This is a genomic window from Spirosoma flavus, assembly GCF_054778555.1.
The window spans coordinates 807,401-865,071 of record NZ_BAAGZL010000003.1 but is presented as its reverse complement, the minus strand read 5'-3'; the positions used below and the strand labels follow the sequence as shown (position 1 = coordinate 865,071).

Below are 57,671 nucleotides of genomic sequence, written 5' to 3'. Positions count from 1 at the left end.
ATTATTGAAAGATCACAATCAGCTAAACCCTAAAGGAGCTAGATCAGGATGTGATCCTTGGATGGACGAATGTGAAGAAGATAATTTCGATGATGGAGTACAAAATACATGGAGAGTTGATTTACCAATTCAAATCAATGGACAAACGGTTTGGGTATCGGTTGTTGTCACGTATGAGGTTAGTACTGGTAAAGCTGTCAGTTATGGGGTTGCCGTTTATGGCAATAATGCGCCTAGTTGGTCAACATATGCACCAACGACTTCCTACTATAATAATGGTCAAAGCACCGTCATCGGTAACATTTATTACAGCTATCAGCAACAAATTCAATATCAACTTGGTGGTGGATTAACAGGTACAGGTAGCATAGGTCCTAATAGTCTTATTGGCTCTATTGGTTTAGAAGCTAACGTAAATACTAGTATTGCTAATGGTGTGACGATTACACAGTCAGGCACTATCTACGTAAATGCTTCTATCAACATGAGTAGTGGATGGGGTTCAGGAACAATACAATTGAATGGTCCGAATGGCCCAACTATTAATTACGCCATAGAACCTCAGTAATAGCAAGATACCAATAACGGTAACAGACTAAACATTTAATCAACTTTAGTCTGTTACCGTTATAATGATAAATACCTTTTTTATGAAGAACTTCCTTATTCTATTCTGTCTATTTGCATCCTATAAGGTTAAGTGCCAGGACAGTAGCTATATTATAAAAAAGGATATCCCTATTAAAGTTATTTCTAATCAGAAAGATACTGTAGTGTCATCTGGACGGTTTCGAATAGTTCACGAAACTAAAAAAGATATGCAAGCTGTATTGGCAGACTCTACTTATTTGAACAAGATTATCGGTATCTATTTAATTGGTAATTCAGGGCCTGAGATCAAAATTGAACGGAAGAATGCTGTTTTATCAATAACACTACCAGGTCGTTTGGAAACAGAATTGATTCCAATAACCTCATCTCTTTTTAAGCTCAAGGATGATCCAAGTACGATGATGTTCTTATACTTTGATCAAAAGCATAACGTACCAGCCATTAACATACAGAACAGTAAGGAGAATTACGGTGCTAATCGAAAAGGATATCACTTTGATTGATATGTATTTAATTAATTCAATAGAAATTTCGGTAATCAAGCTTAAATAAAGCTAAACAGTATATAAGATTACATATTGAATTGTCTCACAATTGAAAATTGTAAATTTTCAATTGGCTAATACAACGTAGCGCAGGATTTCCATATCGCTATTTTTTTTGTTCGATCATTGCCAGAATCTCACGCAACTCATCGGCCGAAATTTTTTCTTTCTCCGCAAAATAGCTAACCAGATTTTTATACGAACTGTCGAAATATTGCTCCACCACTTTGGTTAGCACAAACCGATTCTGGTAGGCTTCTTTTGTAATAATTGGATAGTATTCGTGGGTATTACCATAGGCTCGGTGGCCGACGTAACCCTTTTCCTCGAGGTTTCGAATAATGGTCGAAACGGTGTTGTAGTGCAGTGGCGGGTCCGTAAACTGCGGAACCATGTCTTTGACATATCCTTGCTCCATTTTCCAGAGCACCTGCATTACTTCTTCTTCTTTGGCAGTTAGCTTTTCCATAAAACAAACTTAAAACTATTTTTCTCGTTTGAAAACTATTTGTATAGTTTTTATGATTTGAAAAGCCAGTCGCGTCGTTGTAGCTTTGTTGATTATTTGAGTGAACTATGAAACAGTGGATTGCAGGACTGATGTTGTTGGCACTCGTTGCGAGTTGCGATTCAAATGCTGTCTATAAGGAATATACGGACATTGATGAGGGAAAATGGTTCATTAAAAACGCGCCCTCGTTTACCTTCCAGATCGACGATGCTTCTGTGCCTTATAATATATATTACAACTTACGTAACAGCCTGTCGTACGGTTACTACAATCTGTATCTGACTCGTTATTTACGCGATGAGTCGGGAAAAGAGCTAGAATCTCGGTTGGACGAGCTTATCCTGATGGACCCCAAAACCGGCAAACCCAACGGTGACGGTCTCGGCGATCTTTTCGATCATAAGTTTCTGATGAAGCGCAATTACCGGTTCCCAAAGCCGGGTAAGTACACTATGCAGATTCGGCAGTACATGCGGCAAGATCCTTTGCTTAATATTCTCAGTGTAGGCATTACTGTAGAAAAAGCGGTTAAATGATGTATGATGTAGAATGTATAATATATAATATATAGATCAGCATTCTACACCATACATTCTACATCATACATTCTCCCTAATGCTCTTCAATTTATTACGTAAGAACTGGTTCTTTTTTCTTCCTTACGCCTTTTTGCTGGTGGTTGTTGGCGTATTGCAACTGGTTTCTACACAAGAACAACTGATGCAATGGGTGAATGTACGGAACAACTCAATTGGTGACTGGGTATTTCCGTACATTACGTACATGGGCGACGGGGCATTCTATGTAGTAGTTTGCGTGGCGTTATTGATCTATAATCGACGTATCGGTTTCATGGCGTTTGCCAGTTTTGCGCTTTCGTCACTTACGTCGCTATTTTTGAAGACGGTAATTTACCCCGGTTCACTACGTCCGCTACGTTACTTTGAACATTCGACGTTTGAGTATCATATCATCGAAGGCTTAGACATATACAGTTACAACAGTTTTCCTTCGGGACATACCACCACTGCTTTTGCGATGTTTCTGTTGCTTGCTTTGATTGATCCGCAAAAAAAACGTGGCATAATTTTTCTTCTGCTGGCGGCTTTGACGGCTTATTCCCGCGTCTATTTATTTCAGCATTTCGTTGAGGATGTGTATGCTGGCTCGCTCGTAGGCACGATTTCGTCGATACTAATATATACTTTAATGTGGCCGTGGGTAATAAAGAAATATAATGGCGACGGAATTTAGACCGCCTTTTGCCTACCTTTGTTATAGACTCTCGCGAACCAATGCCTTCAGGGAGCCGTTACTTCATTACTGACTACAACCAACGCGCTTCGACAACTCACTCATGAGCGACGCCATCAAACACGAATGCGGCATTGCCCTAGTTCGGCTCCGCAAACCGTACCAATATTACATCGACAAATACGGCACTCCTCTCTACGGGGCCAACAAACTCTACCTGCTGATGGAAAAGCAGGTAAATCGCGGCCAGGATGGTGCCGGGATTGCGAACATCAAAATCGATGTTCCGCACGGTCATCGCTACATCAGCCGATATCGTTCCGTCGATCAGCGTCCGGTGACGGATATCTTCGAGAAGGTCAACAAAAAATTTCGTAAGGCATTAAAAGGCAATAAAGACAAGGCCAAAGATGCCAAATGGCTTCAGGAGAACGTAGCATTTACGGGCGAAGTCTGGATGGGGCACCTACGTTACGGTACGCACGGATCTAACGAAATTGAAAACTGCCACCCGATGCTACGTCAGAGCAACTGGCGCAGTCGGAATCTGGTCGTCGCGGGCAATTTTAATATGACCAACGTAGATGAGTTGTTTGCCAAACTCGTCTCACTTGGTCAGCATCCGAAAGATAAAGTGGACACCGTTACGGTGATGGAAAAAATAGGCCACTTTCTCGACGAAGAAAATCAGCGCGTATTTGAACGATTCAAAGGCATCTACGAAAACCCCGATTTATCGGATATCATAGAGGATAACCTTGATTTACAGCGTGTTCTGCATCGCTCGTGTCGTGATTTCGACGGTGGCTATGCGATGGTGGGCATGACGGGTTATGGTGCTGCGTTTGTAGCTCGCGATCCGGCTGGTATTCGTCCCGCTTATTACTATGCTGATGATGAAGTAGTTGTAGTTGCCTCAGAAAAACCGGCCATCAAAACGGCCTTCAACGTAGACTACAGCGCCATTCAGGAGGTGAGACCTGGCCACGCGCTTATCGTTGACAAATATGGGGAGTACCGGGAGCAACAATTTGTAGAACCTATTGAAAAGAAACCCTGTAGTTTCGAACGTATTTATTTCTCGCGGGCAACCGATCCCGATATTTATAACGAGCGTAAAATGCTCGGAAAGTTGATTATCCCACAGGTTCTCAAGGAAATAGACTTCGACCTCGAAAACACCGTTTTTTCTTACATACCAAACACTGCCGAAACTGCTTTCTTCGGCATGGTAGAAGGATTGGAAGAATACCTCTATAAGCAACGCAAAAAAGCAATTATGGAGGGAATCCTGTTCGAGGAAGAGCTGGATCGCGTGTTGTCGTTCCGGCCACGTATCGAGAAACTGGTTTCTAAAGACGTAAAGCTTCGCACGTTCATTACCGACGATGCACAACGCGACGACATGGTGTCGCATGTGTATGACACCACGTTCGAAGTCATCAAAAAAGGGAAAGACAACGTAGTGGTTGTTGATGATTCGATAGTACGTGGTACTACGCTGGAAAAGAGTATATTACGTATGCTGGATCGGCTGGGGCCTAAGAAAATAGTAATTGTTTCGTCGGCTCCGCAAATTCGGTTCCCAGATTGTTACGGCATCGACATGTCGAAGTTCAAGGAATTTATTGCGTTCCGGGCGGTACTCGATTTACTACGTGATCGTAATCAGGAATACCTGCTGGAGGAAGTTTATGCGCAGTGCGTAGCAGCTATCGAGTCGGGCAATGCCTCGCAACAGAACTACGTACAAGCCCTTTTTGACGTATTTACGCCCGATGAAATCTCTCGGAAAGTAGCCCAGATTGTGACGCCCCCTGATCTGAAAGCGGAAGTAGCGGTTGTTTATCAAACAGTTGACAATTTACACCGTGCCTGCCCCAATCACACGGGTGACTGGTATTTCACAGGTAATTACCCAACGCCCGGAGGAAATAAAGTTGTTAACAAAGCTTTTGTAAACTTTATGGAAGGCAAATTAGTGCGGGCTTATTAAGTATAGCTTATAAAAGAATAAGGTCGGTAGGCTGAGTCAATTGACTAGTCTGCCGACCTTACTCTTTTATCTTTTACTTCGCCCAAGACAGCGCGTTTATATTATTCCCAATTTTTTTACCCTCAGTAAGCCCAGTTTCGTTATCCTGTTTCGTATGAATGTTGCCGTAGAAACGCGAGTCGGCTGATTCCTGAGCTGCTTGGGTAAAGGATGTAAATGATCGCGCTTTAAACGCAATATTACGTAGTGCATCTTTGGGTCGGCCAACGTGCGAATCGTCAGTAAAGGCAAAATTTTCACCGTAGATGGCTGTCAGCACCGTGGCGGCTGATGACGATTGAGTAGCATGACCCGACGGATATCCCGGGAAAGGGGGCGCTGGCCAGAACGGAACCCAAGCAGGGTCGATGGCAAGCCGTACATAGGTATAAGGACGTAGGTTATTATAGACGTACTTACACCGCCAGCATAGCGTAAAAGCATCAGCAACCGCAATTCCTGTTCTTGCAAATGTTTCAACAGCTTTCGCCAACGTAGCGTTTGAGGTTTTTACAGCAATTCGGGCGAGACTGTAGGAGTGGCCGGGCGGAGTAAATGTTTCAACAGGATTATCGGCCCACCAGACAGCAATTTCCTTTTCCGTCTCCGTTAAACTTTTCGATTTGTTGTAAACATCCAGATATTGACCGAATACTGCGGACTTTACGTCTGTAGAATGAGGCAGCGGATGCGGCATAGGTAAATCATTATTTGCCTTGACGAACGTTCGAACTTTGCCCCAGTAAGGTTGCATTGGAATTTTCAGGCCATTCTCTGTTGGTTGCCATAGCCCACCACCCACTGGTACTACGTAGCTTGCCGGAAAATTTCGGGTATAACCTTCGTGACCACCATCGGTTTTTGACCATTCGAACAACGCATCAGCAACCTGCCTCCCAAAAGCGATGGAACGCTGATTAACGGCATCATCGGCATCTTTAAAATCGGTTTGTAAAGCTGCTTCAAGCGAATCAATCGTTGCCTTGTTTGCTACGTTGGTAGTTGGATATAGATTTTTGATTATAGCGGCTTCTGCCGCATTAGCACTAAGCGCCCAATTGTAGGTCTGACCTGCTTCTGGCTGAGGTAACGTAGTCAATCCATTAAGTTGTCCGGCAAGTGATTTTCGATTGGAAATTCCATGGACAGTGGCTTCGTACATAGCTACACCAGCATAGCCATAGGCCCGTGAGGCAACGGGTGGTGAAAAACCAGGCGTTGTTTTAGTAAGCTTCAACTGAAGACCAGCCCATTTGGTTGCTACATCACTGCTATAATAATCAGCGGCTTTACCATTCACAGTAGGAGGGGCAGGCCGGTCTGGTTCTGGCTGGATTTGACAAGCTTGAATCAGTGCAACTAAAGCAATGGTGAAGGCGATGATACGTTGATTGCCTCGGCTTTGGAAAGCAGTATCTGCACTATCATTAATACGTGTAGATTTTTTGATCATAACAATTTACGGACAGAGGTAACCTATTAGAAGCAAACGCACGTAGCGTAAACAGAATTTTAGCAAAAACGCTGCCAAATTTGTATCCTGAATGGAGAAAAAGAATATAAACAAATTTGAGTGAACTATATCTCCAGACTAATCATCCTTTTCGAAATGATGATATACAGTTGGGCGACTTTCGACGTAATTTTGATGATTACGTAACGCAATAATTTTATCTGATGCGCATACCCGAGGAAACCGTAGAACGAATCCGTCAGGCTGCTGATATTCTGGAGGTAATTAATGACTTCGTATCGTTAAAGAAACGCGGTACGAATTATATAGCCTGCTGCCCGTTTCATAACGAGAAAACTCCCTCGTTCAACGTTAATCCTAGCCGACAGATTTATAAATGTTTTGGTTGTGGAAAAGCAGGTGACGCTGTTCGCTTTGTGATGGACATTGAGAACATCGGCTATGGCGAATCGCTACGTTATTTGGCGAAGAAATACGGAATCGAAATTGAAGAGCAGGAGCAGACCCCTGAGGAATTTCTACGTCAGAATGAACGAGAAAGCTTATTGATTGTACTCAATTTTGCCAAAACGTTTTTTCAGGAATTACTTACAAATTCTGACGAAGGAAAAAGCATTGGATTAAGTTATTTCCGGGAACGCGGATTCACAAACCCAACCATCGACGCTTTTGAATTAGGTTATTCACTGGATGCTTGGGATGCTTTACTTCAGGAAGGTCAACGCCGGGGCTATAGTGTTGAACTACTCGAAAAAGCAGGCTTAATTTTAACAAAGGAAAAAGAGGGAGGAGGCAATCGTAAAACTTTCGACCGCTTCCGAGGGAGGGTCATGTTTCCTATCCATAACGTATCGGGGCGAGTTATTGCATTTGGAGCACGGATTTTAAAGGTAGATAAGAATCAGCCCAAGTACCTCAATTCACCAGAAACGGCTGCTTATCACAAAAGCCAGGTATTGTACGGAATTTTCCAGGCGAAGCAGGCAATCCGTCAGGAAGATGTTTGTTACCTGACGGAAGGTTATACGGACGTTATTTCGCTGCACCAAGCTGGCATCAAGAACGTAGTAGCCTCTTCTGGCACCTCGTTAACCACAGAACAGATTCGATTAATTTCCCGCTTTACACCTAACGTAACGATTCTATATGATGGTGATGCGGCTGGTATCAAGGCTGCACTACGTGGGCTGGATATGATATTAGAGGAGGGACTCAATCTCCGATTATTATTATTACCCGATGGCGAAGATCCGGATAGCTTCGTTCACAGAATTGGAGCCGAATCCTTTAAATTATATATTAAAGAACACTCACAGGATTTTATTGATTTTAAAGCCAGTTATTGGTTAACAGAAGCCGGCGAAAATCCCCTCAAAAGAGCGGAGGGTATTTCAGATGTTTGTGCCAGTATCACCAAAATTCCTGACTTACTCAAGCGACAAACCTTGTCTCAACGGGTTGCTCAGGTTTTTCATGTTAGTGAGCAATCTGTCATTTCTGAAATAAATCGATTACTACGTAAGCAGCAGGAGCAGCATCAGAAAGATTCAGAACGGCAGCAACGTAGTATCAACAGTAGACATCAACCTTCGAGTGATGCTCCAAAATCGCCTGTTGAACCATCTGTAGATGATATAAATGCGCTATTTGAAAGCTTTGGTGCGGAAGATGGTCCAATACCAGATTTCGAAAACGTAGCACCAAGCCATTCGGCAGTTCCTCAGGAATCGCGAGAGCTAACTCGTACACCCATTTCATACCAGGAGGAAGAATGTGTTCGGCTACTCATGAATTATGGAGCGCGGGAACTGGAGCCAGGCATTACACTGTGCCAATATATTCTTAGTGAATTGCATGAAATTAACTTTCAGACCTCACCATTCGATTTAATATTAGCCTTGTTTCGGGAAGCATATAACAAGGGGGAAATTTTGTCGGCAAAAGATTTTCTAAATCGGCAAAGTGATAACACACTAATTCAACAACAGGCAATTCACCTGACTACCCCACGTTATGAAATCAGCAACGGTTGGGAAAAACATGAAATTTTTGTTCCGTCTGAAGAAGAAATCTCAATATTAGCCGACGCAGCGTATCGGAACATACTACGTATCAAGAAAATGCTTGCTGAACAGCGTATGGCCGCTCTGCAGCAGTTATTACGCGATTCAAATAAGCAATCGCCTGAAGAAGCTGATCAGCTTTTAACTGAATTTATGCACTTCAAACGTATTGACATGCATATCTCCAATCTACTAGGTACGGTTATTTCGGGTTAAAGTAATACTTTAATAGTTGACCTAAAAAGCCCTAGACTGAGATTCAGTCTAGGGCTTACCTTTATCAATAAGGAGGGTTGAACACTATGCTTGCGCTACCGTAGTGACAGTAATCAATTCGGCATCGATTTCACGGCTCATTTCGCGCAATAAAGTTGCATGTGAACGAAGTTGGCCAGGTTTTGATGGAAGCGCTGAACGACCAGGCTGCTGATTGCCCATGTCAAGAAGTAATGTCATTAAAACATCACCCATGTGCTGACGCAAGTCCATTAGTTTACGCAAACGGGCACGGGTTTCATTTGGTTGCCGACGGGCAGAGCCTTGTAAGCCGCTGATAACACGGGTTAATTTTGCATAACGGGCGTGGAATGCATCAGTAGCTGTTGCCCACTCCAGAATCATTTTTTCCATTTCGGCTGGTGAAGCTTCGTAGTTAGATGACTTTGCTAAATTTTCCTGATTCATTGCCTGCGCTGATAAAAATTTTCAAATCTTTTTTTTTCGCTTTGATGAATCAAAGGTATCCTCAATATATGCCCTAAATCAAGTCCATTTGTGTGAAATCACCATTTCGCCGGATGAAATCACCCAAATCGCCCCGAAATACTGTGTGAAATCACCAATGAATTAATCAATTTCTTGAACCGTTATTAACAAACACAAAATATCTGTGTTATCTTCAATCTCCCATAAGTGTAAGATCGACATGAATGATTCAGCCATTAGCCAGGAGGCTAATAAAAAATTTGCTATTCGCAGGCGTGATTTTTCAATTCTCGTTGCGCAATCAGAACTCTTTACTTGTGAGGTTCTAAGCCAGCTTCTTAAAGAGCAAGGATATAACGTTGTCGGGCGAGCAGTTGAAATGGAGGATACGCTCCAGCAAATTAGAGTGAAACGACCTCAATGTGTTATTCTGGAGTCTGAGATTTCAGGCCAACGTGGCTTTGAAATTGTACAGGAAATGAGGCAGGCAAATCCTCAGACAAAGTTTATCCTTTATACCAGTAAACCTGACTTGCGGATTGTTGCGAATGCTATGCAAATGGGTTTCTACGGATTTCTTTATGCGTCTGATGGATTAGACGAATTGTACCGCTGTTTTCAGACAGTTAGTGACGGTGGATGTTATTACAGCAATGGGTTTATGAATTTACTCCGAAATTATGGGGTAGAAGTTATGGCTGAACAGACACGTGAAGAATTAAATCGTCTTACTGAACGAGAACGAGAAGTCCTGCGTATGATAGCTTTTGGCCATACAGCGACTGAAATTGCAGAAGTGCTGGGTATCAGTTACCGAACAGCGGTTAATCATAAAACACACATCGCCCGGAAATTAGAATTGAGCAGCTGTCGGCAATTGCCCCGATATGGTATTGCCGTAAAGAATTATCTTTAAAAAAAGTCAGTTGAGGTGGGTTGTAGTTAATAGGGCATCGGATGCCCTATCAGGCGGTGATGTTTTCTGCAACCATTCCCGAAATTCCTGCATACGAGCGCGAGGAACTACAATCTCGTATCGTGTAGGTGTATTGAGACGGACGATGTATTTTCCGTTCTCCCAATAAGCATAGTTCAGTACTGCATCTCGGTTTACAATATAATCTCGCTTTATGCGAAAAAATTGATTCGGATCTAATTCCGTTTCTAATTCATTAAGGGTCTTAACGACCATATATCTTCCCTTAGGCAACTCAGCATAATAGAACCTATCTTCTATTGTGAAAAAATAGGCGTCATTTACAGGAAAATCTAATTCACCAAATGCGTTTTTGCCTTTCAAATGGGCCAAATACGTAGTAGATGTGACTGGTTTTGGTGTAAAAACCGTCGATAATGCAAGAGCTTTTTGAGATGCTTCGGCTGCGTCTGCTTCTGCCTTTTCTTGCGCCTGCTTACGCTGTTGCAGGTAATCTTTAAGAAGTGAAATATTTAGAGCGATATATCCAATTAAAATAATTGGAAATATATATTTTAGATAAGTTCTCCATGAATATGTATGGAGAATATACTCTTGTATATAACTGTTAAGTGTATAATTTGGAAACTGTTCTAAGAAGAAACGTACAGTCTGTGTTATTGGATTAAATACTAAAAAAGATAATGAAATAACTGGCAAGAATTTTAACTCATATTGCCCTATGGAAGGCCAGTCATTCTTGATTGAATTAATATGCCAAAAATTATGAAAATAATCAATCAATACAAGGGTTACATAGACTGTAATTGATTCAGGAATAATCATGGTTCGAAGGAACCTTCCTACATACAGTAAAAGCCCCCCCGCTTTTTCAAGGTTAAGCATTTTTGTAGGATAAGCAGCAGACCATGAAACAGCCTCATAGATAATCACGATGCATAGCATCATAATCAGGCTGTTTATCGGTCTGCGTAAGAAGTCTCGAGTGAGTCGAATTTCCTTCATGCTGTCACCTTATTCAAATCTACCCCCAATATAGTAGTAATTTTTAACTAATCCCAACTTGCAATTGTGACTTTTTCGTGATTGATGCCCTTTTAAAGGGCAGGTAACTTTGTAGTATAAAAAAAGGGTCATAACCAGGCTGAATATTCAGCTTCGGAGAGAATCTAAAAAACTACAAATCCCCATGAAAAAACAATTTAGCATCAAGCCAGCACAAGTCCTCAAAAGTGTATCGAAAACTAACGCCAAAGCTGAATCAAACAATCTACTGAAGTTCTTATCAGCTGGCGGTGTGTGTTGTGAATATGTAGCTGAATTCAAAGGCATTTCAAAACCTGTTTTCTCGCTTTAAAAAATTTCTTCTCCATGATAACTACACGCCATATTTACAAACAGGAACTGGCTCGCTGTCGGGATCACTTCGAGCAAATCGACCTGCAAAAGGAGCGGGGTTATCTCATGAAATTTACCACGTTTTCAGCTAACGTTGAGAACCTTATTCCATCAATACAGCGCCAAAAACATGAAGCGCTGTTCAGAAAGCTGTTATTGAACCAGGTTTTTACAACATTTGACCAGCAATGTCTAACGGCTGGTGATTTGGTAAAAGTGCGTGGAGATAAAAGTGTTTTCAGAAAGAGTAATAATAACAAAATTTATTGTACGTACCACCTTGGTTCTTACCGGCTACTAACCAGCGTACTCTTTCGACAGGGAATTGACTGCGTCTTATTAGTAGGCAGTAATATGAATCGCAGCCAAGGTGGAAATATGACTGAACATATCGACGCGTTGCGTAAGAAGCATGGCTTAACGAATGTGTTTCGCATCGTAGAAGCCGGAAGCCCTACAGCTGGCTTAACGGTTCTCCGTGAACTGAAAGCTGGTCGCTCGCTTATTGTATATGTCGATGGAAGTCCTGAAACGGCTCCAGAAGACGGTGAATCTGACCAATTTCTGTCAGTGCGTTTCGGGAACAGGCGGATATTATCTCGTAAAGGAGTAGGTTATTTATCACATGCTACGGGTGTGCCAATCGTGCCGGTTGTTAGTTATCGACAACCTGATCTGACAAACGTATTGCATAGCCTTAAAGTGATACGTCCTATTCCTCAGAGTGATCGGGAAATGTTTTGCCGTGAGGCCCTACAGCAGCTGTATGATGCTTTTTGGCCTTTTGTAAACCGCTACTTGGATCAGTGGGAAGGCTGGAATTATATTCATTCGTTTCTGGAACCAGAAACTCCCAGGAATACATTTTTCAAACCTAATTTGAAGCAATTAGTATTCAATGAAAGTCGATATACGCTCTGTGATTTAGAGCAGGCGCCTATTTTATTTGATCGTAGGTTGTATCAGACTTACGAAATCACTGAAGATTTACGCGATCTTCTGTTGAATTTAAAGGCTGTCGATTCTGTAGAAGAAGTGGTTGGTCGAGAAATATTTACCGAATTAATGGAAATGGAAATTCTTCATTAAATGCAAATATAACTTCATAAAATGCATAAAGGCCATTTGTTCAAATCAAATGGCCTTTATGCATTTTATGACATACGTAGTAAAATTTTACTACGTATTAAGTATTATTACTAATTTCAATCTCTTCTCCAGTTTTATTAAAAAACTTAAAATTTACTATTCCCAGAGAACTATCCTTCACTAGTTTAACCCAGGTCATATATTTTACAAACCATTGCATTTGCTTTGAGTAGAAACCCTTAGAATAATAAGCATATAGAAATGGATGCATTGATATCGAAATCCCTCGCTCATTCTGTTTCGTAAGAATGTAATCCAGGTTGTTTTCAATTACATCGGTTACTAACACACTTGCTTGAATAGTACCGGTACCTCCGCAAGTCGGACAAACTTCACGAGTTACTACGTTCATTTCGGGGCGAACACGCTGACGCGTAATCTGCATTAACCCGAATTTGGTGAGTGGTAAAATTGTAAATTTCGACCGTTCAGGTTTCATCTCATCGCGCATGATGTCCTGCAGAAGTTTTTTATTTTCTGCTTTCTTCATGTCGATAAAATCTACCACGATAATTCCACCCATGTCACGAAGCCGAAGCTGTCGCGCAATTTCTTTAGCCGCTTCCCGGTTTACGCTGATAGCGGTAGCCTCCTGATCCTCCTCAGAATTAGACTTGTTACCACTATTTACATCTATGACATGTAAGGCTTCGGTATGCTCAATAATCAAATACCCACCCCCTGGCAAACTCACAGAGCGACCAAATAATGATTTGAGTTGTTTTTCGAGGCCGAGCGCTTCAAAGACTTTCGTTTTGCCAGAATAAAGCTTTACAATTTTCTCTTTTTCGGGAGCAATCGTATGAATGTAATTACGTATTTCATCAAACGATTCTCTTGTATCGACCGTAATACTCTCGAACGATTCATTGAGCATGTCCCGAAGGATGGATGAAGCGCGGTTCATTTCACCAAACACACGGTCACGTGGCTTGGCCTCGGCCAAAGTTTTAATGGCTTGATCCCATTTGGCAAGTGAATGCTGCAGGTCACGGTCAAGCTCTTCAACGTCTTTGTCCTGCGCAACAGTACGTACAATGACACCGAAATTCTGAGGCTTTAAGGACGACATAAGTCGCATAAGCCGCGACCGTTCGGCCCGGTCGGTGATTTTTTTAGAAAGGTTGACACCATCGGAGAATGGCACAAGGACCAGATAGCGGCCCGCAATGGAAATATCACAGGAAAGGCGTGGACCTTTGGTTGAGATAGGTTCTTTAACCACCTGAACCAGGATTGGCGCATTCTTAGTCAGCACCTTATCGATTTTACCGATTTTCTCGATAACTGGTTCCAGCTTCATGCCGCTCAACCGGCCGGACGTAACGCGCTTGGCAACCACATCTTTAACCAGTTTATTGAGCGAATTTATGTTTGGCCCTAAGTCCTGATAGTGTAGAAATCCATCTTTTTCATGGCCTACGTCCACAAATGCAGCGTTGAGACCCGATGATAATTTCTTAACTGTTCCTAAGTAAAGGTCGCCAACAGTAAAGCTGCTGTCTAACTCCTCCTCGTGATACTCCAGCAGTCTCTTGTTCTGCAAGAGCGCAATCCGATCACCCTTCTGAGTCGAACTGATAACTAATTCATTACTCACAAGATGAATTTACGGTTAGAATGGCTATGTTAAAAAAAAAGCCACGTACGGGCTTTACAGACCAGCACGGGCTTCCCTAAAAATAGTCTCAGGTTCCAGGTTTCAGGTTTCACGTAAGCGCTGGAACTTGAAACCTGAAACATTAAAACTACTTTTTCTTATGCCGGTTTTTTCTGAGCCGTTTTTTTCGCTTGTGAGTTGCAATCTTGTGCCGTTTCCGTTTCTTTCCGCAAGGCATGTTAATAAATATTTTTATGGTTGAAATACATGTCGGCTTGCCAACCGGCTAAGCCCTAAGAAAGTTGTAAAGTTTTAGTTTAGGGAAATATAGTTATGCTCTTCAGAATCAACTATATAACACCAAAACTTTATAACTGTATAACTCAATTTTTTAGCCGCTCTTCATACTCGCGTACAGCAGCCAGAATCTGCGGGTCTTTTTCCTGCTTTTTTACCTGCTCCAGTACCTGACGGGCTTCGGCTTTCTGACCAGCTTCGGCTAAACTGATACCCAGATAAAACTGAGCTTTTCTACTGGCAGGATTAGTAACCAAAATTTGCCGGAAGCGCTCAATAGCACGTTCGTATTGATTCGACCGCATCGACAATAATCCCAGATTAAACAGAGCCAGTTCGTTAGTTGGATCTTGTTTAATCACCTCCCGCAGAAGCATAATACCCTGCATAGGTGTGTCGGTATTGACATACGTCATCGCCATATTAGCTTTTGCCGACAGCAAATTCGGGTTTTTAGTAAGCGCCTGCTGATATAAATCGCGGGTTTTCTGACCTAGCGAAGCCGTTTTCTGAGCATCAACTGCAAATGTATAGGCTTCAAAATAAAGGTCTCCTGCCCGAAGTAGATTTTGTTCAGTAGGTTGGGACGTCGCCAGCATTTCTGCGTAGTGTGCTGCACTATCATAGCGAGTAGCTTCCCGGAAGAACGTAATTAATTTGGTCCCACTTGCCGCTTTTTCCGCCACTGGAGCTGAAAGAAATTGTGCTCGTAACTCCAGCAAACGTTTCTGTTGCGCGGCTGAAAGAGGTTTTTCGTGCATTGCCGCTCCAGTAGAGGCATCTGCTGGAGCGGCTTTTTTATCTGCACCCGAACTATGTTGAGAAGACGCATTCGGCGAGGTCCGCTCACTGAGTTGTTTGTTTTCATTACGTACTACCACTTTCGGCAGAGAATATAACCCTACCGTTAGGGCCGCAGCCAATATGATAACAAACAGCACTGATTTATTCATGATATGAGCATCACCTTGCTAAACGTCCAAGTCTCTAACAATAGGACGCCTTACGCCGTTACCTTAGTCTTTTCACTTGATTTAACCTGCTCAACAAAAACTTTGGCAGGCTTGAAGCTGGGAATGAAATGCTCTGCAATGACCATAGCGGTATTCTGAGAGATATTCCGGGCTACTTTCTGGGCTCTTTTCTTGTTAATAAAACTGCCAAAACCACGAACATAAATGTTCTCGCCTTCAGCTAATGAGTCTTTAACTACCGAAAAGAAAGTTTCCAGCGTGTTTGTTACTTCTGCTTTGTCTATTCCGGTCTTTTCGGAAATTTCTGCAATTACGTCTGCTTTCGTCACGACTTCTTAAACTTTAACGTTTATTACAATGTTGAAAATTGGGGTCCTAAACGGGAGCACAAAGGTAGGGGGTTTCCTATAAATTTAAAAGCGTTCATGCGCCCGTTTTTCAGGAGTAGTTAGATTTTCTTCTTTTACTTTGAATTGGCTATCAGACTTTAACACAATCGAACTATCATTTGCACCGACTCTCGAGAGCTGGTATGAATACCACAAACGGGACTTGCCATGGCGCCATACGCGTGATCCATACCGTATCTGGTTGTCCGAAATTATTCTCCAACAAACGCGTGTCGCTCAGGGTAAACCCTACTATGAACGGTTCATAGAAGCTTATCCGAATGTTGCCAGCATGTCGGCTGCTGATGAACGCGAATTGCTCAGGCTTTGGCAGGGCTTAGGCTATTATTCCCGTGCCCGAAATTTGCATCAGACGGCTCGCTATGTAACCAAGGAGCTTGCTGGGAAGTTCCCTGCTACTTATTCCGAGCTACTGAAAATGAAAGGGGTAGGGGCATATACAGCAGCAGCCATTGCCTCATTTGCCTTTGGAGAACGTGTGCCCGTTGTTGATGGAAATGTGTACCGAGTACTGGCGCGCGTTTTTGGGATTGAAGAGGATGTAACGACAACAAATGCGAAGAAGACATTTGCGGGCCTTGCTGCTCGTCTGATTCAATCGGCAAACGATCCTGCTACGTATAATCAGGCTATTATGGAATTCGGGGCTATACAGTGTACACCTGTGTCACCTGATTGTCTGATTTGCCCGTTACAACAACAATGCGCGGCTTATCTGACAGGTCGTCAGCATAAACTGCCTGTTAAGGCAAAGAAAGCACCTGTCCGCGAGCGATTTTTTAATTATCTTATTTTCCGGACTGATGGTAAAGTGGCTATGCGGGAACGTACTGATAAAGATATTTGGCAAAATCTGCATGATTTTTGCCTGATTGAAACCGACGAAGCAAAAGAGTTGCTACGTGACATTCCGCTTCCTGAATCGGTTGAAAAGCTAGTTGAACGTAGCGTACTGACGCAGTCACCCATTACGTCTGCTCAACTGCTTTCTCATCAGCGAATACGTGCTACATTCTACATTTTGGACGTAGCAGAGGAAGATTTGAGTAGCTTACCATTTGGGTTAAAATGGTATACTTATAGTGAAATAAGTCAACTCCCTAAGCCGGTAATTATTACAAACTATTTTGGGAATCTACTTGGATAAACGGGTATATTTCAGTATCTTTAATCCTCTTAAACACTACGCATTTTCCTACGTAACCAACAAATCAAATAGTATGGCAAGTCTGAATAAGATGATTATAATCGGTAACTTGGGTGCCGATCCTGAAGTGCGATATCTGGATGGTGGAGCTGTTGTTGCTACGTTCAACGTGGCCACCACAGAGAAGTTCACTAACCGGAATAACGAAAAAGTTGAGCAGACTGAATGGTTCCGGGTTGAGTTGTGGAATGAACAAGCCAAAGTGGCTGAAAAATATTTAAAGAAAGGGAATTCTGTATACGTAGAAGGTCGTTTACGTACTGAAATCTGGACAGATAAAGAAGGTAAAGAGCGGACATCGCTACGGGTGCGGGCCAATACCATGCAATTATTAGGTAGTCCGAACGCCGACCGCCAGGATGATGTTCCTTACGAAGCGCCCCGGCAGCAGGCAGCGCCAGTACAAACGGCACCTACACCGCCACCTGCGACGCCACGCCCGCAACCGGCTGCTCGTAAGGCACCGGAGCCGGTTCCCTTTGAGAGCACTGCCGATGATGACCTTCCGTTCTAGTCTGAAGCGCGCTCTATTGTTGAACGAGATTCGATATACATGGACCTTAGTGACCCTCTTCCTCGACAGGTGCTCCCAGCCACAGAAAGCTGGGGCACCTATTTTAATTTATACGGACCCTATCTGGCGCTGATTCTACTGCTCCTGACACTAGCCGGTTTAGTGTCAGCTTCCGAAGCTGCCTTCTTCTCGCTCTCGCCCGACGACCGAGCTTTTTGCCGCGACAGCCATAAAAACGACGACCGACGTATCGCTAACTTGTTGGAACGTCCCAAGCGGCTGCTGGCTTCGCTGGTTATTTTTAATAATCTCCTTAATATCGCCATCGTCGTTATTGTTACGTATCTGACATGGGCATTCTCGCGGGCTCAGGGCTCAGGCTGGGTGTTGGCTGGCGTTACGCTTACTACGGCTATCGCGATTGTACTTTTCGGAGAAATTATTCCGAAAGTATATGCCAGTCAGAATAACCTGATGGTCGCACGTCGGACGGCCACGCTGGCGCAGGCAGGGCTTTTTGTCTTTCGACCGCTGGCGATGCTGCTCGTTACGTTGAGTAATCAGATTGATAAGCGTATTGACCGGCGTGGCTATAAATTATCGGTTGAAGAGCTGAGCCAGGCTGTTGAACTGACTGGCAACGACGCTACCGAAGAAGAGAAAGAAATTCTTAAAGGCATTGTTAATTTCAGTAATCTGACGGTACGCCAGGTCATGCGTGCCCGACTCGATATTTCTGCAGTTAACAACGAGTTGCCATTTAGTGAACTATTGGCTCAAATTAACGCGTCGGGGTACTCGCGGGTGCCGGTTTATCACGAATCACTTGATCAGGTAGACGGAATTTTATACATCAAAGATTTACTGCCCCACATTCATCAAGACGATACGTTCCGCTGGCAGGAATTGTTACGTCCTGCCTTTTTTATTCCGGAAAATAAAAAAGTAGACGATTTACTTCAGGATTTTCAGAAGCGTCGGGTACACATCGCCATTGTTGTTGATGAATACGGAGGTACGCGGGGACTTGTTACGTTAGAAGATATTATCGAAGAAATTTTTGGCGATATAAACGATGAATTTGACGATGAAACGGCCGTCGGATACCATCGTGAGGATGACCGCACTGTTGTATTTGAAGGGAAAATGCTGCTAACCGACGTATGTCGGGTGCTGAATGTCGATATCACTACGTTCGAAGGGGCTCAGGGCGACAGTGAGTCACTTGGGGGCTTACTGTTGGAGCTGTTCAATAGATTGCCCAAAACCAACGAAGAAACGACATATGGCGGGTTCACCTTCCACGTTTTATCGGCTGATGATAAACGCATTAACGAAGTTAAAGTGACTAAGAATAAAACGGTTGAAAAAGTGGAATGAGCCGTTTGATACGTTTTGCAAGACTTACCTAGTAGCTCTAACTAGTCAATTAATTTTCTGCTATTTTTGGGAATTAACCAGCCCTCAATTATGAGCAGTTTATTTGATAAGCTAAAGTCTGTTGCCAAACGGACCCTGATGCCCGAAAAAACAGTAACGGAATTTGATTACGCTACGTTACCCTGGATCGATAAGGAAGGCGCTGATATAGACGCCTTTGTAAAACAGCATCCAGCTGATAAAGGCCTATCCTACGATTTGGCCGAAAAGATGAAGTTCTGGAAGAAAAACGGCTACGTTATTCTGGAGCAGGCTATCCAAAAAGAGTGGCTCGACCAACTTTGGAGCGAAGTTGAACAACTTATCGATCATCACGAAAAATACGAAACGCTGGTACGTATCGACCTGCCAGAGTATCAGGCAAATCCAGTTCAGCCCATTAAAGACGTACCGCAGAAGGTACTCAATGGCCCCTACATCAAATTCATGGACTTTCATGAAAACTCGGTGATTGGGAAGAAGATCATGTTACATAAAAACATTGTAACGTTTCTCCAGGCCGTGTTTAACGATAAAGTAATTGCTATGCAGAGTCTGCTGTTCAAATACGGTAGTCAGCAGGCAACGCACCAGGATTTTGCCTACGTAGTATCCGAAATCCCAAGTCACCTGGCGGCTGCCTGGATAGCCCTCGAAGATGTTCATATCGATTCAGGTCCGCTTTTCTATTATCCTGGCTCGCACACAGTAGGGAAATTCAACTTCGGCAACGGAATTTTCTTCAACAACAAATCGACGCTGAATCCGAACGATTTCGCCAAATACCTTGATGAAGCCTGTCAGAAAGCTGGTCTTGAGAAGAAAACTCTACTAATCAAAAAAGGCGACGTATTGCTGTGGCACGCAGCTCTAGCCCATGGAGGTGATGAGATTCGTGATCCAGCGCTGACACGAAAATCGTACGTTTGCCATTACTCGTCCGATAGCGCGTTTAAGCACCACCGGCAAAGTCCAAATACGGAGCCAATCCGTCGTACAATCAATGAGGCTGATGTATTTGTGAATCCACAAATGCTCGATCAGGAAGACATTTTCGCCGAAGGAAAAAAAATGTGATCATACGTAGAGACAAGGCATGCCTTGTCTCTACATCATAGCTACACCCACAACCCTTTTCCTTCGTTATACTCTTTACCAATCCGGTCAATATCTTCGGCTGAATAAGTTAACAATTGCTTTTTTCGTAGCTCATTGAGCCGTCGTTTTTCAAGCCACGAAAGTTTGCCATCGATCAGTACGCCAAAAACTATTAAGCGCTCCAGACTTCGGCGGACAGCTTCTGGCGCTTGCTTCACCTGTTCCGGAAAATTGCCTTTTAATGGCGTATTGGCCCGCAAATCGAACTGGTCTACGAGCGTTTCGGTAAGTAAGAAATGAGCGTAATTGTACTGACGCTTTAGAATAGCAACGTATTGAAGGGCTTCCAGGATCAGCGGACGAAAGGCGATATTTTTTCCCCATTCTTCGTATAACTCATGAACAAATTCGCGGATCGTAGACGGAGCCATGATACGTACCTGAGCCTCGTGCAGCACCTGCCAGGATGCCCAGGCATTCCAGAAAGCGTAGATAGGCATCCCCGCCAGATCAACTACCTGACGTAGTGCGAAACGGCCAATAAATCGTTTAATCAGGAACTTCAGCACCAGATTACTCAAAGCGGCCTTTGCCATATTGAGCAGAAAAAAAATCGTAAGGCCCCAGCGTGGTAAGTTTAAATAAGGGTCAATACCAAAGCGCAAAATACCTTTATTGGTTTTTTCAAGAGCCGCATCGGCCAGGGCCTGTACGTGACGGTCATACTGGGCATCGTGTGCACGCGGAAACTGGCACACCCGCATGATGATACTGACACTCCGCAGATTGAGACCTATCAACAGATTAACTTCAAGATAAACCAGCAACAGGCCATATAACGTAGCAACCAGCGGAATGCCATACGTAGTACCAAAAAGCGTGACGGGGGTATCAACGAATATGTCGGGCCACAGGTATTGAGGTCCGTATAGCAGCAAAACGCCCACCACGCCCAATAGCGCGGCAATAGTTAACGTAATGAGTTTAGTACGTCGAATAACCCGACTTTCAATGGGATTGAGTACGTACGGTTCATCGACCGGATGTTCCACTTCGAGCGCCTGACGGAGGTAGCGCAGCGCCAGAAAATCGAGAGGTCCAGTACCATTAGGCCGATTAGACATAATCATAATTTAACGTAACGGTTACAGGCTTAACTACTAAATCGGTTCGGTTGTTAGGGAGAGTGGGGTATATTCTGCCATTATTATCATAAGATTCGGTCCATAGCTTATTGGACTACAGGTAGATAAATATTGCGTAATACTTTTTCAGGTGCGCAAAACCGATCTACTATGAAATACTTCCTTTTCGGCTGGCTGCTTACCACCACAGCTCTGGCCCAGATTACTCCACCAGCTAAAACATTACCCGTTCAGCAACGTCTGAAAGACGAAATGTTCGATGCCGCCACCACTTTCCTGGCAACTCTTACCCCCGAACAGCGTAAAATTGCTACGTTCCCGCTCAATGACGAGGAGCGCTTTAACTGGCATTTTGTGCCACGCGAACGAAAGGGATTGCCCTTGAAACAAATGACCGACGAGCAACGAAAAGCGGCTATGACGCTGCTCAAAACGGGTCTGAGCGTGCAAGGATATCAGCGCGTGATGGACATTATGGATACGGAAAATGTGCTACGTGTCATTGACAATCGACCGCCAAACGATACTTATCGCGACCCTAATAACTTTGCATTTACCATTTTTGGAGAACCAGCCGCAAAAGATCCCTGGAGCTGGCGTATAGAAGGGCACCATTTATCGCTCCATTTTCTGTCGAGAGAAGGGCAGGTCGTTGCCCAGACACCCACATTTTTTGGAATCAACCCAGCTATTCTGGAATACGATCCCAAAATGGCTGACAAACGCATGTCGGACGAACGGGTTAAAACGCTGCCACAGAAAGGCCGGCAAATATTGAAACAGGAAACTGAACGGGCGTTTGCCTTATTGAAAACGCTTGATGAAAATCAGCGTAAACAGGCGATACTGGCAGCCGTAGCTTATGGAGATATTGTTACGAGCAATAAACGGAAAGCGTCGCTTGAAAAAATGGATGGTATTCGGATGGCAGACATGAAGCCTGACCAGAAGAAACTCTTTATGGAACTGTTGCAGGCCTACCTGACTAGTTACCGCGTTACGCTGGCCAAGCAGCAAATGGACAAACTCGAAAAAGATGGTCTGGATAACCTCCGGTTTGCCTGGGCGGGTGATCTTACGCCGGAACTGGGCGAAGGAAAAGGCTGGTATTACCGCATCCACGGGCCCACGATTCTGATCGAATATGATAATACGCAAACCAATGCTAATCACATACATACGGTTGTGCGGGATCTAACAAACGATTTTGGCGAGGATTTGCTTCTTGAACATTACAAGAACGCCAATCATAGCAAACCGTAGAGAATGTCATGTTGCCGTTTAACAAGTTTTAAGTGATCGAGCGATTGCATCTTTGTAACTTGTACGGTTTATTTTCCGTTATTAATACATGAAGAAACTCCTTATCTGTGCGTCGGTTGGGCTGCTGTCGGTAGCAGCTTCGGCGCAGGAAACGCAGTGGTATCTGCGCGATAAAACCGATAATACGGCGGGCATCAGCGTTGAACGCACCTACCGCGAACTCCTTAAAGATCGTAAACCTACCCCCGTAGTGGTGGCAGTGATTGACGGCGGTATCGACACCACCCACGAAGACCTGAAGCGGATTCTCTGGACGAACCCGAAAGAAATTCCGGGTAATAAAATAGACGACGACAAAAATGGCTACGTTGATGATGTCCACGGCTGGAATTTTCTGGGTGGGAAAGACGGACGTAACGTCGACGTAGAATCGGCTGAAGTGACCCGACTCTACGTTCAATTAAAGCCTAAATACGAAGGGAAGGATCGCAAAACGCTGAAACCGGCTGAGCAGAAAGAGTTCGACCTTTACACCAAAGTAAAAGACGAAGTCTCGAAAAACCGGGCTCAATATAAAGCACAATACCAGGGTATCAGCCAATTCGCTGAGCAGTTTACATCGGCGGTAACGATGCTGAAAAAAGCCCTGAACGTAACGAAACTCGATACCGCTACGTTGAGCAAAGCCGCCGATACGCTCCGAGATGCTTCTCTGAAACGGCCTGTGATGGGTGTGCTACGTCTGCTACGTGAACAAAAAGCGGGTTCGACGGACGTAGTAATGAGCGAACTTGAAAAGGCTAATGAGCAACTCAAGTCGCGGGCTGAATTCAACTATAATCCCGAGTTTGACGCCCGGTCAATAGTTGGCGATGATCCAAACAATGTAAACCAGCGCGATTACGGCAATCCTGATATTGCTGGCCCACGACCTGATCACGGCACCCACGTAGCGGGCATCATTGGTGGCGACCGGAGCAATAATCTGGGAATTTTGGGTATTGCGGACGCTGTGCAGATTATGGGTGTACGGGCCGTTCCCGATGGTGACGAGCGTGATAAAGACGTAGCAAACGCCATTCGTTACGCGGTCGATAACGGAGCGCAGATTATTAACATGAGCTTCGGAAAAGATTATTCGCCCCAGCGCAAAGCCGTTGAAGATGCCGAACGCTACGCACTTTCTAAAGGTGTATTGCTGGTTCACGCAGCCGGTAACGATGGCAAAGACATCGATACGGCCGCCAGTTATCCGGCCGCCCGTTTCATGGATGGTACTGAAATTGCCAACGTCATTACGGTTGGAGCCAGCGCTGAGCCGAACAATTCCGACTTGGTAGCCAGTTTCTCGAATTACGGTAAGAAAAACGTTGACGTGTTTGCACCTGGCAAAGACATTTATTCGACCGTGCCTGGTAGCAAGTACGAAAACAATAGCGGTACCAGCATGGCGTCGCCCGTAGTTGCTGGCGTAGCTGCGGTGTTGAAATCGTATTTTCCGAAATTGACTTACGCCGATATCAAGCGGATCATCATGCAATCGGCCACGCCGTATAGCACCAAAGTTCAGCGGCCAGAATCCACCGATAGCGTTGATTTTGCTTCTCTGTCAAAATCGGGCGGTATTGTTAATTTGTATGAAGCCGTTAAACTGGCTCTGGCACAGGAAGCGGGTTCAGGCAAAGGAAAATAGAGCTTCTTTACGAGTGCCATTACGTTGAGTAATGCGATTCGTAATTATAATTTCCCCGACTTACGTCGCTACGTGCGGTGAAGGTCGGGGTTATTTTTTGACAAAACGTCGGCTGAACGTATTGGAATCGTCGGTTAGTTGAAGAATGTAGCTACCGGGCGGCAGACTCTGCACAGAAATTATTTCCTCAACCTGATTATTTCGCGATTTTGCAGTAACAACGGGTTGTTGTAAAGCACCCTTTAGATCATAAATACGTAACTGCACCTGTTTAGCCGACGGATTTTCGTAACGTACCGAAAGCGTATGTTCGGCAGGGTTCGGATAAATTGAAAAGGCACCCGTTGGCTCTGGTGTTGTGGCCGTTATAACTGAGCTTTGCACGATACGTTCGCTGGAAAAACTCTCGCAGGTTTGCTGTTTTATCAGCACCTTATAAACACCTGTCTGCGCCACAACTAATCGATTGGCTATAGCATTGGCCAGTGCCTGATTATCGCGATACCACTGATAACGGTACGTAGTGTCGACGGGTGCCCGCAACGTAATGGTAGCTCCCTGTGGCAGAACCAGGTCCGTTTCCTGTGGAAGCAATTCGAGATTTAACAACGTGGTGGGTTGCATTACCGTTTCGTTCGAAAGGGTTTGGCAGCCATCTTCCGTAACCCGAATCTGGTAACGGCCCGGTTCGTCAACAGCCAACGTATCGACCTCTCCAACAGCTACCAGCTCACTGTTACGCAGCCATTCAATTCGTACGCCGTTAGCTGAATTAGCTTTTAATTGAACGGTTCCCTGACCGGCGCAAAGCCACTGATTGCCCGTCGGCGTAATGGCGGCCAGTGGTTTCTTAAGCTGAACTTTAACCGGTTGCGACGTAGCAGAACACCCTTTTTCGTCGGTGATACGTAGTGTATAAGCACCTTCCTGAGACACGCTGTAATCGTTGCTGATGCCATCGGTCAACGTACTACCGTTCCGTAACCACTGATAGCGCAGGTTAGCAGAAGGGTTTGTTAGTTGCAGGCGTAGAGCAGAACCATCGCACAATACAGTATCCCGGCTGGGCGAAATAGTGGCCGAAAGTTCGCACTTACTACGTTTTAAGCCGCTGATAAGTAATGAATAAGGCTGGCTTGAATAGGTTAATTTTCCTTTGTGCGATACGGTAAGAGTATATATTTTTCCCGGAATCGGGTTCGCAATAATCACCTGTTCCACGTTATCCCGGTCGTTGTTTCCTCGACTGGCCGCCATTTCAGGGTGTTCCGGGTCCATGACAAAAGGCATGTCGACATACATTCCATCACTTAAGCGCAGATCAAGGTCATTGACTAGTTTTGGCGTTCGACTGTTCAACGAATTGGCAATAACGGGCGTTGCCGTGCCTTCGGGATCAGTCCAGCAGAGCGTAGCAACTAACGGTTCATAGCCTTGAGCTACAACCGTTTGGCTAAACGTACTACCTGTAGATAAGACTTTTTCCTGAATAGTATGCGCCAGCTCTTCGTTGAGTAACAAACGGGCAGCCGCTTCGGTGTTGAGCAATCCCCAGCCTTGCCGATAATCGGGTCCGGCTGCGGGATTCTGGCGGTAGGCGGTGTGTATAGCCAGCCCTTTCAACGTAGCAGCCTGCATAAATTGCCCCGTCTGCGGCAGTCCCGGTGCTCGCTGTTTGGCGTATAATTCCTGAAGTAAAAAAAGAGATCCTGCTACGTTGGCAGACGCCATTGAGGTACCTGACAACGTACCATAAGCCGACTGGCTGCTGCTTAGCGTCGATAATACGGTAGAGCCGACGCCCAAAATATCCGGTTTGATACGTCCATCATCGGTTGGCCCCCAGCCACTAAAGGCAGTTGTACCTTCCAGAGTTGGCTGATTGGGGTCGGTGTACGTAAGATTTGCCGCCCCGATGGTCAGCACGTTTTTGGCCGTCGCTTCGGCTGGAATCACATCATATGTATCATTCCTACTCCGACTTCTTTTACTCTGAGTATCTGTGTTTTTGAGGTAATACGGCGTACCTTCGGGCGGACCGGTTTCGCCCCGTTTATTATCTGCCGAACGTACCATCAGGTGAAATGGGTTGTTATAGGCAATCCGGTCGAGGTCCTGTGTGCGGGTCGTGTAGAAACCGAACAGATAATCTTCGGTAGCGCTTATGGACGTATTTCCCCACCATTCCCATTTCAGATTTGGGTCGTTGCCGGGTCGTGATTCGTTGAAAACCCAGCCAACAACCGGACCATACGCGTGGTTGGAAATCAGCAGATCAGGAGCCGCCGAACTTATTTCGATAATATCATCGGTATAATCCCAGACCGACAGACTGGCTCCAAAAGCCATGCCTTTCGCATCGGGATTGATGCCCTGGGCAATCAACGTACCAGCCAGATGTGTAGCGTGATCGTTAGGAATGGACGAACTGTTTTTATGAACAATTCGGGCGGTGCTGCCTGCCGATGTCGCAAATTCCTGATGGGTAGTCAGCACCCGTCCACCATCCCAAAGACCCAATCGGCCAGCCATAACCGGAGAATTGCCAGACAAGGCGATGGGTAATGATCCCTGACCGTGCAGGGCTAACGTATGCGTACCGCGTGCCGCTTCGGTATTATGCGACGTATAATAAATCGGTTGCCCGAACGGATCGATTTCCTGAAGCTGAAGAATACGTTGTCTGGAATAGTTTTTGCGGAGGAACCAACCGTTACGTTGCGCCAGCTGAAGCGTTTGTTTTCGTAGCTGATTATACCGTTGTGTGAGTTTTTTTTGCCAGTTTGTATCCTGTTTCTGTGGTAAACCCTGCGCCTGAACCGTGAAATCAGAAATGCCTAGACAAACCAATAGAAGTCCTGTTGCATAGGAGGTTAAGCTCCTCATGCCGCATTTCGCCCTGATTTGCGTACATCGTTTAAGCCAGTAGAGGGTTAGCAGAATGATAGTCCGATTAGTGTTTTTGAATTCGTTTCACCCGGACAAACTCCGTCCGTTCATCGTCAACTACCACAAAAAACGTACCGCCAGGCAGGTCCGAAATATCGATTACCGCCTGATAAGTTTTTCCATCCCGTTGTAGCGTTGACTGCCGGACCGTCAGGCCGCGGATGTCTGTTAGACGTAGCGTGGGGGGCGTAGGTCTCGCCGACGTGATGGAAAGCGATACAATTATTTGCTTCGTCGCCGGATTGGGATACACATTCAATTCGGCCTTATCATCTATAGGTTCTGCCGCTAAAATCGTTACGGCAACTTCATCAGAAACCAGTTCGCCACAGCCGTTGACGTTTCCTTTGACGGAATAGCGTCCCGATTGACCAGCAATATACGTAGCAGACGTAGCACCTGTAATAGGTACGCCATTATTGAGCCACTGAATTGAGGAAATGGCATTCGACGTAAGCGTACCACCATTGACCGTTACAGTGGGCGTTTGTGCAGTACGTGACGTGAGAGTGACTGTTGAAGAACGTACCGCCGGGCAAACGTTCGCTACGTCGACCGCGTAACTTCCTGACGTAGCGGCCTGAATGCTACTGCTTGTAGCACCACTGATTATCTGTCCATTACGATACCACTGATACGTTAACCCGCTGCCAGTATTAGCCTGGAGTATAATGCTGGCTCCCTGACAAAAACTGGCCGATCCGTTGGGTGTAACACTGGCTGTCGTAGCCGATGCGCTAATGGGTTGTACAGCCGTACGTTGCAGGCTGGGGCAATCGAGCGAACGGACGCGCAGGTTATAAAAATAATACCAGGCCGTTTTGAGCGTGTCATTTGTGCTACCGTTGGCAAAAAGTGCTCCTTTGCTGCTTACTACCGCCTGTCCATTCTGTGATTTAAGCTGGTAAGGAAAGCCATTAACGCCTACATTGCTTCGGAAAATAGACGCTCCGTTGGCGTATTCGATAGTGATTTTGTACTCACCCGCCTGCGGAATTTTTAGGTTGAGGGGATACACAGTCCCTTGATCGTCAGGGTCGTCGACGAGTTGGCTGTTGGTGGTGGCCGTGAGGCTTTGGTTTCGGGTAGGTACTACGTCCAGCGTTACGCTCGAAATGGCTGTGTTGTCGTAGCGACGTACTGTAAATGTCAACTGACCCGCATTCCCAATGTAAAGCCGCGCACTTTCCAGAACGATGGGTACGGTGGTCGAAATAATGGGAGCCGGACCGAAATTATTGCTGTAGGTGCCGCCACCGAACGCTTTTTTGTCAACTGGCCCCAGCGTACCGGAAAAATCGTTGAGCGTAGCGTAGAACTGGCCGCTTGTAGGCAGCGTTTTTACCGAAATCTGATTCCCGGCCGCAATCAGGTTGCCACCGATGGGCGCGTCGTACCAGAAGGCCGTTCCGTTTCCGGTGTTACGTAGCGCAATAACCGTATCACTTCCACAACGGGCAGCAGTGAATAAACCGGGCGCTGGAGCTGGAGCGGTTGATACGCTGGTAATGAGGGTATTATTGGCAGGATTCTGGTCATTGCTTAGGCCAGTAGTCACAGCAAAACGATATGTTTGCCCAGCTGATAACGTAGTACCGACTGGTAACGAAAGCGTCAGGCTGCTTTCCCGAAACGCCAGAAGTTTCGGAACTACGCCCGTCAAGCTTGCTACGTTCGTATTGCTGGCGTCTATTACCTGAACGTTGACCGGTACGTTAGCCTGATCTGCGTTGCCGTAGTTCCGCACCCGGACACTCACCGTTACGTCCGTTCCGGTCTGACCGCAGAAATTAGCTTCTGGACTAACCAGTGCCGTTGCACCAACATCGTTGGACGTTTGAATTACGTTCAATACATAATCCTGCGTCTCGCCATTTCCGTACGCTCCACAGGCCGACACAGACGTAGCATTATCCGTTTCGGTAGCCACAATACGTAGTCGGATAAACTGCCCCTGCTGCACACTGGCGGGCACTGTTACGTTGGCCGTGAACTGACCTGAATTCGGTAGTATGTCGGACGTAACCAGTGTTTCGCCTACATCATCGAACGTACCATTCTGATTCCAGTCAGCGAAGGCTTTTACTACTACGTTCTTCACTGAGCCACAGCTGCCTAGCGATACCGTCAGCGGGATTTGCTGGCTGGCCTGAACATTCGTTTTTACCTGCGAAAAATCAGTATATGACGTGCAGCCGTCAGCGCCAGCCTGATTAATACTCCCAAACTGAACCCGGTTGATTTTAGTATCATTGGTTGATGAAGCGGCAGACGCACAATACGCTTTGCCGCCGATGCCACTGATCAATAAGGCGTAATCCTGCTTACCGCCATTGAGCGTATTTTTCGACGTAACGGTAATGGTGTAACTTTTTCCGGGCGTCGGGTCGGCGATGAGCACCTGCTCAACGTTGTCGCGGATGTTATCGCCCCGCGTAGCCGCAGCCGACGGATTATCGGGGTTGAGTATCCAGGGTAACGTAGCGGTTTTGCCATCGGTAATGCGAATGTCGAGGTCGTTGACGAGCTTGGGCGTACGGTCGTTTAAAGTAGTAGATGCTGTGCCGACAGGGTCAGTCCAGCAGATTGTCGACATCAATGGGCCTCTGCCTGAAGCAACGACGGCTACTGAGAAGGTTTCACCCTGCGCCAGGGTTTGTTCAGCCAGCGAATAATTCTGGTCGGTGTTGAGGATAACCCGTCCGGCACGTTCCATGTTAAGTAATCCCCAACCATTCTGATAATCAGGCCCTGGCGCACTGCCCGCTTCGTCGGCAGTATGTATGGCAAGCCCTTTGAGCGTTGATGATCGTAAAAAACGGCCATTGTTACGTTGCGAAAACAGTTCCTGTAAAAGCAGCAGCGAACCCGCTACGTTGGGCGACGACATCGACGTACCACTGAGCGACGTGTAGGCGCTGTCACTCTCTGACGTTGAGGATAATACGTTGACGCCAACGCCTGCAATATCCGGCTTAATACGTCCGTCGTCGGTTGGTCCCCAACTGCTGAACGTACTGATTGCTACATCGGCAGGTTGGTTATAGCCAAAGTTCAGGTTGTTGATAGCACCGACGGTTAGGATGTTTTTGGCTGTGCCATACGTTGGAATCAGATCATAACCATCCTGATTATTTCGGGGCGCTGTGCTGGTGGCATCGCTGAGGCCGAGAAAATAAGGCTGTCCGGCACCTGGCCCATTTGAACCACGATTATTTCCCGCCGATTTGACGATTAAATAATAAGGAGACGCCAGTGCGATTCTATCCCAGGAAATTGACGTTGAATTATAGATCCCAAACTTATAATCCTCTGTTTTACTGATTGTTGTGTCGCCCCACCATTCCCATTTGGTGGCCGTAGTTCGTGTATCGCTGAATACCCAACCTGCATTTGATCCGTAGGAATGATTAGAAATGAGCAGATTAGGCCCAGCAGAACTCATCTCGTTAACATCCTGACTGAAATCATAAGCTCGTAGATTGGTGCCGAAAGCCATGCCTTTATCGGCCGTGTTGACGCCAGCAGCAACCATAATTCCGGCTACGTGGGTAGAGTGGGCCGATAACGTAGCGGCACCATCAACCTGTGTAACGCGGCTCCCCGAATTGGTTCTGAATTCAACATGGGTGTTACGTACCTTGCCGCCATCCCACATCGCCAGCTTATCCGTCAACGTACTGCCCGAGAGCGCAAGTCCCAGACTGCCACCCGCATACAACGAATTCGTTCGGGTACTTTGAGCGGCTTTAGTGGTACTGTTAGTGGCGTCATATAGCAGTTCGCCCCGCTCGCTGATACCACGTAGCATCACGATTCGGCCCGATGGAGATTGTTGAAGAACGGGACGTTTGAGACGTGTTGCTTCGGCCAGGGCCTGCCGATAATTTTCAGTCTGTAGTTGTTCAATGGATCGCTGAACGGCTTTCTGTACCACCTGTTGCTGAACGCTATACTGTGGTAGCGGCTGAGCCACGGTTATGGCAAACGTAGCGACAACTAAACCGACAGTTGCCCATCCGCTTTTAAATAATTTCCATAAACGTTGATTCATAAAAAAGACGCAAAGAATATGTAACGAAGGTACGCATTCAGTACGAAAAAAAGTGGAGCCCCGTTGCGCGGAAAAGATGTTATTAACTACTGTTTAATTTAAGGCCAATCTATATACAGCAAATTCGTGAGCATAAAACAAACAGGCATGTAAGAGTAGTATAAACAGGGGGAATAACCGTCGCTTTTAGCTCCAGTAATACCGTACCGCAGGCCGTACGGCATTGATATTGTAACAAAACTGTACAATTCGAATAGGCATAACATAATCGGGCTCTGTGCTGTTAGCATTGTAGCGGCTCTTGCATCCTGCCAGCCTACTTCAAAGGCCAAAACGATTCAACAACGTCAAAAGCCATGGATACCAGTCAGAAACTACAGCCAGCCGAAAGCGGTTATGCGGACGTAAACGGGTTAAAAATGTATTATGAGGTATACGGTAAAGGCAAACCTCTGGTACTGCTGCATGGCTCTTTTCTATCGATACCTTTGAATTGGTCGCGTTTCATACCTCTGCTGGCCAAAGACCGTAAAGTAATTGTACCCGAAATGCAGGGTCATGGCCGCACAAAGGATATAGATCGTACATTAAGTTACGAAGGTATGGCCGACGATGTATCCGGTTTGCTTGAACACCTCAATGTAAACAGCGCTGACGTACTAGGATATAGTATGGGAACTGGAATAGCTTTCCAGGTCGCGGTGCGCCACCCCAAACAGGTACGCAGGCTCATAGCGTTGTCGGGCACCTATGCGCACGACGGATGGTGGCCCGATACAGAAGCTAGTTTTGCTACCTTCACCGCAGACATGTTCAAGGGTAGTCAAATAGAGAAAGAATATACTAAAGAATATACTAGTTTCGGATACGACACGGCTGATTTTTCGGCACTTGTGAAAAAGATTGTCGGTGTAGATCTGAAATCTTATGATTGGTCGAAGGACGTAAAGAATATACAGGCCCCCATATTTATGGCCATTGGCGATGCCGATGGTGTACGCTTTGACCATGCGTTGGAACTGTTCCGGGCTAAAGGTGGTGGAAAGCAGGGAGATCTGCACGGGTTGCCACAATTACGGCTGGCCATTCTACCGGGTACTACGCACATAGGCATGTTGCACCGGACGGATTGGCTGATACCAATGATCTCTGACTTTCTGGATGCTGACCTAAATGCGCCACCACCAACTGAGTTTTGATAATAGAACACTGAGTTTTACATGTCGCCATCCTGTTTATCAGGAGATTAAACTGATTTAATCCGCAGGTTATTAAACCTTTGTGGCTTTCGCGCATCCTATTAGCTCAAACTGCTCCGTTGCTGATGGATATAGTCACAAAACAATCCCAGGAGATTGCTCGATTGCGCTATCTGTATAGCCGGGCCGGATTCGGTGCCACGCCGACTGAACTTACCGAAGCATCCCGACAATCGTTACGTAAGGCGGTGCGCAAGCTGCTGAAAGACAGTGAGTCCTTCGCCGAGTTACGGGTGGTGGAAGCTGATCAGAACGAAACGAAGCGACAACTGAAAGGTCTCTTTCGGGATGGACAACTCGATAAGGATATGCTCAAGGAACGCATTCGGCAGAATGCTGAGAAAGTGCGTGGCCTTAATCTGCAATGGCTCGATCAGATGGCGTCGGGGAAGTCGTCGTTACGTGAAAAGATGGCTCTATTTTGGCATGGTCATTTTGCTTGTCGGGCGCAGGGACGTAACCCGCTTTTTATGCAGCAATATGCTAATACGTTACGTCAGCATGCGTTGGGTCGTTTCGGCGATTTGCTGATGGCTGTTTCGAAATCTCCGGCGATGCTGCAATTTCTGAATAACCAGCAGAACCGGAAAAATGCACCGAATGAGAATTTCGCCCGCGAAGTGATGGAATTATTTACGCTGGGTCGGGGAAATTATTCGGAGCATGACATCAAGGAAACGGCCCGCGCTTTTACGGGCTGGCAGTTCACACCCGAAGGCGAATTTGTGTTCCGGGAGCGGGTGCATGACGAGGGCGAGAAAACGATTTTTGGCAAAATGGGCGCTTTCAAAGGTGAGGACGTTGTAGCCATGCTGCTCGAACGAAAAGAAACGGCTCACTATATCACTGCCAAAATCTATCGTTTCTTCGTGAATGAAGAGGAAGATAAAAAACAGGTCGATACGTTAGCTGAGCAGTTTTATAAAAGCAATTACGACATCGCGCAGTTGATGGAGACGATCTTCTCTGCCGACTGGTTCTACGATGCTAAAAACGTCGGTGCGCATATCAAATCGCCGGTTGAGCTGCTGGCCGGTCTGCGCCACACGCTTGGCGTGCAATTCGATCAGCCGCAACCGCAAATTTTTGTGCAGCGAACGCTCGGACAATTACTTTTTTATCCGCCGAACGTAGCAGGCTGGCCGGGTGGCGGAAACTGGATCGATTCATCGAGCTTGCTGTTTCGGATGCAATTACCCAACTACGTATTGAAAGCGGCCGAAGTTGCGATACGTCCAAAAGCAGATGGTGATGTAAATACAGAGCCACTGGCGCGGAAAGGAGCCGCCCGTTTTCAGACAAAAGTCGACTGGGCCGATTTCGAAGCGTCGTTCGCCAAAACTGCTGATAATGAGTTAATCGACTCCATCGCGCTTACATTATTGCCATTCCCGTTACGTACCGAGCAACGTAACATCATCGAAAAACAAACCAAACCCGATCAGACTCGTTCCGAGCGCATCCATGCCCTAACAGCCGCGCTCATGAGCCTGCCCGAGTATCAACTAACTTAATGAGTGAATGCGTGCAAGCGCGAATAGTCATCCAGTAGCGCTCTTTCTCTCTTTCGCTCTTTCACCATTATGAACCGTAGAAACTTCCTGAAACAATCGGCTTTTACGACGGCGGGCACCCTGCTGATTCCGCATTTTCTGAAAGCCTACGAAGCGCAGATGATGGGCCAGCCGGTCGCACCGAACGGGAAAATCGTTGTGATTGTGCAGCTGTCGGGCGGAAACGACGGCCTGAATACGGTTGTACCGTATCGGAATGACATTTACTACCGCGAACGTCCGACGATTGCGATTCGCCCGGAAAAAGTCCTGAAACTCAATGACGACATTGGGCTGCATCCATCTATGGGCCCTTTAAAAGCGTTGTACGACGAAGGATTGGTAACGGTGATCAACAACGTTGGTTATCCCAACCCCGACCGCTCGCACTTTCGCTCGATGGACATCTGGCAAACCGCCAGCGATTCTGATAAATACATGCATACGGGCTGGGTGGGTCGTTATCTGGACGCGGCTTGTGCTGGTAAACCGCAACAACCCTTTCGGACTATCGAAGTCGATGATACGTTGAGTCTGGCTATGAAGAGCGATACGTTAAATGGCCTGGCTTTGCTTGATCCTAAAAAACTATACAATCAGACACGTAGCGGGTTGGTGACCAATCTAAGCAAAGAACAGCCAGCTAATGAACATCAGTCGGTTTCGTATCTGTACAAAACCCTGGCCGAAACCGTATCATCGGCGGAATACGTGTTCGATAAGGCGAAAGCGGCTGCTACATCCACAAGCTATCCGGCCAGTGAGTTAGGTAATCGATTGAAAACGGTGTCGCAACTCATCCAGTCGGGGGTAAATACGAGCGTTTACTACGTATCGATTAGCGGTTTCGATACCCATATCAACCAGCCAGGGCAGCAGGAACGGTTATTGGGCCAATACGCCGAAGCGGTTGGTACGTTTATGGCCGATTTGAAAACAGCGGGTCGCCAAAACGACGTATTACTGATGACGTTTTCGGAATTTGGTCGGCGGGTGAAGCAGAACGCCAGTAACGGTACCGACCACGGAACGGCCAACAACGTATTCCTGATTGGTGGTGGACTGCCCTCGAAACGGGTTCTGAACGAAGCGCCTAATCTCACCAAACTCGATGAGGGTGATTTAGTTTATTCCGTTGATTTCCGGCAAATCTACGCTACGCTTCTCCGCGATTACCTGGGTGCCGACGACGTAGCGATTTTAGGCCGGAAGTTCGATGGGCTGAAGATTGTGTAATAAAGCGGCTCTTTTGTAGGGAAGTAAAAGGCGGCAGGACTATTATTGAATAGTCCTGCCGCCTTTTACTTCCCTAATTTCATTCCCTAAATAGACAAGTTTCTATTCAGGAGATGGATATGTATATAAATTGTACATTCTGTACAGAACTTACAGGTATTAATACTGATTGTAACCATATAAATTACTCTCGAAAACCATGACCCATTCAGTCAGTAGTACTCAGGATGCCCGTAAAAATTTCTCAGAAATCATTAGCAAAGCCGCTTTTGGTAAGGAAGCTACTATTATTACCCGGTCTGGCAAGAACGTAGCCGCCGTCATATCGTTTGAGGACTATGAATTTTATCAGCAGTTGGAAGATAAGCTTGATGGTGAATTAGCAACAACAAGATTAGCGCAAAACAACAAGCGCTACTCTCCCGAAGAAGTAAAGGCCCGTTTGGGTTTATAAAAATTGACCGAGTAATATTTCCCTTTCATGACTAACGCGTATCGAATAGAGTACGATGAAGCTGCTTTAGATGATTTACTTAAGCTGTCCAAGAAAGCTCAAAAAAGCCATAGACAAATTAGCAGAATCGCCACGTGTAGGTAATATAAACCAGCTAAAAGGTATAGCAAACTATTCAGGTTACGAACCGGCGATTACCGAATCGTCTACACCGTTGAAGGTGAAGTTATTCTCATTACGATAATCGCCGTTGGACCTAGAAAAGATATATACGATCTTCTAAAACGTCGTATTGAGTAAACTAATCACTACAACTTCCGCAAACTACTAATCGACAAGCGTTCTACACCCAACTCAATCAATTCTTCCAGTTGCTGCTCGCTGGCGCCGTCGGCTACGATTTTTACACCAACTGATTTAGGAACGTGCTTCCGGAACGTAATAGCTGATTCGTGATGATACGTTGGTAAATTAGCTGTAGCGGACGTAGCAAAACCCGTTGCATTCTTAATAAAATCAGCTCCGGCGTCGGCAGCTAGTTTGATGAGCTGCTTTTGCTGGTCGACGGTAAGCAATGCCGATTCCAGAATAACGGTGAGGAATTTTTCCTGCTTGTGAACCGGCGCTACCAGTTTAGCCAACTCAATTTTCAGCCAGACAGATGCTGGCGAAAACAGCGCCGACGTATTGATTACTACCTCAATTTCACTGGCGCCATCGGCCAGCGCCCATTCGACTTCGGTTTGCTTGGCTTCGGTACGTTGGTAGCCAAACGGAAAACCAACCACCGTTGCTAACGTAGCAGGGTGCGTATCGCCCATTTCCCGCCGGAATTTCTTTACCCAAAACGGCGAAACCGTCATTCCCGCCAATCCCAGTTGCGTCGCTTCATCAAGCACTTCATACTGCTCATTGAGCGTAACGCCCGGATGCAGCAACGTCCGCTCGATATAAGGGAAAAGGTGATTCATATTTAAAGAGCTAAAGGGTGAATGAGTGAAAGAGCGAATAACATCCGGTAGCAAACCATCCGGCAGATTCGCTCTTTCACTCTTGCATTCTTTCGCTCTTTTTAGTTAAAGTACTTCAGCTTAATAACTTCCTTCGGTTCGAGGAAGCGCCATTTACCGCGGGGAAGTTCTTTCTTGGTCAGACCGGCATACGTAGTACGGTCAAGTTTGGAGACTTCGTAACCGAAGTGCTCGAACATCCGGCGCACAATCCGGTTGCGACCCGAGTGGATTTCAATGCCCACTACGTAGGCGTCGGGCGTTACGATGCTGATCGCGTCGGGCTTAATGGGGCCGTCTTCTAGTTCAATACCTTGCTGAAGGGCTTCGAAATGCTCAGTCGTCATCGGTTTGTCCAGCTCAACCTGATAGATCTTGCGAATGTTGTTCGATGGGTGCGTGAGCTTATCCGCCAGTTCGCCGTCGTTGGTGAGGAGCAGCAAACCAGTTGTATTTCGGTCTAGGCGACCGACGGGATACATGCGGTAATTACCCGCATCGGCCACTAATTCCATCACCGTTTTACGTTCCTCCGGATCGTCGGTGGTGGTGATATAATCTTTGGGTTTGTTCAGCAGTACGTAGACGAACCGTTCTGGATTCAGCACTTTGGTGCCGTATTTTACGGTATCGCCGTCTTTGACTTTATAACCCATTTCGGTGACGACTTTGCCGTTAACCGAAATGTCGCCACGAGCGATTAATTCGTCAGCTTCCCGGCGCGAGCAGACGCCCGAATTGGCAATATATCGGTTCAAACGTATCAGGCCATCTTCTTCAGGCGATTTCCGTTTGGGTCTGGCTGATTCGTCACTTTTTGGTCCACGTTTCGGTTTAAATGAGCCTCTTTCTTCAAAAGAAGGCCGCTGATAATTAGGCGCTTTGTCGAATTTGCCCGTTCGACGTTCGCCCGATTCTTTACGTTGCTCCGGCGAAAAGCGAGAATTTTCAGGTTGATTTGTTTCGTTGTTACGGCTATTTCGTCGGTTCTCGCTACGTTGTTCGCTAGCTCCAAAACGATCTCTGTTCCGATTGTCGTTGTCCCGGTTGAATCCGCCTTCGCGCTTAAATGACGGGCGCTCGTCTCTCGAAAAACGATTTGGTCCCTCGTTACGTCGTGGCGAGTCGTTATCACGTTCGCGACGGAAGTTTGGCCGGTCGTCGTTACGTCGGTCCGAAAAACGGTTTCCGCTACGTTGCTCATCGTTGTTTGTCCGTTCGCGGGGTTTGCCCCATTCTGGTTTCCGTTCCTGCCATCGACCGCTACGTTGCTCGTCGCTACGGTTGTCATCGCGATTGAAACGGGGGCGGTCGTTATTCTGATCGTCGCGGTTGAAACGAGGGCGATCTCCATCGCGGTCGTCACGGCGAAAACTGGGTTTGTCGTTACGTTGATCGTTGAAACGGCGCTCGCTGCCGAAGCGGTCGGTGTTACGTTCAAAACGTGAATTCTGACCCCGGTTTTCGTCCCGATTCCCACCAGAAAATCGGTCGCTGTTACCTCTTGGACGATCATTATCGCGGGGAAATGGCCGGTCGCTACGTTCCCGGTTGAAGCGTGGTTTATCATCGCGCGATCCGAAATTATCCCGTTGGGGCTGGTCGCGGTTGAAACGTGGTGGGCGGCTTTCGGAATTATCCCGTTGGCTACGTCCTTCAAAACGGTCATTGCCACGTGATGGCCGGTCGTTGTCGCGGGGAAAAGGCCGGTCGTTACGTTCCCGATTGAAACGGGGTTTGTCGTCGCGGCTGTTAAAATCTCTTGAATTATCTGACCGATTGAAACGGGGTCGGTCATTATCGTTGTCCCGATTAAAGCGTGGGGCGTCATCCCGACGGCCAAATGAACGATCCTCCCGGCGGGGGGCACCATCACGGTTAGGGCGTCTGCCCCGGTCGTTCTGTTCTGAATCCTGATTCATGGAAAAATACAGTAAATCGTATTGTTAAAGAAGAAAACAAGGCTGATTGTCAGCTTTTTTACTGAGGTAGATGTAAAATGGGGTGCAAAGTTACGCCTTTTTTAAGCAACGTAGTACCCGGTGATTTTATGCAAACAATTTTTATCGGAAAAACAATCCGAAGTAAGCAATAATACTAGGCAATAGTTGCCAGTCGTTAGTCGATAGTCAACAGGATCCGAAAGCTGGATACCGATGACGGATAACCATCAGCTAAGCTCCTATGCCCCGTCCAACACTGACTCCACTTTACACGCCGTCGCGTCAAGCCATCGAGCAATCCTGCATGAAGCGATACATGGACTGGCTGTTTGTCAAAAAAGGGTTGTATTTCCGGGATTATGACGATTTATGGGACTGGTCGGTAACGGATCTGGAAGACTTTTGGGAAAGTATTTGGCAGTTTTTTGACATTCAGTCGCATACGCCTTATCAGCAGGTGGTGTTTCGGCCATCGCAGCGGGATATGATCGGAACGGATTGGTTTTCAGGGGCCACGCTCAACTATGCCGAACATATTTTTCGACACAAAACCGTACAGAGGCACTCAGACAGACCGGCTATGCTGTATGCCTCGGAGCATCAGCCTGTAAAAGCCATTTCCTGGGAAACGCTCGAGCAGGAGGTTGCGGCCGTGGCAACGTATCTGCGCCAGCAGGGGGTTGGTGTAGGCGACCGTGTTGTGGCTGTATTGCCCAACATCCCCGAAGCAGTCGTGGCGTTTTTGGCGACAAATGCCATTGGCGCCGTATGGTCGAGTTGTTCGCCGGATTTTGGTACGGCTAGTGTGGTGGAGCGATTTCGGCAAATCGAACCAAAAATTCTGATTGCGGCTGATGGTTATAGTTACAATGGTAAGTCTATTGATAAAACCGATTCGGTTCAGGAATTGATAACGCGATTGCCGACGCTACGTCAGGTAATCTGGGTACCTTACCTGGCTGGCGATTCGTCTAAATTAGCGGACGTATGGCCTGACTCGATTAGTCAGTCGCGCCGATTTTCTGTTCACTGGGACAACGTATTGGCAACCTCCGCGCCCGATGGATTAACATTTGAAGCCGTTCCGTTCGAGCACCCGATCTGGGTTTTGTATTCGTCAGGTACTACCGGGAAACCGAAAGCCATTACGCATAGCGTGGGTGGCTGTCTGCTCGAACATCTAAAAGCGCTGGCCTTGCACCAGGACGTGCGCGTGGGTGAACGGTATTTCTGGTACTCGACCACCGGCTGGATGATGTGGAATTATGCTGTCGGGTCGATGCTGGCTGGTGCTACGTTGGTTCTGTATGATGGTTCGCCCGCGTATCCTGATTTAAACGTGCTCTGGAAGCTAGCCGATGATGCACGTATCAATCATTTTGGCGGTGGCGCGGCTTATTTTCTGGGTTGTCTGCGGGCGGGACTAAAACCCGGTGCTACGTTCCGGCTCAATTATCTACGTAGCATTGGCTCGACTGGATCGCCGTTGCCGCCCGAAGGGTTTCGGTGGATATATGAGTCGGTGAAATCGAACGTGTGGCTGATTTCGCTGAGTGGCGGCACCGACGTTTGCAGCGCGTTCGTGGGCGGAAATCCATTATTGCCCGTTTATGAAGGCGAAATCCAGTGCCGAATGTTAGGCTGCAAAGTTGAAGCGGTCGATAGTAAAGGCCAGTCAGTACGTGGTGAGCTAGGTGAGATGGTCATTCAGGAGCCCATGCCGTCGATGCCCATTTATTTCTGGAATGATCCCGATAATAATCGGTATCGGAAAAGCTATTTTGAAGAATATTCCGGCATCTGGCGCCATGGCGATTACATTCAGATTACCGAACGTAACGGCGTCATTATTTACGGCCGTTCCGACGCTACGTTGAATCGCGATGGGATACGTATCGGCACCAGCGAAATTTACAGTGCTGTAGAGAGTTTGCCTGAAATTGCGGATAGTCTGGTGGTTGGTCTTGAGCAGCCGGGCGGGCGGTATTTTATGCCTCTGTTTGTGGTGCTACGTAACGGTGCTACGTTAACCGATACGTTAAAAGACCGTATTCGGCAAACGCTACGTTCCCAGTTCAGTCCGCGCCACGTTCCCGACGCCGTTTTTGCGATTGAAGAAATACCATATACGATTAGTGGAAAAAAACTGGAGACACCCGTCAAGAAGATTCTGTCAGGGATGGACCCGACGCTCGCTACCAGCAAAGACACACTACGTAATCCAGATTCGTTAGAGCAGTTTGTAGGATTTACGGTTAGCCGGTGAAGCTTTTACCAAAGAGATTTATTGTAGCATTTTATCATACGACGAAGCCGGATCAGCGACCCGGCTTCGTCAGTATGGCAAAAAAGTTGATTCGATCAAATATTAGTTGACATCTCCCCGACCCAGTAATTTCTCGGCGAAACGCTCGTCGGCCAGCAGCTTGCGAATCATTTCCAGTTCATCTTCGGCCAGTAAATCACCTAAACTCAATTGGTATAAATTGGCTAAGCCTTCTAGCTTATTAATAGGTGGTTGCGTCTGTCCGCTTTCCCATTTACAATAAGCAGGCTGGGTCATTCCCATGTTAAAAGCGATATATTCCTGCGAATAGCCAAACAACTGACGTAACCGACGAAGCTTCTCTGATAGCAAAGGCATAGTCTTTTCATTTATGGAATAACTAACACTAAACGAGTAGATCAAGCTGGCATAGTCAGAACGGTTATATATGGTAAGTCTGTAGGTAAACGTACGGAAGCATGACAGAGTTTAGATTTATTTTGGGGAAGGATTTTCTGAATAATGAGTTAATGGCCTACTTATGCGGGTTATAATTTTATAACTGAAAGCTATTATTTTATAAAGACAAGTTATCAGAGTGGGCCGACTAATCCCCCAACTTTGTCCCATCCAAACGGCAAAACGGCTCGCCAATAGTTTCTGAAAGCCCGATTGTTGTTGGGAAGCGGACGCCGAAAAGCATATAGAGTAGGCACCATTAATATATATCGTTATGAAAACGTTCGATTTTGCTACCCTCGGTGTTGAGGAGCTAACCAATCAGGAAATGATTAACAATCACGGTGGTGGCGACAACACCAGTTTATTAAACATCGGCTCAATTACAGTTGCCGATTTAGTAGATGTAAGTAACAACAGTCTGTTCAACGGGAATTACGCTCTGTTCAGCGGTAACACAACCAATACAAGCCCATCAACGGGTATCGGTTTTAGCTTCAATACGAGCAATTCGTAGACAAACGGCTTGCGTACCTGCAAGTCGAAATGAGTAGCTACATAAGTGAAATGTTCACCTAACACTATCTCATTATGAAAACGCTCGATTTGGCTGCTCTCCATGTAGAGGAGCTCACTAATCAGGAAATGATTGGTAATCAAGGTGGTGGCGATAGAAGTAATTCATCTGGTTTTCAGGCGACAGATATCAAGGTTTTTGATAGTGATCCTGGAGACAAGATTCTGTGGACTGGTAACGCTTCAGTAGCTAGCCCGGTTTACAACGTATCGCGCCAATAAGTGTAAATTTCTCATAAAGAGCGATTTAATTAAAAGTAATCGGATTGATGAGTCCATCATTCCGTATTGTTCAACTTAAATTTTATATCGTTATGAAAACGTTCGATTTTGCTAACCTCGGCGTAGAGGAGCTAACTAATCAGGAATTGATCAATAATCATGGTGGTGGTGACAATACCAGCATCGGAAATATAGGTGGGATTGCTATCGGCGATTTAGTCGATTTAAGCGGTAACAGCCTGTTTAATGGCGATAGCGCTTTGTTCAGCGGCAATACCACAAATACGAATCCAGTAACGAACCTGCTGTTTAACTTCAGCTCGCAGGGTTCGTAAAGTATAGAGTTGTGGCCTGATAATCAGGTTGCTAATTCGCGATAAGTAAGCAGGAATTTTGTCCAGATGATAGGAAAACAATCTAATGTTTCTATCGGATGGGCAAAATCCCTGCTTTTTAGTTATGCGTATATAGACCCAACTTACTCAACGAAACCATGAACGAAAAAGACTTCTCTTATGGGCTGGTTACGTACCTGCCCCGCGTCAGCGTCAGAAGCCAGCTCATTTATTCAACAGTGCTGATCGTGGTATTCCTGACATTGCTGGCGTTACCCTTCATTTACGTCGACATATCAGTTCAGGCCAACGGACTGGTTCGGCCGATTTCAGAACGTAGTGAAATTAAAGCGACCGCTGGGGCTGTCATCCAGAAAGTGATGGTACGTGAATGGGAGCCGGTCAAACAGGGTCAGCCCTTATTCCAGCTCCGATCTGAATCGTTGGAAACCCGCAAGCAACTGATTGATAAGCAAATAAAAGAAAAGCAAGCCTTTGCTCGCGATTTAGACCAGCTCACTCGCAAGTCCTGGAAACTAGTCAACGGACTATCCGCGCCACTTTATCGGCAGGAATACAGTCAGTTTCGGGCGGTGGTGGAAGAAAGCTGGAATCTGCAGGAAAAGCGCAAACGAGAGCTTCAGACGGCTGAACTTCTTTATTCACAGAAAGTAATTGCCCGACTCGAATACGAAGATGCGCTCTACGCCCACAAAGCAGCAATGGCTCGCTATAATACGTTGGTTGAACAGCAACGTAGCGGCTGGCAAACCGACCTGACTCAAACCCGGCGCGACCTGGCTAATCTGGAAACCGACGCCAAGCAACTCCGTGAAGAACAGGAACTTTACGTACTAAAAGCGCCCGTTGGCGGCACCGCTACGCAATTGGCGGGTCGTTACGCAGGTAGCTACGTACAACCCGGCGACGTATTGGCGGTCGTTTCCCCCGACTCTACGCTAATTGCCGAAGCCTACGTACCATCCAAAGATATTGGCCTTCTGAAACCGGGACAGCCGGTACGTTTGCAGGTCGATGCGTTTAATTACAATCAATGGGGGCTGCTAACGGGCCGCGTAATCGACATTGCCAATGATTTTACGACAGCCAACGGCGAACCGGTTTTCAAAGTACGCTGTCAATTAGACCGGCCGTATTTGACTTTACAGAATGGGTATCAGGGCCGTTTGAAAAAAGGAATGACAGTGCAGACGAGGTTCCAGGTAGCGCGTCGCTCGTTGTTTCAACTACTATACGACAAGGCTGATGATTGGCTAAATCCCGCCATAAATACCCAAAAATCGGCTACGGCTAATGCGCAGAAGGAGGGCGGCCGGGCAATATGAACGAGACTCAGCAAAGCAAAAGTCATAAAGCATTCGAACAATTAGAGCGTGTTCGCGAGTGGTTTGCGGAAAAAAGTATCAGTAGCCGGGTTCGTATCAAACAGCGGGATATAACTGACTGTGGAGCCGCTTGTCTGGTATCGGTGGCCGCGTATTACAGGTTGCTGCTGCCCGTGGCCCGAATCCGGCAGATGGCCGCTACTGACCAGAAAGGTACTACGGTACTTGGCATGGTCGAAGCTGCGCAAAAACTTGGTTTTCAGGCGAAAGGAGTAAAAGCACCGTTTGAAAGCCTGTCGAAAATTCCACAACCGACTATTGCGCACGTCAATATCCCCAACAGTCAGCTCCAGCATTACGTTGTTGTTTACCGCGTAACGCCCCAGCAGATTACGGTCATGGACCCGTCGGATGGGCAGATGCACAAGCTCACTCCCGAAGCTTTTCAGGCCGTCTGGACGGGCTTACTGGTGCTTTTGATTCCCGACGAAACTTTTGAAGTTGGCAACAAGACCGTACCAGTGCTGCAACGTTTCTGGCAGTTGCTACAGCCGCACCGCGCCGTTATGTTTCAGGCGCTTTTTGGTGCACTGATTTATACAATCCTTGGCTTATCGTCGGCCATTTACATTCAGAAAATCGTTGATAACGTACTGGTCAACGGCAACCGAAATCTGCTCAATCTGCTTAGCGTAGTGATGATTGGGCTGCTGATTTTGCAGATTTTTATTGGGGCCACCAAAAGCTTTTTTAACCTGAAAACCGGCCAACGAATTGATGCCGCGCTGATTCTGGGGTACTACAAACACCTGATGACCCTGCCGCAGTCGTTTTTCGATACCATGCGGGTAGGAGAGGTGATTTCGCGCGTGAACGACGCCGTTAAAATCAGAACGTTTGTCAACGACGTAGCACTTGGCCTGCTCGTCAACGTATTGATTGTCATTTTCTCGTTCGGGTTAATGTTTTCCTATTACTGGAAACTTGCCGTTATTCTGGTACTCATCGTTCCTTTTTACGCGGGTATTTATTGGGTAATGAACCGATTCAATCAGCGCTATCAACGAAAATTGATGGAAAATTCCGCCGATCTGGAAGCGCAACTCGTTGAATCGCTCAACGCCATGCCCACCATCAAACGGTTTGGACTAGAGCAGTTTGCCAGTCAGAAAACCGAAAACCGGTTCGTAGCGCTTCTGCAAACGATTTTCCAGACAGGTAGCGCGGGTATTTACGCGGGTAACGCGTCGGAATTTATTACTCGATTGTTCACGATAATTTTACTCTGGGTTGGCGCTGGCTACGTACTGCAAAACGATCTGACGCCCGGTGAGCTGCTGTCGTTTTACGCACTTATCGGCTACTTTACGGGTCCAGCCGCTGGCCTGATTGGCTCTAACCGGAGCATTCAGGAGGCTTTGATTGCTGCAGACCGCCTGTTCGAAATTATGGACCTTGACCGCGAATCGAACGAAAACAAGGTTCAGCTGAAGCCTGACATGGTTGGCCCGATACGTTTCCAGCACGTTACGTTCCGCTACGGCACCCGCGCTACGGTTTTCGACGATCTGGTGCTGACCATGCCCAAGGGGAAAATTACGGCGGTGGTTGGCGAAAGCGGTTCCGGTAAATCAACGCTGATGTCGTTGGTGCAGGGGCTGTATCCGTTGCAGAGTGGGAACATCTTCATCGGCGATTACGACATCAAACACCTTCACGCCGATAGTCTGCGTCGGGTGGTTAGCGTAGTGCCGCAAAAGACGGATTTGTTCGCAGGAAACGTCATCGAAAACATTGCCATCGGCGAAGAAGAACCGGATATGCAGCGGCTACTGGCCATTTGCGAACAATTGGGTATTACCGACTTCATTGAGCGAATGCCAAATGGCTTCAAGACGTATCTGGGCGAAAACGGCGCAACGCTTTCCGGCGGTCAACGACAACGGCTGGCGATTGCCCGTGCGCTCTATCGCCAACCCGAAATTCTGATTCTGGACGAAGCTACGTCAGCGCTGGATTCAGTGTCGGAGCAGTTTGTGCAACGTACTGTGCAACAGCTACGTAAGGAAGGAAAAACCATCATCATTATTGCGCACCGGCTCAGTACGGTACGTAAGGCCGACAAAATTGTGGTGCTGGAACAGGGACGTATCATTGAGGAAGGAAAACATGTGGATTTGCTCAAAAACGGGAAAGCATATTCGCAGTTCTGGCAGCAGCAAACTGAAGTGGTGTAGCCAATTAGGAAATTTTAACAATATGTTAAGTTTCTGGCAAACATTTCGCTATCTTCCAAACGTTAAAGGCATAGAGATTACTCAGCTCATTACGTCCAGATGGATACAGAAAATAAATTTGAAAACGAACCCGCACATGAGGATGCAGGCGGCCCCGCGAAGCGTATTCAAAACGACAAGGCGACCGTTCGGCTTCCGATGCTTGTGGGAATTACGCTGGCCGGTGGCATGCTCATTGGCGCTACGTTTTTCGGCGGTACCAAGAGCTTGAACAGCATTGGGAAGGGTTATACTAAGTACCGGGAAATTCTTCAATTGATTGAAAATAACTACGTTGATTCGGTCAATACGGACGATCTGGTTGATTTCTCGATTGAGAAAATGCTCGAAAAACTCGATCCGCATACGGCTTACATGAATCCGCAGGATGCCGTTGCGGCCCGTTCGCAGCTGGAAGGTGGATTTGATGGCATTGGCGTCGAATTCAATATCTACAAAGATACCGTCTACGTAGTGACTCCGCTGGCGGGCGGTCCGTCGGAAACAGCTGGTATTATCAGCGGAGATAAAATCATCAAGGTTGACGATAAGCCGCTGGCCGGTGCTAAAATCGAAAATAGTGCTGTTTTTAAGGCGCTACGTGGCAAACGGGGATCGGAAGTTAAACTGACCATTTTGCGAAAAGGGGATAAGGAACCTAAAGTATTCGCCATTACCCGCGACCGGATTCCAACGTATTCTGTCGATGCAGCTTATATGATCGACGCCAAAACCGGCTATTTGAAAATCAACCGGTTCTCCGAAACCACGTACGACGAGTTTAAAACGGCGCTGACTTCATTGAAATCGCAGGGAATGACGCAACTCATGCTCGACTTACGTAACAACCCCGGCGGCTACATGGACCGGGCCACCAGCATCGCTGACGAATTTATTTCGGGTAATAAACTGCTGGTTTACACCGACGGAAAAGACAATCGCTACGATCGCAAAACATATGCCCGCATGCAGGGTCAGTTTGAGGAAGGGGCGTTGGTCGTGCTGGTTGATGAAGGTAGTGCGTCTGCCTCTGAAATTGTGGCCGGTGCTTTGCAGGACCACGACCGGGCTTTGATCGCAGGTCGGCGTTCGTTTGGTAAAGGACTGGTACAGATGCCCGTTACGTTGTCGGACGGTTCTGAACTTCGTTTGACGATTTCTCGCTATTATACGCCCAGCGGACGTAGCATTCAAAAACCTTATGTGCCGGGCCACGAAGGTGATTACGAAAAAGACCTCGAACTACGTTCGAAACGGGGTGAGTATTATATCGCTGATTCCATTAAAAATGACCCCAAATTGAAGTTCAAAACAGATGGCGGTCGAGTGGTTTACGGCGGTGGCGGTATTACGCCCGACTACTTCATTCCACGGGATTCGAGCTGGCAAACGCCTTATTTGATTCAATTGTACAGCAAGAACATTATCCGCGAGTTTGCGATGGAATACACGAACGACAATCGGAAAAAACTCGAAAAGTTGCCTTTCGCTGAGTTCGACAAAGCCGTCACAATCAATGATGAGCAAATGAATCGACTGGTGAAAGATGCTACAGCTGAGGGTATTAAGTTTAACGAGAAAGAGTTTAATCGCTCGAAAAACTACATCCGCAATCAGATTAAAGCGCTGGTTGCCCGGACGGTGTTCCAGAAAAATAATAAAGGCGGCCAGAACAACGAGTTCTTCAAAGTGATCGCCCAGACCGACGATACGTATCAGAAAGCCCTCAAGCTTTTCGATCGAGCCGATAAATTAGAACACGGCATGTTTACGTATAATCAGAAGTAGGACGTAGTACGTAACAAATAAAAACGCCGAAGGGAGCTGGTAACCAGTTCCCTTCGGCGTTTTTATTATGTAGGCCCCGACAGGCTCTGGCTGTCGAAGTCGCCGGATGGTATATAGTTAGTCGCTAGCGCGACTCCGACAGCCAGATCCTGTCAGGGCCGTTTTACTGCCGTTTCTTAAACTGGTACGCAAATCCCAGAAATGACTGCAGATTACCAGTTTTAAAATCTTTGCGGGAATAAGGAGCGATTTCGAAAGCGATACGTAGGTTGGGCATAAAGGTGAGTGGCTTTATGCGAACACCAATATGCAGCGAGTAGCCCTCCAGAATATCGCGGTTATCGATGCCATTCAGCGCGTTAAACCGAATGCCCAGGCCGGTATAATAATTCACCTGCGTCTGGCGCGATACGTTAATCAACGGGCAAATAGTCGTACTGAGCGACCCAAATAACGTATTGGTTTGCATCCGGGCGTCGAGCCAGAAGGCCCGGTCGGAATTGGTACTGACCGACACTACGTTATTAAATGGGTAGTAGGCAACCGATGCCTGTCCGAAGGCCGACACGGCGCTCCCGAGCAGTAAAACGATGAGTAAGTGTTTCATAGCCGCAAAACAACAACTTTCTACCTGTTTTCTTCTTACCTTTACGGCTCTTTTTTCGATAATCACCTACTGGAAATGTCTTGGTTCGTCCGAAAAGATAAAGGGATTCAGACCCCAACCGAAATGAAGCGGGAAGCCCCCGACGGATTGTGGTATCAGTGTCCCAACTGTAAAAAAGCCATGCAGACACGGGAGCATAAGCTCAACGCCTATACCTGTGTTCACTGCAATTACCACGAAAAAATAGGCTCAGAAGCTTATTTTTCGATACTGTTCGATGAGAACGAGTTCACGGAGATGGACGCCGATATGCAGTCGGCCGACCCGCTCCAATTTGTGGACACTAAGCCTTATCCATCGCGGATCAAGTCGACTATTGAAAAAACCGGCCTGAAAGATGCCGTTCGGACAGCGCATGGCCCTGTGCATGGCCTGGACGTAACGATTGCGGTTATGGACTTTAATTTCATCGGTGGATCGATGGGTTCGGTGGTAGGAGAGAAGATTGCCCGCGCTATCGATCACGCTATCCAACACAAAACGCCATTCCTGATGATTTCGCGATCGGGAGGTGCCCGGATGATGGAGGCTGGTTTCTCGCTGATGCAGATGGCCAAAACGTCTGCCAAACTCGCCCTGCTCGACAAAGCCAAGCTGCCTTACATTTCGCTGCTGACCGATCCGACTACGGGGGGCGTAACAGCTTCCTACGCCATGCTTGGTGATTTTAACATCGCCGAACCCGAAGCGCTGATTGGTTTTGCCGGCCCGCGCGTCATCCGCGAAACGATTGGTAAAGACCTGCCCAAAGGCTTTCAAAGCGCCGAATTCGTTCTCGAACACGGTTTCCTCGACTTCATCGTCGACCGGAAAGATTTGAAAGACAGAGTGGTGAATTTGTTTAAAATGCTTCTGTAGCAGAGGGTATAGGGGTAAGGGGATGGAGTATTGACTCTGCACGCTTTACCCCATGCCCTACGCTTTTGCCCGCCTATGCGTCTCGTATCCCATCCGGTGCTCTGCAATTACTACGTGACGTATCGCTGCAATGCGAGCTGTAGTTTTTGCGACATCTGGGAGAGGCCTTCGCCTTATGTTACGTTAGAAAATGCTCGCCAGAATCTGCGTGACCTCAAGAAACTGGGCGTTCGGGTCATCGATTTTACGGGTGGCGAACCGCTACTGCATCGCCAACTGCCCGAATTGCTTCAGGAAGCCAAGCAACTTGGTTTCATCACCACTGTTACAACCAACGCCCTGCTCTATCCGAAACAAGCTGAACGTCTCCGGGGATTGGTCGATATGCTTCATTTTTCGCTCGATTCGCCTGTAGCTGAGGAACACGACCGTTCACGGGGTGTTACGTGTTTCGATAAAGTAATGGAGTCGATTACGATTGCCCGGCAATTGGGCGAGCGCCCTGATATTCTTTTTACGGTTTTTGAACGTAACGCGCACCAAATTCGGCAGATGCACGAAGAAATCTGTCTCCCCAATGATTTGGTGCTGATTCTCAACCCTGTTTTCGAGTACAATTCGGTCGAAACCGGCGAACGCTTTTCCGATGCTACGTTACACCAATTGTCGAGGTGGGGGAAGCAGAAAAATGTCTATCTGAACGAAGGATTCATTCAGCTACGTAGGGATGGTGGTAATAAGGTCGCTGACCCCATTTGCCGGGCGGCCAGTACGACCATCGTTATCTCGCCCGAAAATAAAATCGTACTTCCCTGCTACCATCTGGGACTTAAAGATTTTTCTATCGATAATAATCTGTTTGAACTATACCGCTCGCAGGAAGTGCAGAAATTAGTTGCCCTGGAAGGCCGATTGCCTGGCTGCGAAGGCTGTGCAATTAATTGTTACATGCAACCGTCTTTTGCCGTTGAAATAAATAAATATTTCTGGCAGGCGCTACCCAGTACGCTCAAATACAATTGGGTGAAAGGGACCTGGAAACAGCTGTTTTAGGGCTTGAAGAGGCATATCTCGTCCCTACTTTTTTACGATCTTCCGCACAATTGATCGGCCATCGACATCAGCCCGTAATATGTACTGTCCGGGCGATAGGCTATCCATACTAATGACCTGTTCGTGCTGTCGGGATGCCTTTCTGAAATTTAATTCATGAAGATTCCGGCCATTGTTATCAAGCAATTGGATGCTGGCGATACCCGGCCGGATGGTTTGAATAACAACCTGTAATCGATCATCCACTGGATTGGGGAACACAGTTAACGCTACGTCGGTGTCGGAGAACTCAGAAATAGCGGTAATGATGGTTCCTTCCAGAGCTGGCTCATACGCCGGAATGGTGCTGGGCGTACCGGCTTTGTCTTCCACGATTAGTGAGATTTCTTCCGTTGTCTGACTGATGAGAATGCCGTTTCGGTATTCGAAAATGATAATGGCAGCACTGTAATTTCCTTGCTGTGTCGGCGCGTCCCAGGTCAATTCGCCGGAACGGTTGTTGAGCTTGAACGTTCCTCTTCGTGCTACGTCGTTGGGGAACTTAAAGGAAGATGCCATCTGATAAGAACAAGCATCTTTTAACGTACTGGTCAGTACTTTAGTTAATCCATAAGCCAGGCTATCGCCTTCTGGATCGGTCGCTTTCAACGAAAGAATTGCTCGCTGATTGATACCGATTCGAAATACGCCGGGTAATACCGATGATGGCGTTTGGTTTTGACCGGCTACGTTAGCCGAAAATATTGTGCTAAGTGTAAAGGGTTGATTATTGCCGTCCGGTACATTGGCGTTTGGCGATCTATTCGGGATAGAAACGCTTAAATTATACGTATTTGGACCAGAATAGGTATGCGTAATGCGGTATATATTCTGGCTGGATAGTTTATCTGAGCTAATAGTTTGTGAAGTGCGCACAATAGTGCCTGTGGTTCCGTCGCCAAAGCAGATCGTTAGCGAATTAGTCGCGTCGGCCGCTTGAGCACCGCTAATTCGATCCATGTTGAGTAGTACCGTAATTTCGTAGGTGAGCGCCGTAGTAGAAACAGATTTCACCTGTATATAGCCACCTTGTAAGTGAGTAGCCCGAGTAGTCTGTAAACCCAGTAAAGCGACGAGAAGTACTAGAATGGTTTTCATGATGAAGATAAGGGCGACGTTGATTTATCCAGATAACTCAAAATGGGTACATAGCCATATAAAAGTTTCCAACTATTTTGTAAATGGTATTTATGTACCTTTCTGCTCATGTTATATACTGCTGATCAAGTTGTTGAACTGCCCTCCGAAGGGTTTCGCTACGTACTTACATCACTCGATGCCCACGTATTAACTGTTACGTTGAATCGACCCGAAAAAAAGAATGCGCTTCATCCGCCGATGCTGGCCGAACTGGCATTTGCGTTGGCTTACGCTCACTACGTTCCCGATATTTGGGTAGTCGTTTTGGCCGCTGCGGGTGATACGTTCTGCGCGGGAATGGACCTGAAAAGCTTATCGGGAGGTGACTCGGAGATGGCGACAGTACCTGAACCTGCTGGCCCTGTGCGGCTTGGCGAGTTAATGGCTGGCCTGCACAAGCCGTGCATCGCACGCGTGCAGGGCCCGGTATACGCGGGTGGGTTTTTGCTGGTGGGCGGCAGTACCTACGTAGTAGCTGCCGATTCTGCTACGTTCAGTTTGCCCGAAGTAAAGCGTGGATTGTTTCCATTTCAGGTGCTGGCTGTCCTACTCGATCTTATGCCAGCACGAACTGCTCTTGACTTGTGTCTGCGGGCTAAAACACTTACGGCGGAAGCGGCTCATGAGCTTGGCCTGGTAAGCAACGTAGCAAGCAAAGATGAACTGGATGAAGTTGTTACGTTGTTGACAAACGATTTAAAACAGTTTTCGCCGACGGCTATGCAGTTTGGTTTGCGGGCTTATCAGCAATTAAAAAGCCTGCCATCCGACGAACAGCAGGCTTTTTTATATGAACAATTTCAACAACTTCAGCAGACACCCGATGCCCAAGAAGGCATGGCTGCCTTTTTGGAAAAACGCCCGCCAAAGTGGCTGGGAAACTGATTACTGCTTTGGTAAATCCGGGCAGTTCTCAGTCCGGCGGGTGTCGATAATCGTCTGGATTTTCCAGTTACCACCCATCTTCACTAATGTAAAGGCGTTGACACCGCAGTGGTGTTTAGCACCCTGATAATAAAATACATACGGCGTCCAGGCTGTAGCTAGATCAGCGTCGATTTTAATTTCCATTCCCGAAAGACGCTCATCCAACGCGCCAGCTTTTGCCTTACCAATCGAGTTGATAAAACCGGCAATTGCTTCGTCACGTACCGATACGTCTCCTTGCTTGTTAATTACAGTTTGCAGTCGGGCACTCGTCGTAAACAACGGCTTTAACATCGTTGAATCAGCTTTTTGCATCGCCTGAAACATGGTGCTGATGGTTGTTTTAACCCCGGCTTCGTCGGCAGACTGGGCGAAAACTGACGTACTGAATAGCAGGCTGATGAAGAGTAACGAAGTTTTCAAGGCAGTAACGGGTTTTAGGAAAAGCCCGAAACGATTCTCAAACCGTTTCGGGCTGAATGTTGACTAAATATATTGATTTACAATCATTTCGTACAATTCCTGTTTGCCGCTGATCTGTTTGGGTTCGCCGTTGTTCAGGGCATACTCGCGCAAATCTTCAAGCGTAAGTTCGCCTTTTTCGAAACGAGCACCTTCACCTGAGTCGTAGCTGGCGTAGCGTTCCGAACGTAGCGATTTATACTTCGATTTTCCCAGAATAGCTTCGGCAGCGATAGCAGCACGGGCAAACGTATCCATACCACCGATGTGCGCGATGAAAATATCTTCGAGGTCCGTAGAATTCCGGCGGGTTTTAGCGTCGAAGTTGACACCCCCCGATTTCAAACCGCCCGCTTCCAGAATAACCAGCATGGCTTCGGTCAGTTCATAAACATCAACCGGAAACTGGTCAGTATCCCAACCGTTCTGATAATCACCCCGGTTAGCGTCGATGCTGCCCAGCATGTTATTATCGGCGGCAACCTGTAACTCATGAGCAAACGTGTGGCTGGCTAACGTAGCGTGGTTCGTTTCGATGTTCAATTCAAAATCATCCTGCAAACCGAAGCGGTTCAGGAAACCAACTACTGTAGCCGCGTCGAAATCATATTGGTGCTTGGTCGGCTCCATCGGTTTCGGCTCAATGTAGAACGCGCCTTTAAAGCCCTGCTTGCGAGCATAATCGCGGCTGATTTGCAGGAACTTACCTAAGTGTTCCTGTTCGCGTTTCATGTTCGTGTTCAGCAGCGACATGTAGCCTTCGCGGCCGCCCCAGAAAGTGTAACCACGACCGCCCAGCTCAATAGTCGCGTCGATAGCATTTTTAACCTGCCATCCGCCATGGGCCAGTACGTGAAAATCAGGATTGGTAGACGCCCCGTTCATGTAACGCTCGTGCGAGAATAGATTGGCCGTTCCCCAAAGCAGTTTAACACCACTGGCAGCCTGTTTCTGCTTCGCGTAATCGACAATTTTGCGGAAATTATTTTCAAAATCAGCATTTGAATTGCCCTCGGGCGCTACGTCGACATCGTGGAAACAATAATATTCCATGCCGATTTTGGTAATGAATTCAAAGGCAGCATCCATTTTGTCGTGTGCTGCGGCCAGTGAATCTTTATTCGCATCCCAAGGGAAATGCTTCACGCCCGGACCAAATGGGTCGGCGCCGGTGCCGCAGAAGGTGTGCCAGTAAGCCGTAGCAAACCGGAACAAATCTTTCATGGGGGTGCCCAGAATCGGACGATTCGCATCATAAAACTTGAACGCCAGCGGATTATCAGACTCGCGACCTTCGTATTGAACGGGTTTATCCAGAAAAGGGAAATACGTTTTTTCGCCTAGGGTTAACGTAGTACCAGACATATGAAAAAAGTTGAGGTAGTAATTGCTTGAGAAAAGTCAAAGGTAAGTAGTCCTGCTGTCCTGACAAAGTTACTGACTCTCCTGCTGTTAGTAACTTTGCTTGATCCGTTCGATAAGGCTGGACGTAGAATAGCCTGGCACCAGCGCCACCGTTTCAACGCGTCCACCGCGGCCCAGCACAAAATCGGCCCCCACAATGGTGGCTACTGAATAATCATTTCCTTTCACCAGTACGTCGGGCTGCACATCCTGAATAAGTTCGAGCGGGGTAGGTTCACCGAACAGCGTAACGGCATCTACAAATTCCAGCGCAGCCATAAGCCGGGCGCGGGCATACTCGTTGACCACCGGACGTAACGGCCCTTTAATACAGCTGACCGACGTATCGGTATTTAGTCCAAGAATGAGCTTATCGCCCAGGTTTCGGGCTTTTTCGAGGTAGTCGATATGGCCGAGGTGAACAATGTCGAAACAGCCGTTGGTAAACACAATCTGCTGCCCTTCAGCGCGCCATTGGTTGGCCTGCTCAATGGCTTGTTCGCGCGTAAGAATTTTGGATTCGGTCATAACGTTTACTGTTCCAGCTTGATAGCTTTAGGATCGTCCAGTACGTCTGGTAACGTAGTGGTCTTGTTACGTCGGAGGAGCACGACGAGCAGCGCCAGAATGCCCAAAATGATAATCATGATACTTGAAACGCCATGAATGAACGTAGCAAGAATCTGCCCATCCTGAGCCGTAAGGCTATATAATAAGGCAACCTGCCCCACCAGCAAGTGAAAAGAACCAATGCCACCCGGTGTAGGAGCAGCCATGCCCAACGTACCAACGACAAGAATGGTCAGGCCAGCCAGCGCCCCCAGATTCGACGTTGCAGGTAAGGCGAAGAACAGCGTGTAGGACATGAAGTAGTACATCGTCCAGATAAGCAGCGTGTGGAGGATAAACGTACCGGGCCGACGTAGTTTCCGAACACTCAACAGCCCATCAAGCAAACCCTTTAGAAAACCACTCACTTTCTGATACAATGGATGTTTACCAAGTGCTTCACGATATCGATTGAACAAAAACCAGCTTAATAGCGCAATGCCTAGTACAACAACGACAGCGAATATTAACAGACTTGATCCGCTGGAACCTTTGGGGAGTTTACCGCCCAGAAACTCCATGAAAAACTGACTCAATCGGTCAAATTCCAGCACGAACGTAGCGCCTAGCAGCAAGATCAGCATTAGTAGATCGAACAGGCGCTCGGCTACGACCGTACCAAAACTAACATTGACCGGTACACCCGATAAGCGATACAACGTACCGCAACGAGCTACTTCTCCAGCGCGAGGCAGGGCCATATTCGCGAGATAACCTGTTAATACGCTAACCGTTGCTTCCAGCGAAGTAGGTCGTTGGGGTACCACAGGTTCCAGCAAAGTACGCCAGCGTTCGGCGCGGCTCCAGTGGGCTACAATGGTTAGCACCGCCGACAGCAGTACCCAACGATAGTCGGCCGCTTTGATTTTCTGCCATAGATCGCCAGCATCGAGATGGCTTTGTTGAAAAGTAAACCAGAGCAATCCCCCGGCAATGGCCAGCGAGATGATGTATTTTAGGATATTTTTGAGATTCATATCGGATGTAACGCGCATTAAAAGCAACGCGTATAAAAAAACTCCGATACAAAGTAACGGAGTTTAATTGGAAAAGAGTGAAAGAATGAACGAGCGAAGGGGTGAAGATTATCAGGCGGTAAAACCTGCCGGAGGGTTTCATTCCTTCGCTCGTTCATTCTTTCGCTCCTTAATAAACAGCCATTTCGGGTTCAATATCACGCGCCCAGGCATTAATTCCACCTTCCAAGTTATACAGATTCGTGAAGCCGTCCTGCGCGTATAGGTACTGTGCTACGTTGGCCGAGCGAATGCCATGGTGACAATACACGACAACGGGTCGATCTGTAGGAATGCGTTTACGATTATTCGGAATCATACTCACTGGAATCAGTACGGCCCCTTCGAGATGACACATATCATACTCAGGTCGATCGCGGACGTCCAGCAGGAAAATATCTTCGTTCAGTGCCAACCGACCGGCCAGTTCCTGCACCGACATTACCTGCGGCCCCAGGGCAACGGGATTCGCCTGCGAACTGGTCGAAACTAATCCCTGTCGGGCCATTTCGGCAGCGTCACTACGTCGTTTGGTTTTGATTTTTTGCTGATTCATCGTCAGCAAATCAACCATAAGCAAGTGTTCGCTCAACGGCTGACCAATACCGGTAATAAGCTTGATGGCTTCGCTGGCCTGATACGTACCAATCACACCCGGCAAAACGCCCAGCACGCCCGTTACGTTGCAGTTCGGTATTTCGATATCGTTTGGATATTCTGGAAACAGGCACCGATACGTTGGCCCGAAGCGTCCGTCGCCAAGATCGGCGTTTAAGACGGCAACCTGCCCCTCAAAGCGGTGAATGGCGCCATACACAAACGGTTTTCCGAACGCAACGCAGACGTCGTTGACCAGGTAACGTACCTTAAAATTATCGGTGCAGTCGATCACTACGTCGTACCCTTCAATGATAGCGCGGGCGTTGCTGATGTCCAGCGCCATCGTATACGTATCAAAGTGGAGCGTAGGATTCAGCCGTTTGAGGTGGCTTACGGCTACTTTGGCTTTAGGTTTGCCAACTTCGTCGGTTGTATAAAGCACCTGCCGCTGCAAATTGCTCAGGTCTACTACGTCAGGGTCGATAACGCCAATGGTGCCAACTCCGGCCGCTGTCAGATAGAGCAGAACCGGACAGCCCAATCCCCCGGCACCAACCACCAGCACACGAGCATTTTTAAGCTTTAGCTGACCAGCAGGACCAATTTCGGGGAGATTTAGGTGTTTCTGATAGCGTTGCTTCTCAGCAGGTACTAACGACGTCGCTTCCATGGGAGTAGAAAAAAGAGTCAATGCACGGAAATGGTGCAATAAACAAACAGTTTTAAGGGAGCAAAAATTGCATGCGGGAAGGCGTAAACGCAAATATTTGTGGGGCAACAGTATGCTAATTTTAGTATGTGGTCGTATTTACTTGCGCGAAAAATACTTGCTATAAAGTCGATTCGTTAAGGTAACGTAGTATTGAT

General features: G+C 46.9%; 49 protein-coding genes and 1 pseudogene (1 of these 50 cut by a window edge). 30 read left to right on the top strand and 20 right to left on the bottom strand.

Features of this window, described 5'->3' with window-relative positions; translation table 11 throughout:
* Both ACYVF1_RS20040 and ACYVF1_RS20035 read left to right on the top strand, forming a co-directional pair.
* Window positions 1-568, top strand: the 3' portion of a protein-coding gene (locus tag ACYVF1_RS20040) for a hypothetical protein (protein WP_461082111.1). It extends 230 nt beyond the left edge of the window; 568 of the gene's 798 nt are visible here — the last part of the coding sequence; its start codon lies off the left edge, out of view; its stop codon occupies window positions 566-568.
* An 82-nt stretch (window positions 569-650) separates the two neighbouring features.
* Entirely contained in the window at window positions 651-1,115 is a 465-nt protein-coding gene (locus ACYVF1_RS20035) for a hypothetical protein (RefSeq protein WP_461082109.1), read from the top strand.
* A 148-nt stretch (window positions 1,116-1,263) separates the two neighbouring features.
* On the opposite strand, the gene ACYVF1_RS20030 is transcribed toward ACYVF1_RS20035, so the two are convergent.
* The gene (locus ACYVF1_RS20030; protein ID WP_461082107.1) at window positions 1,264-1,626 is read right to left on the bottom strand and encodes a BlaI/MecI/CopY family transcriptional regulator; all 363 of its coding nucleotides are present in this window, start codon (window positions 1,624-1,626) and stop codon (window positions 1,264-1,266) included.
* A 107-nt stretch (window positions 1,627-1,733) separates the two neighbouring features.
* On the opposite strand from ACYVF1_RS20030, the gene ACYVF1_RS20025 reads away from it, so the two are divergent.
* The 3 genes from ACYVF1_RS20025 to ACYVF1_RS20015 all read left to right on the top strand — a co-directional run bounded on the left by ACYVF1_RS20025 (window position 1,734) and on the right by ACYVF1_RS20015 (window position 4,918).
* Window positions 1,734-2,204, top strand: coding sequence for a gliding motility lipoprotein GldH (locus ACYVF1_RS20025; RefSeq protein ID WP_461082105.1), 471 nt, complete (start codon window positions 1,734-1,736; stop codon window positions 2,202-2,204).
* Window positions 2,205-2,283: 79 nt separating this feature from the next.
* Window positions 2,284-2,922 (top strand): phosphatase PAP2 family protein, encoded by a 639-nt coding sequence (locus tag ACYVF1_RS20020; RefSeq protein WP_461082103.1) that lies wholly within the window; start codon window positions 2,284-2,286, stop codon window positions 2,920-2,922.
* 103 nt (window positions 2,923-3,025) lie between these two features.
* A complete protein-coding gene (locus ACYVF1_RS20015) occupies window positions 3,026-4,918 on the top strand; it encodes an amidophosphoribosyltransferase (protein WP_461082101.1) in 1,893 nt (630 codons plus the stop codon).
* Between the two features lie 73 nt (window positions 4,919-4,991).
* On the opposite strand, the gene ACYVF1_RS20010 is transcribed toward ACYVF1_RS20015, so the two are convergent.
* Window positions 4,992-6,410, bottom strand: a complete 1,419-nt coding sequence (locus ACYVF1_RS20010; RefSeq protein WP_461082099.1) for a vanadium-dependent haloperoxidase — start codon at window positions 6,408-6,410, stop codon at window positions 4,992-4,994.
* A 224-nt stretch (window positions 6,411-6,634) separates the two neighbouring features.
* Here ACYVF1_RS20010 and dnaG point away from each other — a divergent pair, with 224 nt between their 5' ends.
* A complete protein-coding gene (dnaG, locus tag ACYVF1_RS20005) occupies window positions 6,635-8,710 on the top strand; it encodes a DNA primase (RefSeq protein WP_461082097.1) in 2,076 nt (691 codons plus the stop codon).
* A gap of 84 nt (window positions 8,711-8,794) precedes the next feature.
* Here dnaG and ACYVF1_RS20000 read toward each other — a convergent pair whose 3' ends face one another.
* Complete coding sequence (locus ACYVF1_RS20000) at window positions 8,795-9,178, bottom strand: hypothetical protein (protein WP_461082096.1); 384 nt, start codon at window positions 9,176-9,178, stop codon at window positions 8,795-8,797.
* Between the two features lie 241 nt (window positions 9,179-9,419).
* Here ACYVF1_RS20000 and ACYVF1_RS19995 point away from each other — a divergent pair, with 241 nt between their 5' ends.
* A complete protein-coding gene (locus ACYVF1_RS19995; RefSeq protein WP_461082094.1) occupies window positions 9,420-10,115 on the top strand; it encodes a response regulator in 696 nt (231 codons plus the stop codon).
* 6 nt (window positions 10,116-10,121) lie between these two features.
* On the opposite strand, the gene ACYVF1_RS19990 is transcribed toward ACYVF1_RS19995, so the two are convergent.
* Window positions 10,122-11,084: a LytTR family DNA-binding domain-containing protein gene (locus ACYVF1_RS19990; protein WP_461082092.1), complete on the bottom strand. Its 963-nt coding sequence runs from the start codon at window positions 11,082-11,084 to the stop codon at window positions 10,122-10,124.
* 241 nt (window positions 11,085-11,325) lie between these two features.
* Here ACYVF1_RS19990 and ACYVF1_RS19985 point away from each other — a divergent pair, with 241 nt between their 5' ends.
* Together ACYVF1_RS19985 and ACYVF1_RS19980 are read left to right on the top strand one after the other, a co-directional pair.
* Window positions 11,326-11,493 carry a hypothetical protein gene (locus ACYVF1_RS19985; protein WP_461082090.1) on the top strand — a complete coding sequence of 56 codons (168 nt, stop codon included), beginning with the start codon at window positions 11,326-11,328 and terminating at the stop codon, window positions 11,491-11,493.
* Between the two features lie 14 nt (window positions 11,494-11,507).
* On the top strand, window positions 11,508-12,623 hold the full coding sequence (locus ACYVF1_RS19980; protein WP_461082088.1) for a lysophospholipid acyltransferase family protein: 1,116 nt from the start codon (window positions 11,508-11,510) through the stop codon (window positions 12,621-12,623).
* A gap of 97 nt (window positions 12,624-12,720) precedes the next feature.
* Here the strand turns inward: ACYVF1_RS19980 and ACYVF1_RS19975 are convergent, their stop codons facing one another.
* The 3 genes from ACYVF1_RS19975 to ACYVF1_RS19965 form a co-directional block, all read right to left on the bottom strand.
* Window positions 12,721-14,283 carry an Rne/Rng family ribonuclease gene (locus ACYVF1_RS19975; RefSeq protein WP_461082086.1) on the bottom strand — a complete coding sequence of 521 codons (1,563 nt, stop codon included), beginning with the start codon at window positions 14,281-14,283 and terminating at the stop codon, window positions 12,721-12,723.
* Between the two features lie 383 nt (window positions 14,284-14,666).
* A complete protein-coding gene (locus tag ACYVF1_RS19970) occupies window positions 14,667-15,533 on the bottom strand; it encodes a tetratricopeptide repeat protein (RefSeq protein ID WP_461082084.1) in 867 nt (288 codons plus the stop codon).
* 50 nt (window positions 15,534-15,583) lie between these two features.
* On the bottom strand, window positions 15,584-15,883 hold the full coding sequence (locus tag ACYVF1_RS19965; protein ID WP_190886971.1) for an HU family DNA-binding protein: 300 nt from the start codon (window positions 15,881-15,883) through the stop codon (window positions 15,584-15,586).
* A gap of 139 nt (window positions 15,884-16,022) precedes the next feature.
* On the opposite strand from ACYVF1_RS19965, the gene mutY reads away from it, so the two are divergent.
* From mutY to ACYVF1_RS19945, 4 genes are all read left to right on the top strand, one after another.
* Window positions 16,023-17,111 carry an A/G-specific adenine glycosylase gene (gene mutY / locus ACYVF1_RS19960; protein WP_461082081.1) on the top strand — a complete coding sequence of 363 codons (1,089 nt, stop codon included), beginning with the start codon at window positions 16,023-16,025 and terminating at the stop codon, window positions 17,109-17,111.
* A gap of 73 nt (window positions 17,112-17,184) precedes the next feature.
* Window positions 17,185-17,685, top strand: coding sequence for a single-stranded DNA-binding protein (locus ACYVF1_RS19955; RefSeq protein ID WP_461082079.1), 501 nt, complete (start codon window positions 17,185-17,187; stop codon window positions 17,683-17,685).
* Window positions 17,686-17,724: 39 nt separating this feature from the next.
* Window positions 17,725-19,065 (top strand): gliding motility-associated protein GldE, encoded by a 1,341-nt coding sequence (gene gldE, locus ACYVF1_RS19950; RefSeq protein ID WP_461082077.1) that lies wholly within the window; start codon window positions 17,725-17,727, stop codon window positions 19,063-19,065.
* A 90-nt stretch (window positions 19,066-19,155) separates the two neighbouring features.
* Window positions 19,156-20,181, top strand: coding sequence for a phytanoyl-CoA dioxygenase family protein (locus ACYVF1_RS19945; RefSeq protein ID WP_461082076.1), 1,026 nt, complete (start codon window positions 19,156-19,158; stop codon window positions 20,179-20,181).
* A gap of 41 nt (window positions 20,182-20,222) precedes the next feature.
* Here ACYVF1_RS19945 and ACYVF1_RS19940 read toward each other — a convergent pair whose 3' ends face one another.
* A complete protein-coding gene (locus ACYVF1_RS19940) occupies window positions 20,223-21,326 on the bottom strand; it encodes an LBF_2804 family protein (protein ID WP_461082074.1) in 1,104 nt (367 codons plus the stop codon).
* A gap of 171 nt (window positions 21,327-21,497) precedes the next feature.
* Here ACYVF1_RS19940 and ACYVF1_RS19935 point away from each other — a divergent pair, with 171 nt between their 5' ends.
* Window positions 21,498-22,610, top strand: coding sequence for a DUF3500 domain-containing protein (locus ACYVF1_RS19935; protein WP_461082072.1), 1,113 nt, complete (start codon window positions 21,498-21,500; stop codon window positions 22,608-22,610).
* Between the two features lie 88 nt (window positions 22,611-22,698).
* Window positions 22,699-24,303 carry a S8 family peptidase gene (locus tag ACYVF1_RS19930; protein ID WP_461082070.1) on the top strand — a complete coding sequence of 535 codons (1,605 nt, stop codon included), beginning with the start codon at window positions 22,699-22,701 and terminating at the stop codon, window positions 24,301-24,303.
* A 90-nt stretch (window positions 24,304-24,393) separates the two neighbouring features.
* On the opposite strand, the gene ACYVF1_RS19925 is transcribed toward ACYVF1_RS19930, so the two are convergent.
* Together ACYVF1_RS19925 and ACYVF1_RS19920 are read right to left on the bottom strand one after the other, a co-directional pair.
* Complete coding sequence (locus tag ACYVF1_RS19925; protein WP_461082068.1) at window positions 24,394-27,189, bottom strand: S8 family peptidase; 2,796 nt, start codon at window positions 27,187-27,189, stop codon at window positions 24,394-24,396.
* Window positions 27,190-27,256: 67 nt separating this feature from the next.
* Window positions 27,257-31,306: a S8 family serine peptidase gene (locus tag ACYVF1_RS19920; RefSeq protein WP_461082066.1), complete on the bottom strand. Its 4,050-nt coding sequence runs from the start codon at window positions 31,304-31,306 to the stop codon at window positions 27,257-27,259.
* A gap of 356 nt (window positions 31,307-31,662) precedes the next feature.
* Between ACYVF1_RS19920 and ACYVF1_RS19915 the strand changes: the two genes are divergently transcribed.
* The 5 genes and pseudogenes from ACYVF1_RS19915 to ACYVF1_RS19895 form a co-directional block, all read left to right on the top strand.
* Window positions 31,663-32,505 (top strand): alpha/beta fold hydrolase, encoded by an 843-nt coding sequence (locus ACYVF1_RS19915; RefSeq protein ID WP_461082064.1) that lies wholly within the window; start codon window positions 31,663-31,665, stop codon window positions 32,503-32,505.
* Between the two features lie 125 nt (window positions 32,506-32,630).
* On the top strand, window positions 32,631-34,079 hold the full coding sequence (locus tag ACYVF1_RS19910) for a DUF1800 domain-containing protein (RefSeq protein WP_461082063.1): 1,449 nt from the start codon (window positions 32,631-32,633) through the stop codon (window positions 34,077-34,079).
* Between the two features lie 69 nt (window positions 34,080-34,148).
* Entirely contained in the window at window positions 34,149-35,354 is a 1,206-nt protein-coding gene (locus tag ACYVF1_RS19905) for a DUF1501 domain-containing protein (RefSeq protein ID WP_461082061.1), read from the top strand.
* A 199-nt stretch (window positions 35,355-35,553) separates the two neighbouring features.
* A complete protein-coding gene (locus ACYVF1_RS19900) occupies window positions 35,554-35,808 on the top strand; it encodes a type II toxin-antitoxin system Phd/YefM family antitoxin (RefSeq protein ID WP_461082059.1) in 255 nt (84 codons plus the stop codon).
* A 168-nt stretch (window positions 35,809-35,976) separates the two neighbouring features.
* Window positions 35,977-36,108: pseudogene (locus ACYVF1_RS19895) on the top strand (type II toxin-antitoxin system RelE family toxin); the annotation flags it as partial.
* An 8-nt stretch (window positions 36,109-36,116) separates the two neighbouring features.
* Here the strand turns inward: ACYVF1_RS19895 and ACYVF1_RS19890 are convergent.
* Window positions 36,117-36,779, bottom strand: coding sequence for a deoxyribose-phosphate aldolase (locus ACYVF1_RS19890; RefSeq protein WP_461082057.1), 663 nt, complete (start codon window positions 36,777-36,779; stop codon window positions 36,117-36,119).
* Between the two features lie 101 nt (window positions 36,780-36,880).
* Complete coding sequence (locus ACYVF1_RS19885) at window positions 36,881-38,740, bottom strand: pseudouridine synthase (protein ID WP_461082055.1); 1,860 nt, start codon at window positions 38,738-38,740, stop codon at window positions 36,881-36,883.
* A gap of 262 nt (window positions 38,741-39,002) precedes the next feature.
* On the opposite strand from ACYVF1_RS19885, the gene ACYVF1_RS19880 reads away from it, so the two are divergent.
* On the top strand, window positions 39,003-41,027 hold the full coding sequence (locus ACYVF1_RS19880; RefSeq protein WP_461082053.1) for an acetoacetate--CoA ligase: 2,025 nt from the start codon (window positions 39,003-39,005) through the stop codon (window positions 41,025-41,027).
* A 102-nt stretch (window positions 41,028-41,129) separates the two neighbouring features.
* Here the strand turns inward: ACYVF1_RS19880 and ACYVF1_RS19875 are convergent, their stop codons facing one another.
* Window positions 41,130-41,405, bottom strand: coding sequence for a helix-turn-helix domain-containing protein (locus ACYVF1_RS19875; RefSeq protein ID WP_461082051.1), 276 nt, complete (start codon window positions 41,403-41,405; stop codon window positions 41,130-41,132).
* A gap of 355 nt (window positions 41,406-41,760) precedes the next feature.
* Between ACYVF1_RS19875 and ACYVF1_RS19870 the strand changes: the two genes are divergently transcribed.
* The 6 genes from ACYVF1_RS19870 to ACYVF1_RS19845 all read left to right on the top strand — a co-directional run bounded on the left by ACYVF1_RS19870 (window position 41,761) and on the right by ACYVF1_RS19845 (window position 48,029).
* On the top strand, window positions 41,761-42,003 hold the full coding sequence (locus tag ACYVF1_RS19870; protein ID WP_461082049.1) for a hypothetical protein: 243 nt from the start codon (window positions 41,761-41,763) through the stop codon (window positions 42,001-42,003).
* A 74-nt stretch (window positions 42,004-42,077) separates the two neighbouring features.
* Window positions 42,078-42,284: a hypothetical protein gene (locus ACYVF1_RS19865; protein ID WP_461082047.1), complete on the top strand. Its 207-nt coding sequence runs from the start codon at window positions 42,078-42,080 to the stop codon at window positions 42,282-42,284.
* A 92-nt stretch (window positions 42,285-42,376) separates the two neighbouring features.
* Window positions 42,377-42,619 carry a hypothetical protein gene (locus ACYVF1_RS19860; RefSeq protein WP_461082045.1) on the top strand — a complete coding sequence of 81 codons (243 nt, stop codon included), beginning with the start codon at window positions 42,377-42,379 and terminating at the stop codon, window positions 42,617-42,619.
* Window positions 42,620-42,777: 158 nt separating this feature from the next.
* Window positions 42,778-43,965 carry an HlyD family secretion protein gene (locus ACYVF1_RS19855; RefSeq protein ID WP_461082043.1) on the top strand — a complete coding sequence of 396 codons (1,188 nt, stop codon included), beginning with the start codon at window positions 42,778-42,780 and terminating at the stop codon, window positions 43,963-43,965.
* Window positions 43,962-46,202 carry a peptidase domain-containing ABC transporter gene (locus ACYVF1_RS19850; RefSeq protein ID WP_461082041.1) on the top strand — a complete coding sequence of 747 codons (2,241 nt, stop codon included), beginning with the start codon at window positions 43,962-43,964 and terminating at the stop codon, window positions 46,200-46,202. Before ACYVF1_RS19855 ends, ACYVF1_RS19850 begins: the two co-directional genes overlap by 4 nt.
* Window positions 46,203-46,301: 99 nt before the next feature.
* A complete protein-coding gene (locus ACYVF1_RS19845; protein WP_461082039.1) occupies window positions 46,302-48,029 on the top strand; it encodes a S41 family peptidase in 1,728 nt (575 codons plus the stop codon).
* A gap of 163 nt (window positions 48,030-48,192) precedes the next feature.
* Here ACYVF1_RS19845 and ACYVF1_RS19840 read toward each other — a convergent pair whose 3' ends face one another.
* Window positions 48,193-48,636: a hypothetical protein gene (locus tag ACYVF1_RS19840; protein ID WP_461082037.1), complete on the bottom strand. Its 444-nt coding sequence runs from the start codon at window positions 48,634-48,636 to the stop codon at window positions 48,193-48,195.
* A 75-nt stretch (window positions 48,637-48,711) separates the two neighbouring features.
* On the opposite strand from ACYVF1_RS19840, the gene accD reads away from it, so the two are divergent.
* Window positions 48,712-49,554 (top strand): acetyl-CoA carboxylase, carboxyltransferase subunit beta, encoded by an 843-nt coding sequence (accD, locus tag ACYVF1_RS19835; RefSeq protein ID WP_461082035.1) that lies wholly within the window; start codon window positions 48,712-48,714, stop codon window positions 49,552-49,554.
* Between the two features lie 75 nt (window positions 49,555-49,629).
* Entirely contained in the window at window positions 49,630-50,607 is a 978-nt protein-coding gene (locus ACYVF1_RS19830) for a radical SAM protein (protein ID WP_461082033.1), read from the top strand.
* 24 nt (window positions 50,608-50,631) lie between these two features.
* Here ACYVF1_RS19830 and ACYVF1_RS19825 read toward each other — a convergent pair whose 3' ends face one another.
* The gene (locus ACYVF1_RS19825; RefSeq protein WP_461082031.1) at window positions 50,632-51,744 is read right to left on the bottom strand and encodes a T9SS type A sorting domain-containing protein; all 1,113 of its coding nucleotides are present in this window, start codon (window positions 51,742-51,744) and stop codon (window positions 50,632-50,634) included.
* 108 nt (window positions 51,745-51,852) lie between these two features.
* Here ACYVF1_RS19825 and ACYVF1_RS19820 point away from each other — a divergent pair, with 108 nt between their 5' ends.
* Complete coding sequence (locus tag ACYVF1_RS19820; RefSeq protein ID WP_461082029.1) at window positions 51,853-52,671, top strand: enoyl-CoA hydratase-related protein; 819 nt, start codon at window positions 51,853-51,855, stop codon at window positions 52,669-52,671.
* On the opposite strand, the gene ACYVF1_RS19815 is transcribed toward ACYVF1_RS19820, so the two are convergent.
* From ACYVF1_RS19815 to moeB, 5 genes are all read right to left on the bottom strand, one after another.
* Window positions 52,672-53,136 (bottom strand): nuclear transport factor 2 family protein, encoded by a 465-nt coding sequence (locus ACYVF1_RS19815; protein ID WP_461082027.1) that lies wholly within the window; start codon window positions 53,134-53,136, stop codon window positions 52,672-52,674. It abuts the gene before it with no gap.
* A 63-nt stretch (window positions 53,137-53,199) separates the two neighbouring features.
* Window positions 53,200-54,540: a xylose isomerase gene (gene xylA, locus ACYVF1_RS19810; RefSeq protein WP_461082025.1), complete on the bottom strand. Its 1,341-nt coding sequence runs from the start codon at window positions 54,538-54,540 to the stop codon at window positions 53,200-53,202.
* Between the two features lie 87 nt (window positions 54,541-54,627).
* Window positions 54,628-55,107, bottom strand: coding sequence for a D-glycero-beta-D-manno-heptose 1-phosphate adenylyltransferase (rfaE2, locus tag ACYVF1_RS19805; RefSeq protein ID WP_461082023.1), 480 nt, complete (start codon window positions 55,105-55,107; stop codon window positions 54,628-54,630).
* A gap of 5 nt (window positions 55,108-55,112) precedes the next feature.
* Window positions 55,113-56,165 carry a lysylphosphatidylglycerol synthase transmembrane domain-containing protein gene (locus ACYVF1_RS19800; protein ID WP_461082021.1) on the bottom strand — a complete coding sequence of 351 codons (1,053 nt, stop codon included), beginning with the start codon at window positions 56,163-56,165 and terminating at the stop codon, window positions 55,113-55,115.
* A 169-nt stretch (window positions 56,166-56,334) separates the two neighbouring features.
* On the bottom strand, window positions 56,335-57,474 hold the full coding sequence (moeB, locus tag ACYVF1_RS19795; protein ID WP_461082019.1) for a molybdopterin-synthase adenylyltransferase MoeB: 1,140 nt from the start codon (window positions 57,472-57,474) through the stop codon (window positions 56,335-56,337).
* Window positions 57,475-57,671 lie beyond the last annotated feature (197 nt).

Coding starts and splice junctions, on each gene's coding strand:
- ACYVF1_RS19900 (WP_461082059.1), top strand. CDS start 35,554: ATGACCCATTCAGTCAGTAGTACTCAGGATGCCCGTAAAAATTTCTCA.
- ACYVF1_RS19890 (WP_461082057.1), bottom strand. CDS start 36,779: ATGAATCACCTTTTCCCTTATATCGAGCGGACGTTGCTGCATCCGGGC.
- ACYVF1_RS19970 (WP_461082084.1), bottom strand. CDS start 15,533: ATGAATAAATCAGTGCTGTTTGTTATCATATTGGCTGCGGCCCTAACG.
- ACYVF1_RS19830 (WP_461082033.1), top strand. CDS start 49,630: ATGCGTCTCGTATCCCATCCGGTGCTCTGCAATTACTACGTGACGTAT.
- ACYVF1_RS19855 (WP_461082043.1), top strand. CDS start 42,778: ATGAACGAAAAAGACTTCTCTTATGGGCTGGTTACGTACCTGCCCCGC.
- ACYVF1_RS19840 (WP_461082037.1), bottom strand. CDS start 48,636: ATGAAACACTTACTCATCGTTTTACTGCTCGGGAGCGCCGTGTCGGCC.
- ACYVF1_RS19930 (WP_461082070.1), top strand. CDS start 22,699: ATGAAGAAACTCCTTATCTGTGCGTCGGTTGGGCTGCTGTCGGTAGCA.
- ACYVF1_RS19860 (WP_461082045.1), top strand. CDS start 42,377: ATGAAAACGTTCGATTTTGCTAACCTCGGCGTAGAGGAGCTAACTAAT.
- ACYVF1_RS19865 (WP_461082047.1), top strand. CDS start 42,078: ATGAAAACGCTCGATTTGGCTGCTCTCCATGTAGAGGAGCTCACTAAT.
- ACYVF1_RS20015 (WP_461082101.1), top strand. CDS start 3,026: ATGAGCGACGCCATCAAACACGAATGCGGCATTGCCCTAGTTCGGCTC.
- ACYVF1_RS19880 (WP_461082053.1), top strand. CDS start 39,003: ATGCCCCGTCCAACACTGACTCCACTTTACACGCCGTCGCGTCAAGCC.
- ACYVF1_RS19995 (WP_461082094.1), top strand. CDS start 9,420: ATGAATGATTCAGCCATTAGCCAGGAGGCTAATAAAAAATTTGCTATT.
- ACYVF1_RS19825 (WP_461082031.1), bottom strand. CDS start 51,744: ATGAAAACCATTCTAGTACTTCTCGTCGCTTTACTGGGTTTACAGACT.
- ACYVF1_RS20035 (WP_461082109.1), top strand. CDS start 651: ATGAAGAACTTCCTTATTCTATTCTGTCTATTTGCATCCTATAAGGTT.
- ACYVF1_RS19935 (WP_461082072.1), top strand. CDS start 21,498: ATGAAATACTTCCTTTTCGGCTGGCTGCTTACCACCACAGCTCTGGCC.
- ACYVF1_RS19820 (WP_461082029.1), top strand. CDS start 51,853: ATGTTATATACTGCTGATCAAGTTGTTGAACTGCCCTCCGAAGGGTTT.
- ACYVF1_RS19980 (WP_461082088.1), top strand. CDS start 11,508: ATGATAACTACACGCCATATTTACAAACAGGAACTGGCTCGCTGTCGG.
- ACYVF1_RS19985 (WP_461082090.1), top strand. CDS start 11,326: ATGAAAAAACAATTTAGCATCAAGCCAGCACAAGTCCTCAAAAGTGTA.
- ACYVF1_RS19915 (WP_461082064.1), top strand. CDS start 31,663: ATGGATACCAGTCAGAAACTACAGCCAGCCGAAAGCGGTTATGCGGAC.
- ACYVF1_RS19905 (WP_461082061.1), top strand. CDS start 34,149: ATGAACCGTAGAAACTTCCTGAAACAATCGGCTTTTACGACGGCGGGC.
- gldE (WP_461082077.1), top strand. CDS start 17,725: ATGGACCTTAGTGACCCTCTTCCTCGACAGGTGCTCCCAGCCACAGAA.
- ACYVF1_RS20010 (WP_461082099.1), bottom strand. CDS start 6,410: ATGATCAAAAAATCTACACGTATTAATGATAGTGCAGATACTGCTTTC.
- ACYVF1_RS20000 (WP_461082096.1), bottom strand. CDS start 9,178: ATGAATCAGGAAAATTTAGCAAAGTCATCTAACTACGAAGCTTCACCA.
- ACYVF1_RS19910 (WP_461082063.1), top strand. CDS start 32,631: ATGGATATAGTCACAAAACAATCCCAGGAGATTGCTCGATTGCGCTAT.
- accD (WP_461082035.1), top strand. CDS start 48,712: ATGTCTTGGTTCGTCCGAAAAGATAAAGGGATTCAGACCCCAACCGAA.
- ACYVF1_RS19800 (WP_461082021.1), bottom strand. CDS start 56,165: ATGAATCTCAAAAATATCCTAAAATACATCATCTCGCTGGCCATTGCC.
- ACYVF1_RS19850 (WP_461082041.1), top strand. CDS start 43,962: ATGAACGAGACTCAGCAAAGCAAAAGTCATAAAGCATTCGAACAATTA.
- ACYVF1_RS19940 (WP_461082074.1), bottom strand. CDS start 21,326: ATGTCTAATCGGCCTAATGGTACTGGACCTCTCGATTTTCTGGCGCTG.
- ACYVF1_RS19845 (WP_461082039.1), top strand. CDS start 46,302: ATGGATACAGAAAATAAATTTGAAAACGAACCCGCACATGAGGATGCA.
- ACYVF1_RS19870 (WP_461082049.1), top strand. CDS start 41,761: ATGAAAACGTTCGATTTTGCTACCCTCGGTGTTGAGGAGCTAACCAAT.
- ACYVF1_RS19925 (WP_461082068.1), bottom strand. CDS start 27,189: ATGAGGAGCTTAACCTCCTATGCAACAGGACTTCTATTGGTTTGTCTA.
- ACYVF1_RS19945 (WP_461082076.1), top strand. CDS start 19,156: ATGAGCAGTTTATTTGATAAGCTAAAGTCTGTTGCCAAACGGACCCTG.
- ACYVF1_RS19885 (WP_461082055.1), bottom strand. CDS start 38,740: ATGAATCAGGATTCAGAACAGAACGACCGGGGCAGACGCCCTAACCGT.
- ACYVF1_RS19955 (WP_461082079.1), top strand. CDS start 17,185: ATGGCAAGTCTGAATAAGATGATTATAATCGGTAACTTGGGTGCCGAT.
- moeB (WP_461082019.1), bottom strand. CDS start 57,474: ATGGAAGCGACGTCGTTAGTACCTGCTGAGAAGCAACGCTATCAGAAA.
- ACYVF1_RS20030 (WP_461082107.1), bottom strand. CDS start 1,626: ATGGAAAAGCTAACTGCCAAAGAAGAAGAAGTAATGCAGGTGCTCTGG.
- ACYVF1_RS19990 (WP_461082092.1), bottom strand. CDS start 11,084: ATGATGCTATGCATCGTGATTATCTATGAGGCTGTTTCATGGTCTGCT.
- xylA (WP_461082025.1), bottom strand. CDS start 54,540: ATGTCTGGTACTACGTTAACCCTAGGCGAAAAAACGTATTTCCCTTTT.
- ACYVF1_RS20025 (WP_461082105.1), top strand. CDS start 1,734: ATGAAACAGTGGATTGCAGGACTGATGTTGTTGGCACTCGTTGCGAGT.
- ACYVF1_RS20020 (WP_461082103.1), top strand. CDS start 2,284: ATGCTCTTCAATTTATTACGTAAGAACTGGTTCTTTTTTCTTCCTTAC.
- dnaG (WP_461082097.1), top strand. CDS start 6,635: ATGCGCATACCCGAGGAAACCGTAGAACGAATCCGTCAGGCTGCTGAT.
- rfaE2 (WP_461082023.1), bottom strand. CDS start 55,107: ATGACCGAATCCAAAATTCTTACGCGCGAACAAGCCATTGAGCAGGCC.
- ACYVF1_RS19875 (WP_461082051.1), bottom strand. CDS start 41,405: ATGCCTTTGCTATCAGAGAAGCTTCGTCGGTTACGTCAGTTGTTTGGC.
- ACYVF1_RS19920 (WP_461082066.1), bottom strand. CDS start 31,306: ATGAATCAACGTTTATGGAAATTATTTAAAAGCGGATGGGCAACTGTC.